The following is a 51,085-nucleotide window of genomic DNA, read 5'->3' as shown; positions in this document are numbered from 1 at the left end:
CCCAGACTCGACACCTGGATGATCATCGAAAGGCCGCGCCCGTCTCTATACCACCATGATCCGGAGCGTCCCCACCCAACCGGCCACAACGGTCATATCGCTACCTTGCCGGAGCCCTGGCCGACGCCGTGCTGCTCTTCGACGGCGTCTTTCTCCTGCGCCCAGAATTGATCGACCGGTGGGACCTGCGTGTCTTCGTGTCGACAGCCCTCGACAAGACCGTAGCTCGTGCCGTGATCCGAGAGAGCCGGGTGTCATCCCGGGCTGATATCGAACGACGCTGGCGGGAACGTTACCTTCCTTCTCAGCAGCTCTACTTCGCCACGGTTCACCCGATCGACCACGTCGATGTCATCGTGCACAACGACGAGCCTCGGCTACCGGCCTGGGAGATTCGGCCCCACTGACCGAAGGCATTCGGTTTTGGGCGTGCAGTGCGCCGGGCCGTGGGAGGACAGCGTGTTTGGGCTCCGGTCGCTGATGTGGGCCGGCTGATGTGCGGGCGGGCGGCTCGCCACCTCTGCCCGATGCCGGTGTTCTCCAGTAATGCGGCAGGATGGTTTCCGCGATCGCTGACATGATCGGGGACGTGTTGGAGACCTCGGCCCGCCTGCTTGAACTGCTGTCACTGCTTCAGCTCAGGCGTGACTGGACGAGCGCCGAGCTCGCCGGCCGACTGGAGGTGAGTACGAGGACGGTGCGCGCCGACGTCGCCAAGCTGAGGTCGCTTGGCTATCCCGTGGACGCGCGCCCGGGCGTCGCGGGTGGATACCGGCTGGCTGCCGGTACGGCAATGCCGCCACTACTGCTCGACGACGACGAGGCCGTCGCGGTCGCGGTCGGGCTGGGTGCGGTCGCGACCCAGCGGCTCGGTGTCGAGGAGACATCGCTGACCGCGCTCGCGAAGCTGGAGCAGGTGCTGCCCTCGCGCCTCCGTCGGCGCGTTGCGGCGGTACGGGAGGCGACGAGCGTTGTTCCGGGGGCACGGCCGCCGCTGGATCTGTCGGTTCTGGGCGCGGTCGCCGCCGCGATCCGCGGCAACGAGCGGCTCCGGTTCGGCTACACCAAGCCGGGCGGCGGCGAAGGGATTCGCCATACCGAGCCGCAACGGCTGGTCAGCTGGGGTTCGCTCTGGTATCTACTCGCCTGGGACCTCGAGCGGGACGACTGGCGGGTCTTCCGGGTTGACCGCATGACTCTGCACACACCGACGGGGGTGCGGTTTCAGCCGCGCGTGATCCCGGCGGACAACGTCGTCGAGTACGTCGTCGGACGGGTCAGCAAGGCGGCTTGGACATACCGCGCCCGGGTGCTCGTACATGCTCCCGCCGCCACCGTCGCCGCGAAGCTCCGCATCCCGGTCGACATCGAGGTGGTTGACGACTTCACCTGCCAGGTCGAGCTGGGTGCCGACCACCCCGACCGGCTCGCGCTGTGGATGACACAGCTCGACCTTGACCTCGAGGTGATCGACGGAGCCGAACTCGCGGCGGCGTTCGCGCGCCTCGCGACGCGCTTCCGCCGCGCGGCGGTTGGCGCAGCCCCACCTGAAGCTTGACTCCCGACGAGCCCCAGCGTGGTGACCTGGCGGGGCTACCCGCGGGGGAGGTTGATGTCCCCGCTGATGTCCAGTTCGTAGTGGCAGCCTTCGACGAGCCGGTTCAGCCGGTCGGTGATCTCCTCCGGGTCGAGGTCGAGGCTGTCACACAGGTCGCGGTGGGCGCATAGGAGTGGATCGGTGATCTCCTCCGGTTGGGTCCGGGCGATGTGGTAGGCGTCGCGGAGGTGTCCGGAGAGGTCATCCCAGACGAGGATGGCCTCTTCGACCAGGTCGAGCATCTCAAGACTGGCAGGCCGAGCGCACAAGATCTCGACCTCGGTGGCCAGGCGGTGACCAGCGGCCTCCACGTCGGAGATTTCCCACCTGCCGGTGGTTGCGTTCGAGGCGTCATGGAGGGCGGCCCGGAAGTCCTGCAGCCCCGTGTGATTCGCGCCGTGCAGCATGTTGGCCTCGGTCAGCAGTCGGGTGGCGAAGAGGCGGTCGCGGACCGCGTGCCCCGCGACGAGGTCGGCCAGCTGACGGGGCGCCAGCCGTTGCGCCGCCCGCAGGTAGTCCTCGTGGTCGGGCGGCACCGAGACGGCGCTGGGTGGCGTGGCAGCACCGGAGAAGGCGACGTCGTTGTCGAAGGCGGTTAACGCGACTGCGACCGCATGTGCGCAGAGGTCTTCGCCGGCAATGCCGCAGTCGCACTCACCGGTGAAGCTGCCGGCAACGACGCCTACCCATGGCTGCACGGCGGTACCGCGGTCATGGACCACGGCCTGGATGCCGCCACCGGTCAGTTCCAGGTCGCCGACGCCATCGGTGGAGAGTAGCCGGGTCGACGCCTCGCGTACGGCGGAGGGAACGGAGTCATGGAACGCCTGAACATCAATTCGGACCGCCATGGGGCTGCACCCTACCCTCGGGCTGGAGGCGGGCGGCGTTGAGCTTGGCCCGGAACTACGGCAGCGTCGACGTTCAGTCGCACTGCGTACGGGTCGCAACGGCGATCCCGTCGGTCCACCAGGACGATCGACGCTGGCGAGTTGGGCGGTCATCGGGTCAGGCTTCCTCGGGCCACCGACGGGGGAGCCGAGAGGGGAGCCGGTACCGATGAGTGTGATCGTGGCGGAGATGGCCTGGCCACGGCGCTCGTGCGGGGCGGGCCGGCCGTCGAATCCGGGTGCCGGGACCTGTCTCCGGCGGGGACAGGTCGAACGGCCCTAGGTGCTCCGGGTTTATCCGGGCAAGGTAGATGTATTCCCCACATCACGGTCGGGAGGTCGGCTCATGTGTAACTACTGCGGTTGTCGGGAGTTCCCGCTGATCGGGCAACTGACCGCCGAACACGAGGCGATCGCCAACGCCGCCGGACGGCTGCGTACGGCGATCACGGCGGGTGCGGACAACCGGGTTGATCTCCTCGACGACCTGCTTACGCTGCTGATGCCGCACACCGAGACCGAGGAACGCGGCCTCTTTCTCGAGCTGCGCGCCGAGGGCAGCCTCACCGAAGCGGTGGAGCAGCTCTGCGACGAGCACGACGACATCCACGGGGTCCTCAGTACCGTCGACCGTGCGGCACCGGACTGGCCGGCGGTGCTGGCTGCCTTGGACCGGCTGCACCGGCACATCGACAACGAGGAACACGGGCTGTTCCCAGCCGCGGTCATCGCGCTGCCGATGTCCGCCTGGGACCGGCTGACCCCACCGCAATCGGACACCGCGGACCAACAGGCATGATGCCACCGCGGACCGAGCGGCAGCGCCCGATCGGGACGAACCAGCAGCAGGCAGCACGCCGGAGACCGGCGGCGCCGGTGCGGGCCCCGAAGCAGAACGTCGGGGAACGTCCCTTCATCGTGATCTGGGAGGCCACCCAGGCGTGCCCGCTCGCCTGCCTGCACTGCCGGGCCTCCGCCCGCCCCGACCGGGACCGAGCCGAGCTGAACACCGAACAGGCCACCGCACTGATGATGCAGGTGGCCGAGTTCGGACGTCCCGCGCCGCTGTTCGTGATTACGGGCGGGGACCCGTTCCAGCGCCCCGACCTGGAGTTGTTGGTCCGGCGCGGCACCGAGCTCGGCCTGCCGGTGTCGGTATCACCGTCCGGCACACCCACCCTCACCCGCCCGGCGCTGGCCGCCCTGCGTGCTGCCGGGGCACGGGCGGTTTCACTCAGCCTCGACGCGGCCACCGCCGCCGGACACGATGGATTCCGGGGTGTCCCCGGAGTGTGGGATCTGACCATGCAGGCCTGGCGGGACGCCGCCGACCTTGGCCTCAAGGTGCAGATCAACAGCACCGTGACCCGGGATAACGTGCACGATCTGGCGGAGCTGGCCGCCCAGGTACGCGACTCCGGCGCCCTGCTCTGGAGCGTCTTCTTCCTCGTCCCGACCGGACGGGGTCAGGCACTGCGGAGCCTGGACGCTGCCCAGACCGAGGACGTGCTCAACGTGCTGTACGACCTCGGTGAGACCATCGCGGTCAAGACCACCGAGGCGCACCACTTCCGTCGGGTCTGCCTACAACGCGAGGTGCTGGCCCGGCGGGGCGACGACCACGTCCGCCTCCTCGGCCTCGGGCGGCTGTACCGGCACCTGCGCGACGACCTCGAATCGCGCGGCTTGATCGGTACCGCCGGCCGGGTCCGGCGTGCGCCGCTACGGGTGAGTGCCGGCAACGGGTTCGCCTTCGTGTCCCACCGCGGCGACGTGCACCCCAGCGGCTTCCTGCCGGTAGCGGCTGGCAACGTGCGGCAGCGATCGCTCCGCGACATCTACCGGGATTCGGCGCTGTTCACCGCGCTGCGTGATCCAGAGCGGTTGAAGGGTCGCTGCGGTGTCTGCGAGTTTCGTTCCGCCTGCGGCGGATCACGGGCCCGGGCGTACGCGGTGACCGGCGATATCTGGGCCGAGGAACCGTCGTGCGGCTATCAGCCCGGCTCGTTTCCATATCAGACGGAACTGGCGCTTTGCGGGAGCTTGTGACGGGCGTCGGCGCATATTTAGCAATACATCTACGAAACGGGTCATCGTCAAACTGGGATCGGCCGATGGCGCGTGGATCCGATTGGTTGGTTGAGCCGCAGTCCGCCTAGGATCCCCGCATGTCCACCGCGCCGGTACTCACCACCGACCTCGCTACCGCCTATCGCGAGCTCTCCGACCTGCGCGCTGGCGTGCTGGACGGTGACTGGGCCGCGCTGCGGCATGTGGTCGACGGCCAGCGCCCGGCTGCCCGGACCGAGATGATCTCTTACGCAGGCGACCTGCCACCGACCGCGGCACTCGCCCAGCGGCAGGTCGAGGCCGACCCGGCCGACGGGCTCGCCGCCGCGCTGCTTGGCAAATGCCTGATCGTGAAGGCCTGGGAGGTGCGTACCGGCTATCGGGCCCAGTACGTCAGCCAGGACCAGTTCCGTGAATTCCATCGGATCCTGCGTGGCGCCGAACGGATGTTGATTGACGCCGCCGCGTACCAGCCGGGTGACCCGGCGGTCTGGTATTGCCGCCTACTCACCGCCCGGGGTCTGGAACTCGGCCATTCAGAGGCGCGCCGCCGCTACGACCGGCTCGCCGAGAGCGACCCGCACCATCTGCCGGGGCAGCTGCAGTATCTGCAGCAGATCTGTCCGAAGTGGGGTGGCTCGTACCACGAAATGCACTCCTTCGCCTGGAACGCGATGCTGGCTGCGCCGGAGGGTGCGGCACAGGGCAGTCTTGTCGCCCAAGCCCACTACGAGCACCTGACCGACCTGGCGGGCACCGAACGGGCCGACTACCGCAAGGACCAACGGGTCCGGGAGGAGCTACGCGAGGCTGCCGCCCGATCGGTGCTGCATCCGGCTTTCGGCACGGAACACGGCTGGGTCGAGGCGGTGAGCCGGTTCGCGCTGATCTACAGCGTCCTCGGCGACCACGCCCTCGCGGCCCCGTACTTCGCCGCGATCGGCAACCTGGTCAGTGAGAGTGTCTGGGGATACTTCGATGACCCAGTGAAAAGTTTCGACGAGCTTCGCCGTAAGGCGATGGCGAAAGGTGACTGGCGATGATCCGGCAGCTGGAGGTCGACGGGGTGCCGGCGCTGCTCGCACCGACTACGGGGCCCACCCACGCCGGACTCATGTTTCGGGTTGGTCAGGCCGACGAGACCCTGGCTCGGCGTGGGATCACCCACCTGCTGGAACATCTCGTGTTGCACCCGTTGGGAACCGCCGACTATCACTACAACGGCACCACCGGTAGCGTCGTCACCCACTTTCACCTACAGGGGTCGGTTGACGACATCACCACATTTCTGACTGGTGTGTGCAAGAGTCTGCGCACGCTGCCGGCCGGTCGGGTGGAGACGGAAAAAGCGATCCTGCGGACCGAGTGGAACAGCAAGTCCGGCTCCAGCCTGGACGACCTGCCGCTGTGGCGATACGGCGCCCGCGGGCACGGCCTGCTCAGCTATCCCGAGTGGGGCCTGCACGCGGTCTCCCTGGAGGACCTGCAGGACTGGGCCCGACGCTACTTCACCAAGGAAAACGCGGTGCTGTGGCTGGCGGGAGCGGACCTACCGGCCGGGCTGCGGATCGACCTTCCATCCGGCCAGCGGATGCCGGTCCCAGCGCCGTCGTCGGCGCTGCCCCAGACCCCCGCCTTCTTCTCCGGCTCCGGCGGCCTGACCGCCATCAACGCCGTGGCTGCCCGTAGCGTGACCGCCAGCGTGTTCGCCGGGGTGCTGGAGCGGGAACTCTTTCAGGCACTGCGCCAACGGGACGGACTGTCCTACACCGCTGCCACCAACTACGAACCGCGTGGCGACGGGTACGCGACCATAACCGCACTCGCCGATGCCCTGCCCGAGAAGCAGGATGCGGTGCTCGGTGGATTCATCGACGTTCTGGCGAAGGCTCGGGTCGGTCGGATTGACGAGGCGAACATCGCCGCGGTGATCGGCAAGGCCACGGAGGCGCTCTCCGCTGAGGACGTCGACAGCGCCCGGCTCGCCTCGGCCGCGTTCGACGTGCTCACCGGGGACGGCTTTACCGCCAGCGACGACCTGCTACGACAGGTGAAGGAGGTTAGCCCGGAAGCGGTGCACGAGGTCGCGACGGACGTACTCGCTGACTCGTTGCTGATGACGCCACGTGGGCGTACCGCGGACTGGGCCGGATTCGTCGCTGCGCCGACCTCGTCGACCACGGTGGTTACCGGCACCGACTATCCCGGGCGGGGCGGTCTGACACAGCGGGTCGTCGTCGGGACCGACGGGGTGAGCCTGGTCGGCCAGGGCGGTGACGAGTTCGTCACCGTCCACTACGACACGTGTGCCGCGCTGCTCACCTGGCCGGACGGCGGCCGACAACTCCTTGGTGCGGACGGCATCTCGGTTCGCCTCGAGCCGACTCTCTATCAGGGCTTGACCACCCAAGCGGTGGATCAGGCGGTACCCGCGCAGGTTCGGGTGGATCTGCCGGCCCGTGATCCGGCGGAGATCCCGCAGCCGCCCCCGGTTTCCCGGCGACCCGGTGTCTTTCGTCGTTTCCGTAGTTTCCGCACCCGGAAGAAGGCTCGCGTCGTCACCCTCGGTTGCGTCGCGGCCGGAGTCGTCGGCCTTTCCGCGACGGCGTTCATTGGCGCGATGACCGGCCGGGTGGAGCTGAGGGCGATAACAATCATCGGCGGCCTGGTGGGCCCCGCTCTGCTCATCCGTTCGGTCGTCAAAGCCTGGAAGGAGCCGGCCTGAGTCACCCCACGTCCACCGGTGGCCGAGTCGCACCGGCCCCATGCACAGCATGAGCTCCGTTCGCCCCGGAGAGGTCATACGCCTGCTCGGGGCGCAGCCCCGCACCCCGGTCGAACTCCGTGGCGAAACTCGGGCCACCCAGTGCGGCGCGGGCGGCGGCGGTGATTCGGTCCACGTCTCCCCGCTCCCCGGCCGGCAGTGGCGCGCCCACCGAGTCGCGCGCCATCGCCGCCGCGCCGAGCAGGCGGGCCGCCTGCTCGGCGCGGCCGTCGATAACCGCCGCGCCGGCCAGCCCCTCCAGCGCCAACGCCTGCGCCCGCGGGTCGCCGACGGCGCTCGCCAGGGCGAACGACTCGGCGTGCAGGGTATCCGCGGCGGGGGCGGCCTCCTGTAGCTCGGCGATGAAACCCAGCTCCGCCAGGAGCAGGGCCCGCACCACATCGGCGTCCAGGCCCGGCTGCCGGGTCCAGTCCAGGACGCCGCGCAGCAGCCGCTCCGCATCGGCGAGGCGGCCCTCGCGGCGGGCACCGAGCCCCAGCCCGATCTGCGCGTACAGCTCCGCCGGTTTGCAGCTCTGCTCGGCGGCCAGCCGCAGCGCGCGCTCGTGGAATTCGCGGGCCCGGTCGTAGTCGCCGGCGAGGAGCGCGATACGGCCCAGGCCGGAGAGACGGTCCGCGGCCTCCAGCCACAGCCCCAGCCCTTCGGCCAGCTCCAGACCTTCCCGGTGCAGCCGGGCCGCTTCCGGATAGTCCCCGGTGGCCTCAGCCCGGTTGGTAAGCGGGAAGGACGCCTGCAACTGGCCCCACCGGTCGCCCAGCTCGCGGAAGAGGGCGACGGCACGTTCGCCGTCCCGGCGTACCGCCGCCAGGTCGCCCCGAGCCAGCGCCTGACTAGCCCGCAGGCTCAGCGCGGCGGCGACGCCCCATCGGTCGCCGAGCCGCTCGAACTCCGGCAACACCTCGTGGACCAGGGTCGTGCTGCCGGCCACATCGCCGGTGTTGAGCAGGGCGAGCCCGAGGAAGGCCACGGCCCGCGCCCGCGCCGCCAACCCCTCCCCGGCCGGCCAGCCGCTCAGCGCGGGGGCAACCAGCGGCGCGTGTTCCCCACCGCGCTCCAGCAACGCCAAGCCGGCGCGCCAGCAGGCGGCGGCGGCCCGTGGCGTCGCCGGCGCGGGACCGGCGACAGCGAGCGCGGCCTCGATTGAGCGGCGCGTCTCCCGCAGCCGGCCCCGCAGGTAGCCGTACCAGGCCAGCGCGGTGCTCAGGTCGAGTGCCCCCGCCGCATCGCCGTCGGCGACCGCGTCGTCCAGCGCCTGCCGCAGGTTGGCGGTCTCCTGGTCGAGCCGGGCCAGCCACTGCCGCTGCTTCGGGCCGCGCAGTTCCTCGTCGGCCCGCCGGGCCAGCGCGGTGTAGTACCGCCGGTGACGGCGGCGGACCGTCGCCGCCTCGTTCGCCTCCCGCAACCGCTCGCCGCAGTAGGCCGCCACGGACTCCAGCAGCCGGTGCCGCGGCCCGACCGGCGTCTCGGCCAGGACCACCAGCGAGCGGTCGACCAGGCGGGCCACCAGGTCGAGAACCTGGTCGGCAGGGAGATCATCGTCGGCACACACCACCTCGGCGGCCTCCAGCGTGCAACCGTCCGCGTGCACCGCGAGCCGCCGCAGGACGAGCTGTTCGGGCTCGCCGAGCAGCTCCCAGCTCCAGTCGATCATCGCGCGGAGGGTCTGCTGGCGGGGTGGTGCGCCCCGGTGCCCGCGGGTCAGTATCCGGAATCGATCGTCGATCCGGGTCAGCAGACCGCGGACTCCCAGTGCGCGGACCCGGGTGGCGGCCAGCTCCAGCGCCAGCGGGATGCCGTCGAGCCGATGGCACAGCTCGGCGACCTCCCGGGCGTTCGTCTCGTCGAGCGTGAACGCGGGCGCGGCGGCTCTCGCCCGGGTGACGAAGAGCCGGACCGCGCTCGCCCGGGCGAGCAACACCGGGTCGCCGACCGCGGGATCCGGCAGGGCCAGTGGAGGTACGGCGCAGACCTGCTCGCCGGCGACGCCCAGCGGCTCCTGGCTGCTGGCCAGCAGGCGGACGCCCGGCGCGTGTCGCAGTATCCGGTCGGCCAGCTCGGCGACGGGATCGACGACGTGTTCGCAGTTGTCCAGGAGCAGCAGGAGCTGGCGACCGCGCAGCACCGCCAGCAGCCGTTCGGCCGGCGTGGCCGGCGGTGCGGCGGGTGGGCGCTCCGCGTGTTCGCGGACGCCGAGCACCGCGAGGATCGCCCCGGCCAGGACCGCCGGGTCAGCTTCCAGGGCCGCGAGCTCCACCAGCCACACCCCGTCCGGGTACGCCCCGGCTGCCTGGTGGGCCGCCTCGACCGCCATCCGGGTCTTGCCCACCCCACCGGAACCCACCAGGGTTACCAGCCGGCCGGCGTCGAGGAGGCGGTGGAGGTCGCGTACCGCCTCCTCCCGGCCGATCAGCTCGGTCAGTGCTACGGGAAGGTTTCCCGGTACCCGTGCTGGCGGCACCGTGCCCGACGGCGGTGGCGCGATGGTGGCCGGGCTGCTCGTCGCCGGTGGGGCGAGCAGCGCCGGGTCCTGGGACAGGATCGCCCGGTGGAGGGCGACCAGCTCGGGACCCGGGTCCACGCCCAGCTCGTCGGCGAGCTGCCGGCGGAATCGGTCGTAGCAGTCCAGCGCCTCACCCTGTCGGCCCGCGCGGTACAGCACCCGCAGGTGCAGGGCACGCAGGCGCTCCCGGTACGGGTGGCGGGTCAGCAGGTCGGCGAGCTCCCCGCTGTGCGGGTGGTGCTCGCCGAGGGTGAGCCGGGCCTCGGCCCGATCCTCGATGGCGGTCAACCGCTGCTCCGCCAGCCGCGCGGCCAGTGCCGTGGCGAACGGGGCCTCGGGGAAGTCGGCCAGCACCGGGCCGCGCCACAGCCCGAGCGCCTCGTCGAGGAGCGCGGCCCGGTTGGGTGCGGCGGCGCTGTTGGCGGCCTGTGTCAGCAAGGCCGTGAACCGTTCGGCGTCGGTCGGCTCCGGGCCGGTGCGGAGCAGGTACCCCGGTGGGTGGGAGACCACGCGGTCGCGGGCGCCGGGGGTCGCGGCGTTCAGGGCACGCCGTAGTCGCCAGACCTTCGTCTGCAGTGCCCCGGTCGGGTTGGCCGGTGGAAGGCCCGCCCAGAGGTGTTCGAGGAGCCGGTCGATCGACACCGGCTGCCCCTCGTGGGCCAGCAGAGCGGCGAGCAGGAGACGGACCTTCGCATCGGGCACGGTGACCGGTGTGCCGTCCGCCGTCCAGATGCCCAGCGGACCGAGGAGCCCGAAACGCATGGGGGCACCGTAGCCCAGGGCCCCGACAACGGGCGTGATTTCGCCGGGAGCGGACTGGGAGTGGACCGAGAGTGCCGCCGGACAGGGTGGACCAGGAAGCTGGAACCCACCGGCCGTAACCAGGAACGGAGAAAGATCGTGAACCTGCCACCGGTTGTGTCTGCGCAGGAGTGGCAGGCCGCGCGGGAGCGGCTGCTGGTCAAGGAGAAGGAGGCGACCCGAGCCCGGGACGCGCTCGCCGCCGAGCGCCGCCGGCTGCCGATGACCCGCATCGAGCAGGAGTACGTCCTCGACGGGCCCGCCGGCCGGGTCGGTCTGGCCGACGTGTTCGAGGGGCGGCGGCAGCTTGTCGTCTACCACTTCATGTTCACCCCCGGCTCGTCGCACGTGTGCGAGGGCTGCTCCATGTTCGTGGACAACCTCGGGCACCCGGCCCACCTGAACGCGCGGGACACCACACTCGCGTTGATCTCGCGGGCGCCCCGGGCTGAGATCACCCCGTTCCAGGAGCGGATGGGCTGGACGTTGCCCTGGTACTCCTCCCACGGCACCGATTTCAACCCCGACTTCGGGCTGACGTCGGAGGCGGGGGAGTCCTTTGGCCTGAGTGTCTTCCTGCGCGACGGCGACGAGGTGTACCGCACGTACTTCACCACCGGCCGCGGCGTTGAGGCTCTCGGCAGTAACTGGACCCTGCTCGACCTGACCCCGCTGGGCCGGCAGGAGAACTGGGAGGACACTCCGGGCGGGCGGCCACAGGGTACGCCGTACAGCTGGTGGCGGCTGCACGACGACTACGACGGGTAGATCCGGAGCCGTGCGCGTACCCGACGGGGAACCTTTGATGGACATCAACGAGAGCCGGGCTGGCCGGCGGGAATGGGTGGGGCTGGCGGTGCTCGCCCTGCCCACGCTGCTGCTGGCACTTGACCTTAACGTGCTCTACCTGGCGTTACCGCAGTTGAGCGCCGACCTGGCGCCGGATGCCGCCCAACTGCTGTGGATTATGGACAGCTACGGGTTCATGATCGCCGGATTCCTGGTCACGATGGGTACCCTCGGTGACCGGATCGGTCGACGACGCCTGCTGATGATCGGCGCCGCTGCCTTCGGCATGGCCTCGATCGTCGCCGCGTACTCGAACAGCGCCGAGATGCTGATCGGCACGCGGGCACTGCTGGGAGTTGCCGGCGCGACGCTGATGCCGTCAACCCTGTCGCTGATCAGCAACATGTTCCGCGATCCGCAGCAGCGCACCGTGGCCATCGGGATCTGGATGAGCTGTTTCATGATCGGCTCGATCCTCGGCCCACTGATCGGCGGGGCCCTGCTCGAGTCCTTCTGGTGGGGCTCGGTGTTCCTGCTCGCCGTACCCGTGATGGCCGTACTGCTGATCGCCGCGCCGGTCCTGTTGCCGGAGTACCGAAACCCCGACGCCGGTCGACTGGACCTGGTGAGCGTCGCGCTCTCCCTGGTCACCGTCCTACCGGTCGTCTGGGGCCTCAAGGAGTTGGCCAAGGACGGCCCCGGCGTGGTGCCGCTGTTGGCCATGCTGGTCGGCCTCGTGGTTGGTGCGGTCTTCGTCCGCCGGCAGCGCCGGCTCGCCCACCCGCTGCTGGAGATCCGCCTCTTCGCCAACCGCACCTTCGGCGCGGCGCTGCTCATCATGCTGGTCGGTGGGACCACCATCGGCGGCATCGCGCTGCTCTTCGCGCAGTACGCCCAACTCGTCGCGGGCCTCACCCCGCTGCGAGCCGGCCTGTGGATGGTGCCGTATGCGATCGCCATGCTGCTCGGGTCGATGCTGGCACCGCTGCTCGCGCGGCGCGTCACCCCGGGTTACGTGGTGGCCGGGGGCATGGCGGTCGCGGCGGTCGGCTACTCGCTGATCGGCCTGGTGGGCAGTGCCGGCGGGCTCGGCCTGGCAGTGCTCGGCCTGGTGCTCGTCTACCTCGGGTTCGGCCCTGGAGCCGTGTTGGGTACCGACCTGATCATCGGGGCCGCTCCACCACAGCGGGCCGGGTCCGCATCGTCGATCTCCGAGACCAGCACCGAACTCGGTGTCGCGCTCGGCGTCGCGCTGCTGGGCAGCATCGGCACCGCGGTCTACCGCAGTGCGGTTGCCCCCGCCGTCCCGGTGGGCCTGCCGGGAGATGCCGGCGAGGCGGCTGCGGAGTCCCTCGCCAGCGCCACCGTCGTCGCCGAGCAGCTGCCCGAGCCGGCCGGCGCGGCACTGCTGGAGGCGGCGCGGGCCGCGTTCACCAGTGGCTTCAACACCGCCGGCGGGGTGAGCGCCGGGCTGGCGGTGCTCCTCGCCGTGCTCTCGGCGTCGCTGCTGCGCCGGGTTCGTCCGACGGCGCAGCGGCCGGCTTCCGCCGGCTCGTCCCCACCGGACATCGGTCGGGAGGCTGTCGGCCCTACTGGCCGACCCAGCCCCGGGTCTCCCCGAGGACGGCCGAACCATTAAGGTCCGACAGCGACCGGCCCACAAAGTCCCGCGCCTCGTTCGAGGTCTGCGTCCGGAAGGGTAGCTCCGGCGCGGTCAGTACCTCCATGACCACAGCTGCGACCTCGTCGGACGTCTGGGGCTTGCCGGTGCCCGCCTCGTACATCGCCTGGACCCGCTGCACGTACGCGGTCAGCGCCGGCCCGTACGGCCCGGCCTGCGCCACCATGGCGGGGATGTCCACGTTGGCGTTGGCCACGAACTCGCTGGCCACCGCGGCGGGCTCGATGATGCCGACCTGCACGCCGACCGTGCGGGCGACCGGTGCCAGCGACTGCATGAAGCCCTCGACGGCGAATTTGGCGGCGCAGTACGCCTCGTTGAAGGGCTGCCCGACGCTGCCACCGACGCTGCTGATGGTCAGGAGGCGGCCGCCGTTGGCCCGCAGGTGCGGCATCGCCGCCTGGGACACCTGGATCACGCCGAAGAAGTTCACCTCGACGCAGGCGCGGATGTCGGCGAGGTCGTCGTTTTCGACAGTGCCGAGGTACGCGGCGCCAGCGTTGTTGATCACGGCGTCGAGCCGGCCGTGCTCGGCCGCCACCGAGTCGATACCCTCCCGGACCGACTCGTCGGTGACGTCGAGGGCCCGGATGTCCAGGGACACCCCGGCGGCCGCCGCGGCGGCGTTCAGCGCCTCCGCCTTTGTGGTGTCCCGCATCGTGGCCACTGTCGTCCACCCCGCTCGGGCGCAGGCGATGGCGGTGGCCAGTCCGATGCCGGAGGACGTTCCAGTGATCAGGACGCAGCGATTCGGGCTCGTGTTCAATGCTTACCCCAAGTCGGCACGGGTTTCGGCCGTCCGGCAAACGCGGTGTGCCTGCCATGGGCATCCGTTCAGACGACAGTACGCGGTGAGCCGCTCCGAGGCCCGCGGAGTCCCGGGATCCGAACCCGCCCGCCCAGGGATCGGCACGAGGGCGGTACGGATTGTGGGCAGCCGCCGACGTCAGCCGACGACGCCGTTGCGGTACGCCCAGATCACGATGTTGACGCGGTCCCGTACGCCGAGCTTCGCCAGCACTCGGCCAACGTGGGTCTTCACCGTGACCTCGGCGAGGTGTAGCCGTTGGGCGATCTCGGCGTTGCTCGCTCCCGCCACGATCAGGTGGAAGACGTCGCGCTCCCGGGCGGTAAGGCCATCCATGACTGTGCGCTGCTGAGCTGGTCCCGGCCCGGCCGGACCGGCGGTGAGGCGCCGGGTGGTTGCGGGTGCGAGGACGACCTCCCCCCGGTGCACGGTGCGAATGGCCGCGGTGAGCGCCTCGGCGGTCGAGTCCTTGAGTAGGTAGCCGCTGGCGCCGGCGTTGAGGATCCGGGTCGCGTAGTCGTCGCTGTCGTACGTGGTCAGCGCGATGATCTTCGGGTGGGGCCCGGAGGCGGCGAGGATGCTCCGGGTGGCGGAAATACCGTCGGTGTGGGGCATCCGGATGTCCATCAGAATGATGTCCGGCTGGTGCGCGGCGGCGAGGTCAACCGCTTCCGCGCCGGTGGCGGCGGTCGCGACCACCCGCAGGTCGGCGGCGGAGTTGACGACGAGCGTGAATCCCGTACGGACGAGGTCCTGGTCGTCGGCGATGAGCACCGTGATGGGCGGCTCGGTCACGACAGCGTTCCCTCCTGGACCAGCGGCCACCGGGTGGTGACCGTGAATGCTGCCCCGGTGGTCACCGTGCAGTCTCCGTTGAACAGCGCGCAACGCTGCCGAATGCCGGCCAGACCCTGCCCCGGAACCGGCGCCCTGCCATCGTGCCCCACCAGCGGGCTGGTCACGGCGACGGTGAGTAGCCCGGGCTGCCAGTGCATCCGCAGCTGCGCCTGTTGCCGGGGTGCGTGCTTGATGACGTTGGTGAGCGACTCCTGGATCACCCGGTGGACGGCGAGATCCATCCCGGGCCCGAGGGGCTGCTCGACTCCCTCCGTTGTCAGGGTCACCGGAAGACCAGCGGCGGCGACACTGGTCAGGAGCGCGGGTAGCCCCTTCGCGTCCAGCTCGTCGTCCGCTTCGGCGACGGTGGTGAGCAGGCGTTTGACGTCGGTGAGTGCTTCCCGACCGGTGCCCGCGATCTGGTCGAACAGCGGACCGGCGACGACGGCGTCGGCGCGGGCGGCGACCCGCCCACCCTCGGCCTGAGCGATGATTGAGGCCAGCGAGTGCGCGATGATGTCGTGCATCTCGCGGTTGATCCGGGTGCGCTCCTCGTGCACCGCGAGTTGGGCGCGGACGGCGCTCTCCGCTTCGGCGAGTCGCCGGCGATGCTCGGCATGCGCCACGGCACTGCGCTGCTGGCGGTGCCGCAACCCGGTCGACCAGGCGGCGAGCGCCGTCGCGGCGATCACGCTGCCGAGCAGCCCGGCGCCGCCCGACCAACTCGGCATGGTGTGTAGGGCGTAGCCGGTGACCGCCAGGGCGCCGATCACGCCGAGCAGAAGGCCGGTGTGCCGCATCCGCTCGGTGGCGTATGCGGCGACTGCGTGCACGGCGACCAGGCCGACGAGGTCACCGGGGAAGAGAATGCTCTGCGTCACCAGCACCTGTATGCCCGAGCTGAGCGCCGCGAGCCCGAGCATGGTCAGCGGTGCGACCCGGCGGATCGCCAGCAACGAGGCCAGCGTCGCCGACCAGTACCAGGCCGGCAGACCGGCGATCCCGAGCCCCAGGCAACCGGCCATGGCGGCGACCGCGACGCTGACGTCCACCACCAGCGCCCGCTTCGCTTCGACCCGCACTCGTTCAGGGTATTCAGGGAACTGCTGCTGGGGAATTGCCGCTGCCCCCGCCGATACCGAAGCCTCGATACCAGGGTATCGGCCCAGGACCGAAGGCGATGCCCCGGACGGATGTGCCCGACCGGGAGCCTGCCTACCGTCGGTGAGGTGGTGATGCAGACGGTGAGTGCCGACATGGTCAGCTGCCGAGACGTCTACAAGACGTACGGTGCCGGAGAGTCCGCGATTCGGGCGGTGGACGGGGTCTCCGCCGATTTCGCCGTCGGCGAGTTCACCGCCATCATGGGCCCCTCCGGCTCCGGAAAGACCACGTTGATGCAGCTGCTGGCGGGATTGGACACTCCCACCGGGGGCTCGGTCCGGGTGGCTGGCACGCTGGTGGCGGGGCTGGACGACCGCGCGCTGACCGATCTGCGGCGAGATCGGATCGGCTTCATTTTCCAGGCGTTCAACCTGCTGCCCACGCTGACCGCTCGGCAGAACATCACGCTTCCGCTGCGGCTCGCCGGCCGGTCGGTTGACCCGGCGCGGCTGCGGACCATCGTCGACCGGCTGCGGATCGTCGACCGGCTGGAGCACCGCCCGACCGAGCTGTCCGGGGGCGAGCAGCAACGCGTCGCGGTAGCCCGGGCCCTGTTGGCCCAGCCCAGTGTCGTGTTCGCCGACGAACCGACCGGTGCGCTGGATATCGCCACCGGGCGGGCCCTGCTGGCCGACCTGCGGGACGCGGCGCGGCGGTACGGGCAGACGATCATCATGGTGACTCACGACCCCGGCGCCGCGGCGCACGCCGACCGGGCCCTGGTGATGGCCGACGGCCGGATCCGTGCCGAACTGCGCCAGCCCACTCGGGACACCATCCTCGCCTCGCTGGCCGCGGTGACGGTATGAGGGTGATCGTCGCACTGGCCTGGGCGCAGGTCCGTACCTATCCGACCCGGTTCCTGGCAATCACCGTCGCGGTTCTGCTGGCGACGGGGTTCCTCGTCGCCACCGCCACCTTCGTCGCCACCGCCGGCGAAGGGCTACGCCGCACCGCGGCGGCGCCGCTCACCACGGCCGACATCGTCGTCGCCGCGGCGGACTCGACCACCAATCCGGGTTGGTACCGAACGGTGGCGGAGGTCCCGCACGTCCGCACGGTCGACCCGCAGTTCGCGCGAACGGTCAGTGTCGTCAGTGGCGAGCGGCGCGGTTCCGCAACCGTGCAGAGCATTGCCGCCACCACCGCGATCCGCTGGTTCGACCTGGACCGTGGCTCGTGGCCTACCGGCCCGGAGCAGGTCGTCGCGGACCAGCGGACCCTCGACCAGCTGGGGGCGGGCGTCGGTGACCGGTTGACCTTCCGGCCGGGCGACGGGAGGCCGGAAACCGTCACCGTGGCCGGCGCGACCGATCTGGGGTTCCGCCCGTTGGCGGGTGCGTCGTTTCGCTTCTACGCCGATCCGGCCTACTTCGCCGACGACGTGCCGCACGCTGCCCTGGTCACGATCGACGACCCGAACCGGCTCGAGGCCACCGTCGACCTGATTGATCGCCTACTGCCGGCGGGCGCGTCGGCGGTGCGTGCTTCCGTCGCGGCGGACGAGGCCGCCGCGCGCCTCGTCGGGGGGAGCACCCAGCTGATCGTGTTGACGCTCGCCCTCGTCGCGGTGGCCCTGCTGGCTGCCATCCTGGTCATCGCCAACACCTTCCAGGTGGTGGCCGCCCAACGGGTTCGTCAGACCGCGCTGCTGCGGCTCGTCGGCGGGCACCGAAGTCAGGTCCGCGGGATCCTGCTGGCTGAGGCCGCCATCGTGGGCACCGTCGGCGCCGTCGTGGGTGCGGCGGCGGGGCTCGTGGTCGGCTACCTCGGCGCCGACCTGCTCGGCATCAGCGGTGGCGGCCTACGGGTGAACCCGTTGGCCCTGACCGGCAGCGTGCTGGTCGGGATTCTGGCCACGCTGTTCGCCGTCGGGTTGCCAACCCGCCGCGCCGCGGGCGTCACACCGGTCCGGGCGCTCGGGGAGCTTCCCGAGGTGCCGCTCGCCGCGGTCCGCGGTCCGCGCCGCCTGATCGCCGGCGCGGTGGTCACGCTCGGTGCGGTCGCGGTGCTGGCCGTGGCGGGGATCGGTGGCTCGCTGCCGCTGGCCCTCGCCGGTGGCCTGTTGCTGGCGCCCGGCCTGCTGCTCGTCCTGCCCCGGCTGATCGCGATGCTGCTGCCGCCGATCGCCCGGGTGTCGGAGCGGCTCGGCGTCGCCGCTGGCCTGGCCGGGAGCAGCCTGAGTCAGAACGCCCGACGGACCGCCACGGCAGCGATGGCCGTGGCGGTCGGCTCGGCCCTGATCGCCTGCCTGACCGTGGCGGCCAGAACCGGGCAGGCCACGGTGGAGGCGGACCTGGCGGCCCGCTATCCGGTGGCCGTCAGCGCCCACACCGAAGGTAGCCCCGTCGACAGTGCCACGATTCGGGCTCTCGCCGCCGTACCCGAGCTGGCTGCCGCGGCCACCGTGGGCACGGTGAACGCCCGGTTCTCCGACGCCGGCAGGGCCACCCCGACCCGAATCGCGGTCCTGCCCGCCAGCCTGGCCGACCGGCTGGCACCCGAGCTCGCCACCCCCACCGAGGTGCCGGTTGTCCTCGTACCCGAGGCGTACCTGGCCGCTCGCGGCCTGCCGGAGGGCAGTCCGGTGCGCATCGGTGTCGGCGACCGGAACCTGAGCTTTGCCGCCCGTACCTCCCAGCTGGCCGACACCACGGGGCAAGTCCTCGGGGTGACCTCCGCCGATGCGCTCGCAGCCCAGGGCGTCCGGACGACTCCCACCACGATCTGGGCGGTGGCGAATCCCGACGTCGACCGGGCCGCCCTGGCCGACCGGGTGCATGCGGTCACCGCCGGTGATCTGGAGGTGGAGTTAGGCGGAGGCATCACCGAGGGGGGTGATCTCGCCGAGGTGCTCGCCATCCTGCTCGGACTGGCACTCGCGATGCTCGGCGTAACCGTGGTTATCTCGCTGGTCGGCGTGGCGAACCTGCTGGGCCTGTCGGTCATCGAGCGTACGCCGGAGCTGGCGTTGTTGCGGGCGCTCGGCACCCGGCGCGGGCGACTACGGGCGATGCTCGCCATCGAGGCGGTGGCCATCACCGTGATCGGCGCCGGCACCGGCCTGCTGATCGGCGTGCCGGTGGGCCTGGTCGGCGCGACCGCCACCGTGGGCGCGACGGCCACCCCGGTCATTGCGCTGCCCTGGTGGCAGTTGGCTCTGCTGCTGGTCGCAGCGGTGGTGACCGGGGTACTTGCCAGCGTCGTACCGGCGCGGCGGGCGACGCGGATCTCCCCGGCGCTGAGCGGGACGCGTTAGGTTGTCTCGCGGATCTTGGTGGTACGTCTGCCGTCCCTGTTACCGTCAGGCCGTCGCCTTCGTACCAGGTTCCGGTGGTTTCGCCCTGGGCGTAACACCTGAGGGAGAGGAGTTTCGCGTGCCGGATGTGCAGCGGTCGGAGCTGGTTGCCCTGCTTGACCTCGCGCCCCACCCCGAGGGCGGCTGGTTCCGCGAGACGTGGCGCTCGCCGCAGACGCTGCACCCCACCGGGTACGACGGCAGCCGTAGCGCGGCTACGGCCATCTACTTCCTGCTGCACCCCGGTGAGCGCTCCCGTTGGCATGTGGTGCGCTCGGACGAGCTGTGGTTGTGGCACTCGGGCGGTCCGCTGACGCTCCGGTTCGGCGGCGCTGGCCAGCAGCCGGCGGGCGAATCCAGGGACGTTACGCTCGGTTCGGATGTCTCCGCCGGTCAGCGTCCGCAGGTGCTGATTCCGGGTGGGGTGTGGCAGGCCGCGATCCCCGCTGGTGACCAACCGGTTCTGGTCAGCTGTGTGGTGGCGCCCGGGTTCGACTTCGCTGATTTCCAGCTGGAATAGGGTTGTTGCCGGGGGAGCGGAGGCCGCCGCGTCGTCATACCCCGCGGAGGAGGATCGTGGGCGGGTACGAAGAATGGGCTTCGCCGCTGCCGCACGTCGTCGCGTGGCGTAGCGTCACGGCGCCGGGTGCCGCTCCGGCGCGGGTGCTGCCCGACGGCTGCCTCGACCTGATCTGGCGGGACGGCGCGGTCTTTGTCGCCGGGCCGGATACCTCCGCTCGGATCGCGCCCTCCGCGCCGGGCAGTCGCTACGCCGCGCTGCGGTTCGGCGCCGGGACCGGGCCCGGCGTGGTCGGCATACCCGCCAGCGAGGTGGTCGATCGGCAGGTGCCGTTGGAAACGGTGTGGCCGGCGGCGTCCGTCCGCGCCATCACCGAGGCGGCGGATCCGCTCGCCGCCTTGACCGCTGCGGCGCGCCGTCGCTGGCGCGGCACCGACCGTGCGATGGTCGCCTTGGCCGGTGCCGCGCGGGCCGGACTCTCCGTTGGCCTGGTCGCGGCGCGCTGCGGACTCAGCTCCCGGCAGCTGCAGCGACGTAGCAACGCCGCGTTCGGTTACGGGCCGAAGACCCTGCACCGGATCCTGCGGATGCAGCGGGCCGTCGTGCTGGCGCGGACCGGTCAGCCCTTCGCATCGGTAGCGATTGAGGCGGGCTACGCCGACCAGGCCCACCTCGCCCGCGAGGTGCGGGCGTTGGCCGGGGCGCCGCTCACCGCGCTACTGCGGTGACGTGAGCTGGGCGAAGAGGTCCACGACGTTGCCGTCCGGGTCACGCACCTGTGCATAGCGTTGCCCCCACGGTGCGTCCCAGGGCTCCTGGGCCGACGGGTAGCCGGTGGCGACGAGGTCGGCGTGGAGCTTCTCCACCTCGGCCGCGTCCGCGCAACGAAAGGCCCAACCGCCGGAGGGCGGTCCGGGTTCGTAGTCGGGGTCGAACGACCGCAACGAGGCGTGGGTGTCCCACATGAGACGGATGCCGCCGGAGACGGTCACCTCGACGTGCGGTTCATCCTCCGCGCCGGCCGGAAACGGCAGGCCGAGTCGGCGGTAGAAGGAGAGAGATGCTGCCATGTCGGCCACCGCAAGGCCGATCGCGTTGAAGGTGGGTGCCATGGCCTCGACGGTACGAGTGGTCCGCGCCTCCGTCTTGAACGAATCGGACGGGCGCCGGGGTGTCCTGGTCCGGGGCGGACACCCCGGCCGCCCCGCTCGGCCGTAGCCCGCCCTCAACGGGCGAGCAGCCAGCTGTGCGCGCCAAGGCGGTACCCATTCGGCAAGTCCAGCGCGTCCCGGTAGGTTTCGCACTGGGCCTGGTCAGTCAGTCTGAGGTAGGGCTGGGTATACCCGAGGAATACACGTACGCAGCTGGTTCGACCAAACTGTCCTGGTTAGCGTGTGCCGCATGACCTTGGATCGACCCCGTTACCTGGCGGCGGCACTTCGCCGGCGTGGCTACCTGTTCTCTTCCTGGCCGTGGCGTGCCCTGGTGTACGCCGCCTGCACCCTCCCGATCGCCGGTGCCCTCTTCGTTGGGCTGCTCGCTGTCGTCGTACCCCTGTGGGCGACGATCCGTGCGGTGCGGCAGGGGCAGTCGGTGGAGCTTCCCGTCGTCGCCTTCCTCACCGTTGCCGGGCTGGCCATGCTCGCCCTGGCGCCGATCGTGAGTGCCGTGGTGGCGCCGCTCGAGCGGTGGCGGCTCGGCCTGGTTGACCCGCGTCCGCTCGCCGGAGCGCGGCTCCGGGGTCTGGCTGCCCGCTACACCAGCCCAGCGGCGTGGCGGGAAGTGGCCTACACCTTCTGGCTGGGCGGGGCGGTGCCGGTCGCGTACTGGATGCTCTTTTTGCTCATTCTGCTGGACTTCACGCTGATCGCCAGCCCTTGGTTGGCCGCCGACAGCGACCGGGTCATCCTCGTCCAGACCACGGTCGACACCCCGGCCCAGGCGATCCCGTACGCGGTCGTGGGCCTGCTGTGCATTCCGGTGTTGTGGTACCTGCTCGGGCTGCTCGTTGCCGTTCAGGCGGTCGTGGCCCGCCGGTTGATCGGGGGACCCGTGGACGGGGTGGCGCTGCGGGAGGTCACCCGCTCCCGGACCCGGCTGGTCAACGCGTACGAGGCCGAACGCCGCCGGATCGAGCGGGATGTGCACGACGCGGCCCAGCCCCGGCTGACCAGCCTCACCCTCCAGCTCGGCCTGGCGAAGCTCGACGTGCCCGACGATTCCCCGGCCGCGAAGCCGTTGGCCATCGCACATGGACAGGCCAAGGCCCTGATGGTGACGCTCCGGCAGATCGTGCAGGGCATCCGCCCGCAGCACCTCGCCGAGCTCGGTCTCGCCGGCGCCGTTCGGGAACTGGCCGCGGCCACCACCGTCCCGGTCGCCGTCCACGCCGACCTCCGGCAACCCCTGCCGGAGTTGGTCGAGACCACCGCCTACTTCGTGGTCTCCGAGTCTGTCAGCAACGTGGCCCAGCACGCTCGGGCGACCCGGGCCGAGGTGCGGCTGACCCAGGCCGACCAGGACCTCGTCGTGGAGGTCGAGGACGACGGCCGCGGTGGTGCCAGCCCCGGCCAGGGCACCGGCCTGGCCGGCCTCGCCGACCGGGTCGCCGCGGTCAACGGGCGGTTGCTGCTCGCCAGCCCGGCTGGCGGCCCCACCGTGCTGCGGGTGGAGCTGCCATGCCACCGTTGACCCGGGTTGTGCTCGCCGAGGACGAGGTTCTGCTGCGTGCGGGTCTCGTCGGCCTGCTGACCAGATTCGACTTCGAGGTGGTCGCTGCCGTCGGCTCCGTGCCGGCACTGCTGGACACGGTCCGCACCCAGAAACCGGACCTGGTCGTGACCGATATCCGCATGCCGCCCCACCACCGGGATGACGGCCTCCGCGCGGCCGTCACGCTGCGTGCGGAACAACCACACCTGGCGGTCGTGGTGCTCAGCCAGTACGTGCAGAGCGAGTACGCCTCCGCGCTGCTCAACAGTGGTGACGGCCGTCGGGTCGGCTATCTGCTCAAGGACCGGGTCGCCGACGTCGCCGAGTACGTCGCGACGCTGCGTCGGGTGGCGGCTGGCGGAACAGCCATCGACCCCGACGTCGTACGGCAGCTGCTGCTTCGCCCCCGCGACCCGCTCGCCGCCCTGTCCAACCGCGAACGCGAGGTACTCGCGCTGATTGCCGAAGGCCACTCCAACGCGGCGATCGCGGGGAAGCTCTTCATCACCGAGGCGGCGATCGGCAAGCATGTCGGCAACATCCTGACCAAGCTTGAGCTGCCACCCAGTGACGACACCAATCGCCGGGTGTTGGCTGTCCTCACCTATCTACGCACGGGCCCGCCGTACCCCTCGTAGGGCGGGTCTCTCCCGGCCCGCCGTCAGGTGAGCAGCGGCTCCAGGATGCTGGGGGTGGTCGCCTCGGTGTTGCTGAGCACCACGAACCGGCGGTCCAGTTCCGGAATGTGCCCGACGAAGGTCTTGTAGCCCGCGTTGTGGCCGCTGTGGTGCCACCACCGCCGGTTGTTGAGCTCGCCCAGGAAGACGCCGTAGCCGTAGCCGCTCTCCGCCGGACCCTTGCCGGTCCGGGCCCGTTCGGTCAGCATCAGCGTGCGGTAGGGCTCGCTCAGCAGCCGGCCACCCTGGAGGGCGTCGAGCCAGGTCAGCATGTCGTTGGCGGTTGACCACACGTCGCCGGCTCCCATGCCGACCACGTCCAGCTCCCAGGTCGGCAACGGCTGGTCGTCCGCGTCGTGGCCGAGTGCCAGGTTCGGCCGTGCGGTGGGCATTCCGGCGAAGGTCTGGGTCAATCCGAGGCGGTCGAAGATGCGGTCTGCCAGGAAGGCCCGGTAGGGCGTGTCGGCGGATCGTTGGACGATCTGCGCCACCAGCACGTACGCCGGGCTGCTGTATCTCCAGCCCGCGCCGGGTGGGAATTGCAGCGGTACGGAGTGAAAGGTTTTCAGTAGTTCGCTCGGCTCGACCCACTGCCCCAGATCGATCATGGGGTAGTCCTCCCAGTGGCCGAGGCCGGAGGTGTGGCTGAGCAGGTGGTGCAGGGTGATGTCCCGCCACTGTTCCGGGCAGCCGTCGATCCAGCGGCTGAGGGGATCCTCGAGGAGTAGGGTGCCCTCTTCCACCAGCAGGAGCGCGGCGGCGGCGGTGAACTGCTTGCTGACCGAGGCCAGCTGGAAGCGGGACTCGGTGGAGTCGGCGACGACGGCATCGTCGCCCTGTCGTACCACTATGTCCACTTGGGCCATGCCGCCCACCCTAGCGTGCCACCGGTGCGTGACTCTGGTGGTCGAGTGACGGCGAGCAGTGAAGTTTCGAGAATGTTTCCGAAAACTCTTGCAACATCTTTCATGGATGCCGCATCGTGTTCGCTACCGGATGGCCGTCCGCCCTTGCCGAGCGCCCCTTCGCACGAGAGGTCCCGTCATGGAAACCGCGAGACCACATCCAGTAGGCCGCACCGGCCGTCTGGTGCTTGCCGCCGCGCTGGTCGCGGTGGGCGGCACCGCGGTCGTCACCGCCGCGACCACCGCCAGCTCCGCCCGCGCCGCTGTCGTCCTCAACGACAGCGAGGTGACCGCCAACCTGTGGCAGTGGAACTGGAACTCGGTCGCCACCGCCTGCACCGACCACCTCGGCCCCGCTGGCTACGGCGCGGTGCAGGTGGCCCCGCCGCAGGAGTCGGTGTACCTACCCAACAGTGCCGACGGGGTGCACCCCTGGTACGAGGTCTACCAGCCGGTCTCGTACCAGCTGGAGAGCCGGTTCGGTAACCGGGAGCAGTTCGCCAGCATGGTCACCACCTGCCACGATGCGGGCGTACGCGTCTATGTGGATGCGATCGTCAACCACATGGCCGGTACCAACAACCCGCCCGGTACCCGCGGCTACGCCGGCACCGAGTTCTCCGGCTACAGCTACCCCGCGGTTCCCTATGGCGGGGGCGACTTCCATCGCCCGGGCGACAACTGCCCGACCGACGGCTCCATCAACGACTGGGACAACGTAGCCCAGGTGACCAGCTGCGAGCTGCTCTCCCTGGCCGATCTCTACACCGAGAAGGAGTATGTCCGAGACACGATCGCGGGGTACCTGAACGACCTGATCGGCCTCGGCGTCGATGGTTTCCGGGTGGACGCGGTCAAGCACATCCGGAAGGACGACTTCGCGGCAATCCTCAGCCGGCTGGACGACACCGTCGCGGAGGGGCGGCGTCCCTACGTCGCCCAGGAGATCTTCGACGGCGCCAACAACCCTGACCTCCAGGCCCGGGCGTTCATCGGCAACGGCGACGTGCTCGACTTCGCGTACGCCAAGGGTATTCGCTCCGCCTTCCAGGGCTCGATCGCGACGCTGGGCAATATTCCGAACTGGAACCTCGACGCGCCGAGTGCCAACGTCTTCTCGATGGTCACCAATCACGACCTGGAGCGCGACGGGGTGGTGCTGTCGTACAAGGACGGCACCGACTACGTGCTCGCCAACTACTTCGCGCTGGCCTACCCGCATGGCAAGCCGTCGGTCTTCGACAGCTTCACCTGGTCGAATCGGAATCAGTCCCCGCCACACAACGGTGGCGGGTATGTCACCGACACGGTCTGCGGTGGCGCCTGGAACTGCCTGAGCCAGAGCACCGGGATCAAGGGCATGGTGGGCTGGGCCAACGCGGCGCGTTCGGTCCAGAGCGTCGCCGACTTCACCGCGGTCAACGACAACGTGATCGGCTTCCACCGGGGCGACCGGGCCTGGATCGGCATCAACGACTCCGGTGGCACCGCCACCGCCACCTTCACCACCGGCCTCGCTGACGGTGACTATTGCGACGTCATCTCCGGCGCGGCCGACGGCAGCGGCTGCACCGGCGCTACCGTGAGCGTCACCGGCGGTCAGGCCACTGTGAGCATCCCGGCGAACAACGCTGTCGCCATCCACGTCAACGCCCGCCCCGGTGCGACGCCGTCGCCGACGGTCAGCCCCACCGGTGACCCCACCGACGAGATCGCCACGACCTTCACGGTCAGCGCGACCCCCAGCGCCGATCAGGATGTCTACGCCGTCGGTAGCATCTCCGAGCTCGGCTCCTGGTCCCCGGCCGCCGCGGTGCGGCTGACCCCGCAGGGTGGGAACACCTACCGCGGCACGATCGACCTGCCCCCGTCCACCGCGGTCGAGTACAAGTTCATCAAGGTGACCGGCGGGGGAGACGTGACCTGGGAGTCCGGCGGGAACCGGAGCTTCACCACCCCCGCCTCCGGGACGTACGCGCTGACCGGGACCTTCCGGGGCGACTCGATCCCCGCCCCGGTGATCCCCAGTTCGTTCCACGCCACCGTCCACACCTACTTCGGGCAGAACGTCTTTGTGGTCGGTAACGTCGCGGAACTGGGCAGCTGGAATCCGGACAACGCCATCGCGCTCTCCGCGGCCGACTACCCGGTCTGGCGGGCGACCGTCGACCTACCGCCGAGCACCCACGTCGAATACAAGTATGTGAAGAAGAATCCGGACGGTTCGGTGACCTGGGAGTCCCAGTCGAACCGGAGCTTCACCACCCCGGCCACCGGGACCCGCACCAACACCGACACCTGGCGCTAGCCGCTCCCCGGGCCCACCCTCGGGGTTACCTCCGCGGGTGGGCCCTGGCAGTGGGCGCAGCCGCCGTTGCGGTGGTGTCTCGCCACGCCGAGCCTGCCGAGCCTGCCGGACCTGCCGGACCTGCCGGACTTGGCGGACCTGGCGGACCTGGCGGTGCTGCGGTTCCCGGCCACCTGCGGTGGGTGCCCTACCGGCGCGCGAGTTCCGCCTCGATTCGGCGGACCAGTGTCTTTCGGCTCCTGCCGGCGCGTTCGCGCCGGAGCGCCGACCGGAGTTGGCGGGTGTCGAGCCCGGTCAGCCGCTTCGCCGCGTCGGGGACCCGCAGGTCGAGTAGCCGGTCGACCGACGTGGTGTCGCGGCGGGTACGGCTGGCCGGCCCGGTGTTGGTCACGTACTGCCGGCCGCTCCTCGACGCCTGTCGTTTCTTGGTGTCGGTGGCGCGGCGGTCCTTTTCGGGGAGTTCCTTCCACACGCGTTCGGGTAGGTAGCGCTTCGTCTCGCCGTCCTGGCGCGCCCGGGTGCCGCCCTCTCGGGTTTGCCACTTCTCCCGGCCCCACTGTCGCAGGGATCGCTGCCGTTCGTCTCGTGGTCCCTGGTAGCCCCCGCCCTGCTTCTCGTACTCCTTCACCAGCAGTTGCGACTTTCGGGCCGACCACTGTCCGGGCCGGGCGCCCTTGTCGGAGGCCTTGATCTCATCTTTGAGTTTTCGTCGTAGCTTCGGATCGGTGTACCGCGCCATGCCCCCGGCTACCCGGTGCCGGCGTGCCCTACGCCCCGCATCCCGGTCGAACGACCGGCCGGATACGCCTTGGTCCGTTAAGTAGTGATTACGGAAAGTTTGCTCTTCCGTTACGTCGATAGTCAGCTTAATCTATCGCTGGAAACGCTCCCAACCGTCCACCACCACCGCCACTAGGAGCTTCCCGTGTCTGTGAAATCAAGATTGCCGGCTGCCGCGGTGGCGGCCTGCGTAGCTCTCGGGCTGACGGCCGCCGCCCCGGCCGCGTTCGCCACCACCGCGCCCCAGCTGGAGGTGCAGGTCGTCTCAGCCTCGCCGGCGGCCGACTGGCTGCACACCGACGGCAACAAGATCGTGGACGAGGCGGGCAACCAGGTGTGGTTGACCGGCGCGAACTGGTTCGGCTACAACGCCACCGAACGGGTCTTCCACGGGCTCTGGGCCGGCAATATCGAGACCATCACGCGGCAGATGGCTGAGCGCGGAATCAACATCGTACGGGTGCCGATCTCCACGGAGCTGCTGCTGGAGTGGAAGGCCGGCCAGACGGTGCTGCCGAACGTGAATCTGTCGGTCAACCCGGAGTTGACCGGCCTGGACAACCTGCAGATCTTCGACTACTGGCTGGCCCTCTGCGAGGAGTACGGGCTGAAGGTCATGCTCGATGTGCACAGTGCTGAGGCTGACAACTCCGGCCACTTCTACCCGATGTGGTACAAGGGGGAGATTACCCCGGAGCTGTTCTACCAGGGCTGGGAGTGGGTCGCCGCTCGGTACCAGCACAACGACACCATCGTCGCGATGGACATCCAGAACGAGCCGCACGGCACCCCGGACAACCCACCCCGGGCCAAGTGGGACAGCACCAGCGACACCGACAACTTCAAACACGCCTGCGAGACGGCGGGCAATCGAATCCTCGCGATCAACCCGAACGTGCTGATTCTCTGCGAGGGTATCGAGGTCTACCCACGCCCGGGGGAGAGCTGGGACTCACCCAACACCGACCCGGACCAGAGCCCCAACTACCACTACAACTGGTGGGGCGGCAACCTGCGGGGGGCGAAGGAGCACCCGATCAATCTGGGCGCACACCAGGACCAGTTGGTCTATTCGCCGCACGACTACGGGCCGCTGGTACACGAGCAGCCGTGGTTCCAGAAGGACTTCGACAAGACCACGTTGACCAACGACGTGTGGCGACCAAACTGGCTCTACCTCCACGAGGAGGACACCGCACCGCTGCTGGTCGGCGAGTGGGGTGGCCGGTTCGGGCAGGACGAACGGCAGGACAGGTGGCTGAAGGCCCTGCGGGACCTGATGGCCGAGAAGGGGATCCACCACACCTTCTGGTGCCTGAACCCGAACTCCGGCGATACCGGCGGCCTGCTGCAACACGACTGGCAGACCTGGGACGAGGTCAAGTACGAAGAGGTGCTCAAGCCGGCGCTCTGGCAGTACAACGGCAAGTTCGTCAGCCTGGACCATCAGGTACGCCTCGGTGGTGAAGCCTCGACAACCGGCATCAGCCTTACCGAGCGCTACGCCGGCGGCGGGAACGACACCGTCGCGCCGACCGCACCGGGGCGTCCCGTGGCCAGTGCCCTGACCTCCACCACGGTCACCCTGAACTGGGACGCCGCCACGGACAACGTCGGAGTCGTCGGCTATGAGGTACGACGTGCGACCAGCGGCGGTCCGCCCAGCACCGTCGCCACCGTCGCCGGCACCACCTATCAGGTGACCGACCTCGCGGCCGAGACCGAATACACCTTCACCGTGCGGGCCAGGGATGCGGCGGGAAACGTCTCCGCCGCATCCCCGGCCCGTACCGTCACCACCCCACCCGGCGGTGGTGGTGGTGGAGATAGTGGCTGTACCGCCACGTACCTGCTGACGAGTACCTGGCCGGGAGGTTTCCAGGGTGAGGTCACCGTGGAGAACACCGGCACGGTAGCCATCGCCGGCTGGCAGGTCACCTGGACCGACCCGGGCGGGACCGCGATCGCCTCGCTGTGGAATGGCCGGTGGACGGTCACCGGTGGCGTGAATGTGGTGCTCAACGAGTCGTACAACGGTCAGCTGGCGGCCGGGAGCAGCACCACGTTCGGCTTCACCGGCACCGGTCCGGGCATCGCGACAGCCGAGCCGACCTGCTCCGCCCTCTGATCTCAGGTGGATCTGGTCCCGCCAGAAGGGAGAACCTGCGCGGTTATCGTGGGTGCACCGTGTAGGTCAGGTGGGTCACCCGTGCCGACGACGTCGAATGAACTGGCTTCAGCGCGATCCGGGACGCGTCCACGCCCTCGAAGAGGCGGGTGCCGGCGCCGAAGAGTACCGGTGCTACCGAGATCGACAATTCGTCGACCAGGCCCGCGTTGAGGTACGCCAGGACCGTCTCGCTGCCGCCGGAGATGCGGATATCCCGCTCTCCGGCGGCCTCGCGGGCCTGATCCAGCGCGTGCTGAATGCCGTCGTTGACGAAGTAGAACGTGGTCCCGCCGGGCCGTTCCCAGGGGGAGCGCCGTTCGTGGGTGAGGACGTACACGGGGGCGTGGAAGGGCGCCTCCTCCGGCCACGCGTGCTCGCCGAGTGCGAACATGCGCTTGCCCATGATGTTCGCGCCGGTACGTTCGAACGTCTGCCGGACGATGTCGTTGTCAGTCCCCTCCTCGCCGCCTTCCCCCAGGTGGAGCCGTTCCCGGAAGTACCGCTGCGGGAAGAGCCACCCCTGAAGCTCCATCCACTGGGCCATCCAGTAGTCGAGCCGCGGGTCCCGCTCTCGCTGTTCGGGCGTGGCGTGGAGACCTTCCATCGACTCGGGCGCGCTGAAGCCGTCGAGCGACATGGAGAGGCTGACAAACACCTTGCCCGGCATCAGCGGGCCCCCTTCCGGGCGACCTCGGCGGCGTAGGAGGCCAGTTTGCCCAGCGTCTGCTCGCCGCGCTCGATCGCGTGGTACTCCAGCACAACCCGGTCCCGTAGTTGTCGGGTGGGGAAGATGCTGCGCATGACGACCCGGGTCGTGGCGTCGTGGGGCGTGAAGTCCAGGATTGATTCGAAGGTGTCCGGGTCGTCGCGGTACGCACCGTGCAACAGTGTGATCCGCTTGGGTGGGACGATCTCGGTCCACATAATCCACTGCGGGTAGTCGGTCCCGCCCGGTCCGTGCATCACGAAGTCCCAGACTCCACCCTCGTGGAACTCGAAGGCGTACGTGGTGGTGGTGAACCCTTCCGGGCCCCACCATCGGGACAGGTGCTCAACCTCGGTGAACGCCTCAAATACCAGCTCCTGCCGGGCGTCGATGAGCCGGGAGACGACAATCTCCCGGTCCGTCGTCGCCGGCTGCGCGTCCTGCCTTGTCTCTGTCACTGGCTGTTTCTCCTGTCGTGCTTGAGGTCTTGGACGTAGCTGTTCAGTCGGTCGAAACTCTCGTTCCAGAACTGTTCGAATCCGCCGATCCACTCGTGGACCGGCCGCAGCCCTTCCGCGTCCAGGCTGTAGCGGCGCTGCCTGCCCACCCCGCGGACCCGCACCAACCCCACCTCCCGGAGCACCCGCAGATGCTTGGAGGCCTGCGGCTGGCTCATCCCCAGTTCCTGGGCCAGATCGGTCACTGGCCGTTCACCGGCCCGCAGCAGCCCGAGGATGTCTCGACGCTGCGGCTCCGCGATCGCGTTGAAGGCGTCCGATGTCGTCGCTGCTCGCGCCATGACGGCCATAGTATTCCTATAACGGCATGCGTCAAGCCGGCGGAAGGGTGTGTCCTGGTCGGGCGGCTCCAAATCGCGGCGATGGCCGGTGGCGGTGGCGGTGGCGGTGGCGATGGCCGGTGGCGGTGGCGGTGGCGGTGGCCGTGGTGGTGACGGTGCCCTTCGGCGGTGGTGGTGGACGTTGACGGTGGTCGGTGGTGGTCAGTGGCGGACTGGGTGCCCTCGGGTTTGAGCGCCGCCATGATCAAACCTGGTGGAATCAATTCCCCTGTTATAACCTGTTCTAGATTCATCTCGAAGAGGAGATCACGATGGCTACAGTGACGGTCGAGGCCGACGCGAAGGCGGATCCGGCGCAGGTCTGGAAGCTCGTGGTGGCCCTGCCGAGGGTTGCCGAGTGGAACATGATGCACGAGGGCTTCGCCGGCGAGGTGCCGGAAACCCTCGGCGAGGGGACGACCTATCAGCAGCGGGTAAAGCTGATGGGCATGCCGGCCGAGATGGCCTGGCGGGTGACGAAGGCAGAGGCGCCGGGGCGCCTGGAGCAGGCGGGCGACGGCCCGATGGGCGTCAAGGCGAAGATGGTGATTGCGGTCGAGTCGAGCGGCGGGGGCTCGCACATCACCTACGAGATGGAGTTTGCCGGCCCGGCGTTGAAGGGCGCGATGGACGGCATGTTGCAGAAGCAGGCCACCACGGCGTGCCAGCAGGGGTTGGCGAAGCTCGTCGCGCTGCTGGACTGAGGTCGTTTCCGGGGTCAGCCACGCCGTCCTTTCCGTGAATTCTGTCGTAATGGATCGCGGCGTGGCTGGTTTTGGTGTTCGGGGCCTGCCCCTGGTGATCCATAAAGGGCAGGTGTCGACCTGAACTGAAACGTGTTCTAATAGCAAAATGGGACCGAACTTTGAGCTCGACGATGCCCAGCAGTCGATCGTTCATCTCGCCGACGAGGTGCTGAGCGACAGCGAGGGCACGCCGGAGCGCCTGTGGAAGGCCCTCGGTCAGTCCGGCCTGCTCGGCCTCGCTGTGCCGGAGCGGTTGGGCGGCGCGGGACTGGGCGCGATGGCGATCGGCGTACTGCTCACCGAGATCGGGCGGCGCGCTGCCCGGGTTCCCGCCTGGTCCACGCTGTCGCTCGGTGTCCTCCCGGTGGCCCGAGCGGGCACTCCCGAGCAGCAACGCGAGCTGCTGTCGGGCGTGCTCGAGGGACAGGTTCTGACGGCTGCCCTGGGGACGCCGCTGCCGGTCACCGACGGCTGGCGGATCACCGGGTCCTGCGGTCCGGTTCCGGACGCTGACGCGGCCTACCGGGTTCTGGTCCCGGTGCGAGTACGCGGGGGCGGGCCGACAGTCGCCCTGATCGATCCCACCGCGCCGGGGGTGACGCTGCTGCGCACCCCGACGTCGGCCGGGGCCGACGAGTTCATGTTGCGGCTCGAGGGCGCCGCGGCGGAGCCACTGGGCGACGCCGAGATCGAGCTGCGCCGGTTCGCAGTCGCCGGAGCCTGTGCGCTGGGCGACGGCGCGCTGGCCGGTGCCTTACAGCTGACCGCCGACCACGTGCGAGACCGGCAGCAGTTCGGCCGCCCACTGGCCACGTTCCAGGCGGTCTCCCAGCAGATCGCCGATGTGTACGTCGCCGCTCGCACGATGCATCTGGCCGCGCTCGCCGCCAGTTGGAGTGCCGAGGTGGGCCAGGACGCCGACGGGTGGACCGGAGCGTACTGGCTGAGCAGCGTCGCCCAGCCGGCGCTGCGCACCTGCCATCACCTGCACGGGGGGATGGGGCTGGTCGTCGACTACCCGCTACACCGACATACCGCCCTGGTCCGGGACCTGGTCCGGCACCTTGGCGGCACCGAGTACTGCCTGCACCAACTGGGAGCCCAAGGTGTTCATCGATTTGACTGAGGAACAGCACGCCCTGCGGGCGCGGCTGCGCACGTACCTCGCCGAGGTGTTGCCACCAGCGGAGCGCGCCATCCTGCTGCGCGAGCGGCACGGCGTGGTCTACCGCGAACTGATCCGTCGACTCGGCCGGGACGGCTGGCTGGGCCTGGGTTTCCCGACCCGGTTCGGCGGCGGTGGGCTTGGCCCGGTGGAGCAGCAGATCTTCGTCAACGAAGCAGCCCGCGCCGACGTTCCGCTGCCCGCGGTCACCCTGCAGACCGTGGCGCCGACGCTGCTCGCCCACGGCTCGCCCGAACAGCAGGAGTTCTTCCTGCCCCGCATTCTGGCCGGGGAGCTGCACTTCGCGATCGGCTACACCGAGCCCGAGGCCGGCACCGACCTCGCCGCGCTGCGCACCCGGGCGGTACGCGACGGGGACACGTACGTGGTGAACGGTCAGAAGACCTTCACCACCGGGGCGCACGAGGCGGACTACCTCTGGCTCGCCTGTCGCACCGACCCGGGCGCGTCCCGGCATCACGGCCTCTCCATCCTCATCGTGGATACGACACACCCCGGCTATTCGTGGACGCCGATTATGACGTGCGATGGGGCGCACCACGTCAACGCGGTCTATTTGACTGATGTCCGGGTGCCGGTGGCCCGGCGAGTGGGTGCCGAGAACGGCGGCTGGCGACTGCTGACCACGCAGCTCAATCACGAGCGGGTGATGCTGGGCCCGGCCGGGCGGCTCGGTGCCCTCGGCGAACGGGTACACGACTGGGCGTACGCGAGGGGCCTGCTCGAAGCCCCGGACGTGCGACGCGTCCTCGCTCGCGTCGCCGCCTGCCGGCGCATCAACGAGCTGCTCAACTGGTCGGCGACCGGGGACGAACCCAATGTGGCGGACGCCTCGGTCACCAAGGTCTTCTCGTCGGAGTGGCTACTGCGGCTCAGCCAGGAACTGGAGGAGGTCGTGTGGCGCCGCGGCGACCCCGCCGACCCGGCGACGGCAGAGCTGCTGACCTGGCTTGACGTCCAGACCAAGCGGAACCTCGTGCTCACCTTCGGCGGTGGGGTCAACGAGATCCAGCGGGAACTGATCGCGTCCGCGGGGCTCGGGTTGCCTCGCGTGCCGCGTTAGTCCTCAGCGAAGGGTAATGCTCACGTCGGAGAGGGCCGGGGCGTTGTCCCGGTCGGCAACCGAGGCGCGCAGCACCAGCTGATCGTCTTCCCGCCAGATTTCGGTGCGCAGGGTTTCGCCCGGAAAGACGACCCCCGCGAAGCGGGCGTGGTAGCCGGCCACCCGCTCCGGGTCGCCGTCGAGCAGGGTGTCGATCGCCGCCTTCGCCACGATCCCGTACGTGCAGAGCCCGTGCAGGATCGGCCGGGGGAACCCGGCGTGGGCGGCGAAGGTCGGGTCGACGTGCAGCGGGTTGCGATCGCCGCAGAGCCGGTACCAGAGGGCCTGCCGCGCATCGGTGGGGGAGAGCACCACCGCGTCGGGTGCCCGGTCGGGCACCGGCACCCGAGTGGTCGGCCCCCGTTCCCCGCCGAATCCGCCCGCACCCTTGACGAAGATGCTGATCCGACTGGTGAACAGCTCGGTGCTGGTCTCGGTGACGATGACCGCCGCGCTGCCCTTGTCGTACACGGCGGCGATCCGCGAGCGGGCCGCACAGCTGCCCTTCGCCGGGATCGGCTGGTGTAGTTCGAGCTCCTGCCGACCGTGAACAACCTGGGCCAGATCGATGTCGATGCCGGGCATGGTCAACGTGGGCGGCTCGGTGTCCCGCAGGGTGGCGGCCACCGTGGCGAAGGTGGGCAGAACCCCACGCAGCGCGCCCTCGTAGACGTAGGACAACTCGTCGGGGCCAGCGCCGACGGCCAGGTGGTACAGCAGCACGTCGGTGCTGTCCCAGCTCAGGTCCCGGCCGGGAAGTTCGGCGCCGACGGCGACGGCGGGGTCGATGGGCATCAGTCCTCCAGGAGGGGGGTGGGGGTGGCGGCCGTCGTGGCCAGGTCGAGTGCGGCCAGGTAGCCGAAGACGAGGGCCGGGCCGAGGGTCGCGCCGGCGCCGGCGTAGCTGCGCCCCATCACCGAGGCGCTGACGTTGCCCGCCGCATACAGCGCCGGTACGACGGTGCCGTCCGAACGCAGCACCCGGGCCCGTTCATCAGTCCGCAGGCCGCCCTTGGTGCCCAGGTCACCGGGGACCATGCGGAACGCGTAGAACGGGGGCCGGGCCACGGCGCCCAGGCACGGGTTGGGCCGGTGCCGCGGGTCGCCGTAGTAGCGGTCGTAGGCCGAGTCCCCGCGGTGGAAGTCGTCGTCCCGACCGCGCTGCGCGAACTCGTTGAACCGGCGCACGGTACCGGTCAACGCGGTGGCGGGCACCCCGATCTGGTTGGCCAGGTCGTCCAGGGTGTCGGCGCGGTACGCCGCCCCCGAGGTGAACCAGCGCCGTGGTAGCGGGGAGCGTGGGGCCCGGCCGCCGAACAGGTAGCGGTCCCGGTAGGTTTGGTCTGCCACCAGCCACGCCGGTTGGTCGACCCCCGGGCTGAGCATGGCGTGCACCGCGTCCACGTAGGGGGCCGCTTCGTTGACGAAGCGCCGGCCGTTGGCATCAACCATCAGGCAGCCGGGCTGGTTGCGCTCGGCGAGGCAGAAGAAGGGTCCGCCGGGGAGCGGAATCGACGGCCCCCACCAGGCCTCGTCCATCAGGTCGAGGGCGGCCCCGAGCCGTCCGCCCGCCTCGATGCCGTCACCCGTGTTGCCGGCCGCGCCAGTGGTCCACTCCGTGCCGATCCCCGCCTGGTACTTCTGGCGCATCGACTGGTTGCGCTCAAACCCGCCGCTGGCCAGCACCACACCTCGTCGGGCGTGGAACAGCACCGGGGCGCCGGCCTGCTGGGCGGTAACCCCGGTGACCCGGCCCCGTTCGAGGAGCAGGTCGGTCATCGGCGTGTTGAGCCGGACCGGGACACCGGCGTTGCGCAGGCCGGCGCGGAGCCCGGCGGCGAGCGCCTGGCCCATGGTGAGCAGCTGCCGGCGCCGGATCCGGGCGGCCAGGCCGCGGGCGGCGAGCCGGACCCCGGTGCGGATCGCCCGCGGATGTCGGAGGCCCAGCGACAGCCATCGGTAGTCGACCTGGGTGATCGCCACCCCCTCCGGCACTGCCTGGTAAGGCGCGGCCAGTGTTGCGAGGTCAGCTCGGACCAACCGGGTGTCGAGCAGGAGCGGCTCGATGCTGCGCCCGCCCGGGAGCCCACCGGGAGCCTCGGGGTAGTAGTCCGGATAGCCGGGCACCCAGGCGAAGTCGAGTGGGGTGTGGTCGCGGACGAAGCTGACCACCTCCGGTGCGGCGGCGAGGAACGCGTTCTGCCGGGCCGCGGTGGCGTCGACGCCGGCGACGTACGCCAGGTAGGTGCGCGCATCTTCGGCTCGGTCGGCGACCCCGGCCCGGGCCAGCACCTCGTTGCCGGGAAGCCAGAGCCCGCCGCCAGAGCGGGCGGTGGAACCGCCATATGTATCGGCCTTTTCCAGCACGACCGCGCTCAGCCCCCGGTGCGCCGCGGTGAGTGCCGCGACCATGCCGGCACCGCCGCTGCCGACGACGACAACATCGAATTCTTGCTCCGGTATCGACACGAGAACAGGTTATAGTTTTATCCGGCTCGCCACCACCGGTCGGGGACGGTGTCTGCCTCGTGGTCGGCGCAGCTGACCACATTGACCTGCGGAACACTACGGAGGCGCGGTGACCGAGGAGTGGGACCAGACAGCCGACGTCGTGGTGGTCGGCTTCGGCGCGGCCGGGGCCTGCGCCGCGGTCGAGGCGGCCGACGCGGGAGCGCATGTCCTGGTGCTCGACCGTTTCTCCGGCGGCGGCACCACCGCGATGTCCGGTGGGGTGATCTATGCGGGCGGCGGGACCCGGCAGCAGCGTGCGGCCGGGGTCACCGACACCCCCCAGGCGATGCTGGACTACCTGCGCGAGGAGGTCGGCGACACCGTCTCTCCCGCGACCCTGCGCCGGTTCTGCGAGCAGAGCGCTGACGCGATCGACTGGTTGGCCGGCCTCGGCGTGCCCTTCGAGGCCAGCCTCTGTCCATACAAGACCTCGTACCCGACCGATCGTCACTACCTGTACTACTCCGGAAGTGAGCCCTCCTTCGCCCACCGGGCACCACCGGCGCCACGCGGCCACCGGGTGCACGCCCGCGGTACCTCCGGTCGGTTGCTCGCGGCCCGGCTCGCCGCTGCCACCCGTGCCCGCGGTGTCGAGTTGCTCGCGCAGACCCGCGCCGAGCAGCTCGTCACGGGCCCCGACGGCCGAATCACCGGAGTCGAGTGCCGGACCCTGCACGGTGCCCCCCGCTGGGTCCGGCTCGCCCACCGTCTCCTGCACCGTTGTGCGGTCCGGCCCGGTGTCTACCTGCCGGCCCTGGGGAGCGCGCTGCGCCGGCCAGTCGCCTGGCTGGAGCGGCGGTACGGCCGTCGGCTGCGGGTCCGGGCGGCCGGCGGTGTCGTGCTCTCCGCCGGCGGCTTCGTCTTCGACCGTGAACTGCTTCGTACCCACGCGCCGGAGTACCGCGGTGGGATGCGCCTGGGCACGCCCGGTGACGACGGCTCCGGGATCCGGCTCGGCGTGGCGGCTGGCGCAGCCACCGCCCACCTGGACCGGATGAGCATCTGGCGATTCCTGGCCCCGCCCGCGGCGATGCTTGGCGGCCTGCTCGTTGACCGGGATGGCCGACGGATCTGCGACGAGTCCCGCTATGGCGCGGCCGTCGGCGAGGCGATCGTGCGCGCGCCGGGTGCGCGGGCCTGGCTGCTGCTCGACGGCGCCCTGCGCGCGGAGTGCCGCCGGCAGCTGCGGGCCCAGACGCTGTGGTTCCAGCGCGTGCAGGCACGGTGGCTGCTGACGTTCGGCCGGGTCACCGCGGCGACACCAGCGGCGGTCGCCCGCCGGGCCGGAGTGAATCCCGAGCAGCTCGCCGACACCCTCACGGCCTATCAGTCGGCTGGCCCCGACCCGACCGGCAAACCCGCCGACCAGGTTCGGCCCCTGGCCGTTCCGCCGTACTCGCTGGTCGATTTCTCGGTGCGGGCCCGGCTCTTCGCGCCTGCACCCATGCTCACCCTCGGTGGCCTCCGGGTGGACGAGGAAACCGGGCAGGCCCTGGGCGCCGACGGCGTCGGTGTGCCCGGCCTGTACGCCGCCGGCCGGACCGCGGTCGGTATCTGCTCCCGTAGCTACGTCAGTGGGCTGTCGTTGGCCGACTGTGTCTTCTCAGGCCGGCGGGCGGGCCGAAGCGCCGCGATCCGGGGCCAGGAGAGCAGCGGCTGACGGCCGGGCACGCCAACCGCCGCTCGGGACCACGGCGGCGGTTGGCCGCCGGTCAGTAGTAGGTCACCGACACCTCGTCGCTTCGGGCGAAGGCCTGGCAGGTGAGGATGTAGCCCGCGGCGAAGTCTTCCTCATCCAGGATCTCGTTGTGCGCGAGGTCGACCTGACCGTCCAGCAATCGGCAGGCGCAGGCACCGCATTGGCCCTGGCGGCAGGAGAACGGTGCGTTCAGCCCGGCCGCGATCAGCACGTCCAGCAGGCGGGCGCCGGCCGGCCAGGGTAGTCGGTGGGTCTGGCCGTCGAGTTCAACTTCGAGCGTGGCGTCGCGGTCGTCAGCCGTACGCTGCGCGACCTCGAAGCGTTCGACCTGGATGCGGTCTGCCGGCACGCCAGCGCGCTGTAGCGTGTCCTGGGCAACCACGACGAAGGGCGCCGGACCGCAGACGTAGGTCTCCCATCCGGCATAGGGGCTGATCAGGGTTGCCAGCGTGGCGGGATCCGGGGTGCCGCGTTCGCTGTCCAGCCAGTGGGTCACGCTCAGTCGGTCGCCGTGCAGCTCGCTCAGCGTGGCCAGCTCGGTGGCAAAGATGATCGAGTGCTGGTCGCGGTTCGCGTACACCAGGGCAAGCCGGCCGCGACCGGCCGCGAGTACGGACTTGATGATGGACATCGCCGGGGTGATGCCGCTGCCGCCGGCGAGCAGAAGTAGGTCGCCGTCGAGCGAGTCGGGGGTGAACGAGCCGGCCGGGGGCATGAGCTCCAGGCTGGCTCCGGCGCGGATGTCGTCGCAGATCCAGTTCGATGCCGGCCCGTCGGGTACGCGTTTGACGGTTATTTTCAGATCCGTCTCGGTGTACGGAGAGCTGGACAGCGAGTAGCAGCGGGCCAGGATTCCCTCGCCGTGCGGCACGCGGACGGTGAGGTACTGGCCGGGGCGGTAGGCGAACTCGGTGGTCAGCTCCGGTGGCACGCGCAGGACCAGGGAGTGCGCGTCGGGCGTCTCTTCGATCACGTCAGCGACGCGCAGCCGGTGGTACATCAGGCCACCCCCAGGCTTCCGGTACGTACCGCGTGCTGAATGCTCGTGCGTAGGTCGGGGCAGGTGGGCACCGGTGCGGGCCGCTGTTCGTCGTTGGTCAGTGCGGGGCATCGGCGGGCGGCCCGCGTGCTCCACTGCACGCTGGTCTGCTGCGGGCTCGACTTGCGTACCCGGACCTGGGCGGCGCAGCGGGTGCAGGACAGCTCCACATAGCCGCCGCTCAGATACTCCTGCCGCTCGGTGGGCGGGTCGGTGCGGTTCATGACGCGGAATCGGCTTGTCGATCGAGGTTGGCCGCCACCTCGGCGGTCCAGGTTTCGACAGCCCTGCTGGTGTCGACCTCGAATTCGTAGCGGGCCACCATGTCCTCGGTGACCTCTTCAACGTCCACGTAGAACTGCTCGTACCAGCGGCGGAGCTGGTACACCGGGCCGTCCTCGGCGCAGAGGAGCGGATTGTCGACCCGGCTCTTGTGCTTCCAGATCTCGACGTCCTGCTGGAAGCCGACCCCGATTCCGGCCGCGAACTTCGCCGCCGCCTTGTCGGCCTGCGCGGCGGTGAGGCCGGGTAGTTGTTTGACGATGATGCCCCACTGCAGCATGAACGAGTTGGCCGAGATGGGGTAGTGGCAGTTGATCAGTACGGACTCCACCTCGATGCCGTGGTAGTCGTTGAAGAGGTAGTCGATCATGTAGGAGGGTCCGTAGTAGGCGGCTTCCGAGCGGAGCGTCGCATCCCCGGACTGTCGCGTGGCGGTCGGTACGTCCGGCCGCGGCCGGGTCTGCAGGTACTGTGCGGCCACCTGGCCCTCGAACACGTTCTTGAAGAACGTCGGGAACGCGAAGTGGATGTAGAAGAAGTGCGCCATGTCGACCACGTTGTCGATAACCTCGCGGCAGTTGGCACCGTCGATCCGGATGGAGTCCCAGGTCCAGCTGGTCCACTCGGGGGAGAAGGCGGCGTCGATGCGGGGGATCGCCGCGGACGGCGGTGGCGGAGCGCCCTGTGGGTCGTTCCAGATGAACAGTTGGTGGTTCTCCTCGCAGGTGGGCCAGGAGCGGGTACGGGCGCGGGGCGGAACTCGATGGGCGTACGGCACCGTGGTACAGCGACCGTCCCCGCGCCAGCGCCAGTCGTGGAACGGGCAGGCGATCTCGTCGCCCTTGATGGTGCCCATCGTCAGATCGCCGCCCATGTGGCGGCAGTACCCGTCGAGCACGTGCAGGGTGCCGGTCGAGTCGGCGAAAACCACGAGTTTGGTGCCGAACGCCTCGACGGCGTGCGGTTTGCCGTCGCGGAACGAGTCGGCGAGTCCCAGGCAGTGCCAGCCGCGGGCAAATCTGGTGGGCAGAACCCCGCTGTCGATCGTGCGTACTGCCTCGACGTTGGTCATGTCGCTCCTCAGTTGTGATGGAACGTGTTACAGGTCCTGCTGTTCGTATAGTAGCCGAGAAGTAGAACGTGTTCTATTATAGGGATCGTCACGTTCCTCAGCCAAGCCACCGGAGGGGATCTCATGGAGGGCGCCGAACTGGTCGCACGGGGGGTACGGGAGCTGTTACCCGTTCTGCGGGAGGCGGCCCAGGAGACAGAGGACCGCCGAACGCTCTCCGCCGAGCACCTCAAATCACTGGCCTCCACCGGCTTCTTCCGGCTGCTGCAGCCGGCCTGGTGTGGCGGGCTTGAGGCCGACCCGACGGCCTTCTTCAGTTGCGTTCGCGACATCGCCAGCGCCTGCGGATCGACCGGCTGGGTCGCATCGGTGATCGGGGTGCACAACTGGCAGCTGGCCCTCTTCCCCGAACGAGCCCAGCAGGACGTCTGGGGCGCTGACCCCAGCACTCTGATGTCCTCCTCCTACGCCCCCACCGGCAAGATCCAGAAAGTCGACGGGGGATACCGGGTGAGTGGACGGTGGAGCTTCTCGTCCGGATGCGACCACGCCACCTGGGTCCTGCTCGGTGGCATCGTGCCCGGCCAGGACGACAACCCCGCCGACTTCCGCACGTTCCTGCTCCCCGCGGCCGACTACCGGATCGAGGATGTCTGGCACACGATCGGCCTGCGGGGCACCGGTAGTAACGACATCGTCGTTTCCGACGCCTTCGTCCCGGCGTATCGGTCGCTCAGCTTCGGCGACACGGCTCGGTGCGTCTGCCCCGGCCAGGAGCGCAACTCCGGGCCGCTCTACCGCATCCCGTACGGTTCGATCTTCCCGTATACGATCACCGCCCCGATCATCGGGATGGCGACCGGGATGTACGAGGCGCACGTGAACCACATGCGGGAGCGGGTCCGCGCCGCCTACGCCGGGGTACGGGCCGCCGAGGACCCGTACTCGCAGGTTCGGGTCGCCCGGGCGGCTGCCGACGTCGACGCGGCCTGGCTCACCCTCACCGCCGACATGAGCGAGCTGATGGGACTGGTCACGGCGGGGGAGAAGCTGCCGATGCGGCTGCGCCTGCGGGCGCGTCGCAACCAGGTTCGGGGCACCGAGCTGGCGATCCAGGCCGCGGACCGGCTCTTCGAGAACTCCGGTGGTCGGGCGATCTACACGAGCCACCCGATCCAGCGCTTCTGGCGCGACGCACACGCCGGCCGGGTGCACGCCATCAACGATCCCGAACGCGCCCTGTCCATGTACGGCAGCGGCGAGTTCGGCCTGTCCGTCGCGGACGCGATGGTGTGAGGACGCCATGACGACCAGCACAATCATCGAAGCCACCGCCGCCGGGCTGCACTACCACCGGGCCGGGCCGGCGGGCGTACACCCGGTCGTGCTGCTGCACGGCGGCGGGCCCGGCGCCTCGGCCTGGAGTAACTTCGGGCGGACGGTCCCGGTCTTCGCCGAGCGGTTCGACACCCTCGCCGTTGACCAACCGGGATACGGAGGGTCCGAGAGTTGCCCGAGTGGCCACCAGTACTTCACGCACTCGGCCGAGCGGCTCGCGGCCCTGCTCGACGAGGTGGGCCTGGACCGGGTCGACTTCATCGGCAACTCGCTCGGCGGCGGCACCGCGGTCCGGTTCGCCCTGCGCTATCCGGAGCGGGCCGGCCGGCTGCTGCTGATGGGCCCCGGCGGGCTCAGCCTCAACGTCTTCGCCTCCGACCCGACCGAGGGGGTCAAGCGGCTGACCGCGTTCGGCGCCCCACCCGGCCCCAGCCGGGAGAAGCTGGCGGAGTTCCTGCGCACGCTCGTCTTCGACCAGTCCTTCGTCACCGAAGAGCTGATCGATGAACGGATGCGCGCCGCGACCGATCGGGACACCATGCGCGGCATGCGTGCGCTGGGCGCCTCGTTCGCCGACCCGGACCTCTACGAGGAGGGTCTGCTCTGGCGCGACGCGCACCGGCTGCGCAACGAGGTCCTGTTGGTCTGGGGTCGCGAGGACCGGGTCAACCCGCTCGATGGAGCGCTGGTCGCGCTCAAGCTGATCCGCCGCTGCCGGCTGCACGTCTTCGGTGGCTGCGGACACTGGGCACACCTGGAGAAGTTCGACGAGTTCAATCGCCTCGCCTTCGATTTCCTGGAAGGGAACCGCCCGTGAGTCTCATTCGATCCCTCGGCTACCTCCGGGTCGAAGCCACCGACGTTCCCGCCTGGCGGGAGTTCGGCGTCAAGGTGCTCGGCATGACCGAGGGCCGCGGCCCCGACCCGGAGGCCGCCTATCTCCGCATGGACGACCTGCCCGCGCGGATCGTGGTGGTACCCGGTGAGCGGGACCGGTTGGCCGCCAGTGGTTGGGAGCTGGCTGACCCCGCCGCGCTCGACCGGTTGACCGGCGTCCTCGAGGGGGCCGGCACCGTGATCAAGACGGCGGAGGTGGACGAGCTGGCCAACCGCCGGGTGGCGCAGATGATCAGCGTTGACGACCCCTCCGGTAACCGCCTGGAGTTCTACTGCGGGGCCGAGCTCGACAGCCGCCCGGCGCACAGCTCGTACGGCACCCGCTTCGTCACCGGCGCGCAGGGCATGGGGCACGTGGTGCTGCCGACCTTCGATGACGCCGCCGGGCTACGCTTCTGGACCGAGGTGCTCGGCTTCCGGCTGCGCGACTCGATGCGACTGCATCCGGAGGCCATCGGCCTGCCGCCCAGCGACACCCCACTCTGGATGCGCTTCCTCGGCTGTAACCCGCGACACCACAGCGTCGCCCTGGCTCCGATACCAGCCCCCAGTGGCCTGATCCACCTGATGATCGAGACCGAGACCATCGATGACGTCGGCCGGGCCCTGGACCGTGGCACCCGAAACAAGACCCCGATGGTCGCGACCCTGGGTCGGCACGCCAACGACGGCATGATCTCGTTCTACCTGCGCACACCGAGTGGGTTCGACATCGAGTACGGCACCGACGGCGACACTGTGGACGACCGCACCTGGATCGCTCGGCAGACGACCGCGCACAGCGTGTGGGGCCACCAGTTCCGGCGGGTCGGGTGACTACTGCAGCGGTGGTGGACACCCAGCAGTTCCGGCGGGTGTTCGGCCACTTCTGCACCGGCGTGACCGTCATCACGACGCTCGACGACGAAGGCCCGGCGGGGTTCGCCTGCCAGGCCTTCGCCCCCCTGTCGCTGGACCCACCACTCCTGCTGTTCTGCCCCCAGGCAAGCTCCGCCACCTGGCGTCGGATCCACAACGCCGGGGTGTTCGGTGTCAACGTGTTGGGGGAGGCGGACGGGCCGCTGTCCCGGGTCTTCGGCGCATCGGGCGCGGACAAGTTCGCCGAGGTCGCCTGGGCTCCCTCCCCGAACGGTTTGCCGATCCTCACCGGAGCTTTGACCTGGGCCGACTGCCGGATCGAGGCCGTGCACCCTGGCGGTGACCACGCGATTGTGGTGGGCCGGGTGACCGCGCTCGGCGAGTGCCGCGACGACAGTCCGCTGCTGTTCTTCAAGGGCCGCTACCGCGCCGTCGCGCCGATGCCGACTGGTGAGCCGCCGGAGGTGGTCGACACGCTGCTGGCGTGGCCCCGGCACACCGACTGGATCTAGCGCGCCACGGCAGCTGTCAACTCTCCGCGCGGAGCAGATACTTGAGGACCTTGCCGGAGGCGTTGTGCGGTAGTTCGGACCGGACCTCCACCGACCGCGGCACCTTGTAGTTGGCCAGTCGGCTCCGGCAGAACTCGATCACCTCAGCTGCGTTGAGGGAGTGACCCGGGTGGCAGGTCAGGTAGACCTTCCCGACCTCGCCGAGCCGTGGGTCGGGCACGCCGATCACCGCGGACTCGGCCACTCCCGGAAGCTGCGCGAGTGCGCGCTCGACCTCAGCCGGGTACACATTGAAGCCGCCACAGACGTACATGTCCTTGAGCCGGTCGGTGATGGTCAGGTAGCCGCGCTCGTCAAGGTGCCCGATGTCGCCGGTGTGTAGCCACCCCTCGCCGTCGATCGCGGCCGCGGTGGCGGCCGGGTCGTCGAGGTAGCCCAGCATCGTATTCGGTCCCCGCAGCAGCACCTCGCCACCCGGGTCAGCGATGCGGAGCTCGAATCCGGCCGCTGCGCTTCCGGAGGTCTGCGCCACGGTCTGCGCGTCGTCGCCCGGCCGGCACATCGTGGCGACCACCGCCTCGGTCAGCCCGTACGCGGTGAGCACGTCCGCGCCGAGCTCCGTGCGGATCTGATCGACGAGGGCCGGTGGCACGGTGGCCGCTCCGGTCACGGCCAGGCGCAGGCTCGACAGGTCGAATCGCCGAGCGTCGGGATGACCCATCAGGCTGGTGTAGAGGGTGGGTGGCCCGGGTAGGACGGTGATCCGCTGGTCTGCGATCAGGGCCATCGCCTGGGGTACGTCGAAGACTGCCTGCGGCACGATGGCGGTCCCGCTGGCCAGACAGGCGAGGATGCCGGCCTTCAGGCCGAAGCTGTGGAAGAACGGGTTGATCACGAGGTAGCGGTCGTCGGGGGTCAGCCGGGCGATATCGGCCCAGGCGGCAGCCACGGCCATCGACTGCCGGTGCGCGCTCATCACCCCCTTGCTGCGCCCGGTGGTGCCCGAGGTGAACAGGATGTCGCTCAGGTCGTCGGGGTTGACCGCGGCGGCGCGGGCGTCGGCCTCCAGTTCGGGAACCGACCCGCTCCGGGACACGAACTCCTCCCACCCGGAGGGCACCCGCACGACCAGGCGGGGGAGCTGTTTGCCCTCGGCCGTCGCGGCGGCTCGCAGCGCGGCGAGTCGGTCGGTGCCGAGGAACGGGTCCACCACGACGAGTCCGCTGGCACCGCTTCGATGGATCACGTCGAGCGCCTCGATCCCGGTGAACCGGGTGTTGACCGGCACCAGGGTGAGGCCTGCGTAGCTCGCGCCGAGGGCGGCCAACACCCACTGTGTCGAGTTTGGTGCCCAGAGCGCGAGCCGGTCGCCCGGGCGTAGCCCCGCGGCGATCAGGGCCTGTGCCACGCGCCGCACCTCGGCGAGGAGCTCGGCGTAGCTCAGCTGCGCTACGCCGGGCTCCACCAGGGCCGGCGCCGAGCTGAACTCACGCGCCGCCCGGTGCAGGGCCGCTGGGATCGACGGCATCATCGGGACCTCCCGGCACGATGTGGCCAAGCAAGTGCTTGGTCAGCGTACGCGGGGCTGGGCATCGGCGCCAGTAGATGACGGTACGGCGAAAGACGTGTTGCCGAGGGGTTTCCTTGCTGGGTAAGTGGCAGTAGATTTAGAACAAGTTTCACCTAGGGAGGGTGTGCTGATGCGACAGAAAATCGGCGCGGCTCTTTTCGGTCTGGGGCTACTCTGTGTTGTCGCAGCCGTGGGCCTGGTATGGCTGATCGTGCCGGGGATCAAGCAGGTGCCCTATGATGTGACGCCACCAGACATCGTGGTAGTCGCGCCATCAGCCACCTTTGTCAGCGCCCGGACGCTGCCCAACGGTGACCCCGCGGTGACCGTCGAGACCGGCACTCTGCGTTCGGCCACCGGCATCAAACCAGACAACGATACCGCCGCCGAGCTCACCGGAAGCCTCGCGGGCGAAACCCTGATCTGGAACGTGTATCAAGCAACCGACTGGGTCGATCGCGACCTGCCGGTCGAGCGGTCCGAGAGCCGTATCGCCCTCGACCGGGTGTCCGGCGCCGCCGCCGAGTGGGAGGGCCAGTGCTACAACGACGTAGCGGCCGAGGACCTGGGTGCCACCGGGTGTAAGGCGGGGAATATCGCGTACACCGGGCAGCTGTACCTGTTCCCCTTCGATACGAAGAAGCAGACCTACCAGTACTTCGACAGCACGCTGCAGCAGTCGTTGCCGATGCCGTACCAGGGTGTGGAGGAGGTTGCTGGCCTGGAGACGTACCGCTTCGAGCAGACCATCCCGCAGCGGGGCCTCGACATGGACGAGGAGACGGTTGCCCAACTGCTTGGCTTCCTGGCACCGGAGGCGACAACCGCAACGATGAGCTACCGCGCCTCTCGCACGCTCTGGGTGGAGCCGATGACCGGTGGCATTCTGGGCTACCGCGACCAGCAGCACCACGAGTTGGTCCCCGACGTCGGGCCGCCGGTGGTCATCTTCAACGCCACCTTCCAGTACGACGACGCCACCGCCGACGCGGTGATCGAACAGGCCAGAGATGGTCGGGCGCAGTTGCTGCTGTTCGGTCGCTACCTGCCGATCGGCATCCTGGTGGTGGGGTTCCTCGCCGCCGGGGTCGGGTTCGTGCTCGTGCGTCGGGGACGGTCCCGGGGGCCCGGACCAGCAACCGCCGCTCAGGTGGCCTCCTGAGGTCGCGACGGCAGCAACCGAACGAGCTCCACGCTCTGCGCCCACCGGTTGCTCTAGGCTGCGCGCTTCCGTTCGTCGCGGCGGTCGCCGACGATGTCGACGAGGCAGATGAGGAGGGCGGCGACGATGATGCCGACCTCCACGGCGAGCGCGTATCGAAGTGCGGTCGACCAGCGTCCGTCGTTGGCGGCCACCGCCGCGAGCAGGGTCGCGGTGATCATCGCCAGCCCCACCGCGGCTCCCATCTGTCGCATGGTGCGATACATGCCGGCGGCGCTGCCGGCGTCGGGCTTGGGTACCTGGGCCAGCGCCAGGGTGTTGTTCGGTGTGATGACGAGGCCGCTGCCGATTCCGGCGAGGAAGAGCGGGAACGCGGTCGCGGCCGAGAAGGCGGCCCCCTGCAGGCCGGTGAGAGCGGTCATGATGGCGAGGCTCGCCAGGACGATGATGAGTCCGATGACCAGCAGGGCGCGGCCAAGCCGGCCGACGTAGCGTCCGCCTAGCACGGCGCCGAGGGTGGAGCCCACCGCGAGAGGTGCGAGCGTCAGGCCGGTGTTCAGTGGACTGGTGCCGAGCCCGTACTGCAGGTGGAAGCTGAAGATCAGGGGTAGGGAGATGAAACCGGCGTAGAAGAGGAATCCGAGCAGCAGCCCCAGGCGGTACGGCCGGTGGGTGAACAGGCGAAAGTCAAAGACCGGTGGGTGACGCCGGATGGTGGAGGTTTCCCAGGATCGGAAGGCGACGAGGACACCGAACCCGGCTGGCACCAACAGCCACGGTAGCCAGCCCATCCACTGTTGCCATTGCAGCGCGGGCAGGATCACCAACATGATCCCGAGGGCGAGCAGCAGCGTTCCGACCAGGTCGTGGCGATGATCGGCCTGGCGGCGAAGCGGCTTCTTCGGAAAGAAGCGCCAGATGAGCATCGCCGCCATGATCCCGATCGGGACGTTGATCAGAAAGACGAGCCGCCAGCCATGGTTCACTCCGCCCTCGGCGATGACCAGGCCGCCGATCAGTGGTCCGATGGCGGTGGCCGCGTTGGAGGTGGCACCGACCGCGCCGAAGGGGCGTCCGCGCTCCCTGGGGCGGAACAGTTGCTCCACGAGGGCGGTGATCTGGGGTGCGAGGACGCCCGCCGCCGCGCCCTGGAGAAGTCGGGCGACCACCAGCACCGCGCCGGAGTTGGCCAGTCCTGCCAGTGCGCTGGCTCCGACGAACATGGCCAGGCCGATGAGCATGGCGTGACGGCGGCCTTTGGCATCGCCGAGTCTCCCAGCGGGGACGAGGGCGAGCGCGAACATCAGTGAGTAGCCGGAGACGACCCATTGGAGAACGTTGTCGTCGGTGCCGAGCGCCTCGTCGATGGAGGGCAACATCACGGTGATTGCGCCGATGTCGATCCAGCTGATGAACGACACGACCAGCGCGATGTTGAGGACTCGCCAGGGTTGGGTGTGCGCGATCCCCACCGGCGCTTGCCACCGTGACATCCTTACCGCCTGGTCTTGGGGCAGCGGCCTGCTGGGTGCGATCCTGTCGACGTTGTCCAGTCACCTGGTACGAGATCGACTGCTCTGACCGTGGGATTCCGGTGGCGGTGTTCCGCTGGCCGGCGGAAGCCGACGCGGTGTGTGCCAGCCGGCGGGGTCGGGGCAAGGTTGACGGTCGTGGTTGTAGGCGGTGATGGGGGCGGCGGCACACGCGGATTCGTTTACTGGGGCTGCCGCCTGTGGGTGGCACCAGGACGATGTCCGTGCGTTGCGGATCGGTTGGGCTCGCGGTGGCCCGAGGTCCACCGTGAGCGGCCAGACCTGTGCCGCCCCCTTCCGCCCCACTTAGGCCGGCTGGGCCGTCAACGTGCCGCGCAGCTCGGCGGCCAGGGACCCCTCCTCGGTTCGGGCGCAGTGGGTGCCGCAGTAGAAGCGGCCGGAGACCTCGATGCCATGGCCCACGATCTTGACCTGGCAGTGCTCGCAGTTCATGGCGAGCTTGTGGTTGGCGCACTCGAGGCTGTCGAAGGTGTGCACATCGCCGTTGGCCATGTGTACCTGAAATGGCATCTTGTAGTCGTTCCCGCAGACCTCACACCTAGCCATGTCAAACCCCTCAAATCGGATACGTGAGGAAAGTGTCGAACACCGACTGCGGGTCGGCAACCGGAATCGGCAAACCACCAGGGGTGACGCCCAGCGAGTCACCTGTTTGGGGGGTGAGGTGCACCGTGCCAGCCTCATGACAAGCTCAACCCGTGCTAGCCAGCGACGACACCCGCAGCGACGCCCGATCCCGCTGGGAAAAGACCATGCAGTGTCGGGTGATGCTCCGGTAGCGTCGCTGGGCGTGATCGAGCTTGTCGAGCGGCGTACCGTCCTCGCCGTCGTGGTCGGATCACGGGCGTACGGACTGCACGGACCGGATTCCGACTACGACCGGCGTGGTGTGTTCGCGGTACCGACCCGCGCGTTCTGGCACCTGGACAAGCCGCCCACCCACGTTGACGGGCCAGCGGCGGAGCAGTTCTCCTGGGAGTTCGAACGTTTCTGCCTGCTTGCTCTGCAGGGCAACCCGACGGTTCTGGAGGTGCTCTGGTCCCCGCTGGTCGAGACGATCACCCCAGATGGGGAACGGTTGCTGGCGGCGCGGCAGGCGTTCCTGTCGCGGCGGGTGGCTGAGACGTACGGCACCATGCGCACCACTACCTCGGGTTCGCGGCGACCCAGCAGAATCTGTACGCCAAGACCGGGAAGCTCAAACCCGCGCTGTACACGCTGCGCGTTCTGCTTACCGGGATCCACCTGATGCGGACCGGCCGTCTCGAGACCGACCTCGGTGTGCTCGGGACTGGGCTGCGATACGTGCCTGACCTCATCGCCGCCAAGCGGGAGGCCGAGCAGGGACCGTTGCCCGCGGGCGCCGCGCCGCGACTCGCCGCCGACGTGCCGCGGCTTCGCGCAGAGCTGGAGGCGGCCCGAGACATGTCGGCGCTGCCCGACTCCGCAGACCCGGGGGCCGTGGGCGCCCTGCACGACCTGGTCGTACGCACCCGTCTCGCGATCTCGTGCGTTACTGCGAATCTTTGATCATTGGTTCCCCAAGCAGTGTTGCTCGACGGACAGTCAGGTCCGCCAGGATCGGTGAGGAATAGGTGCACCTGGTCGTTGCGGGCTGTGTGCGCGAAAGGTGTTGCACCCTGCCTGTGCGTAGGCGACGGTGTGGTCGGGCCTCGTGAGTCCGGCGGCTGCTCCCGTACCTGACCAATGGCGTCGGAGGGCGGTGTGACGATTCGCGCAGGGCTAAGCACACCCCAGAATTCGTCGGCTCGGGGACGGTTCATGGCTTGAGGGGTGTCTGCTTCTGGGCGGGAGCGGGGCCACGGGACGGTCGGGCCGCGCCGGACCTTCCCACTCCTTCTTCCCTGGCGGCCCCGCTTCGCGGGATGTGCTCAAGAGTTCCGCCGGTCGGGGTTTTGGTGCCGGATCACCTCGGCGAGTGCGGGGATGGTCTCTAGTTGCTCGGGTTGGAGTTTGCTGGCCACGATGCCGGCGGGCCGGGGCTGGTCGGGAGTGAAGGACCAGATTCTCGTAGGGGTGATCGCGAGGTCGACGCTGAAGTCATGCTTGTCGTGGGGCAGGGCGTCGTCAATGACCTGCAGTTCGTGCACGGTGGTCGCGATGGTGGTGTTTCCGGTGATGAGACCGGCGTCGGCGAGGAGGGCCAGTTCGAGGTCCGAGTAGCCGGCGCCTTTGCCGATCCGCACGCCGTCAGGTCGACCGATGGCGACGCTTCCGCAGACAACGAGGTCCACCGGGCGCATCTCCTGCGGTCCGACCAGGGGAGCGACATCGGCAGCACCGGTGCTGGTGGCGGCGATCTCGAAGGGCACGGTGAGGGCTGCGGGATCAAGTAGGAAGAACGGCTTGGTCGTGGCGAGTTTCGGTACCGCCATGTAGAGCAGTTTGCCTGCGTGTAGCGCTTGCACCCGAACGGGCAACTGGGCGCGGTCGGGGTTGCATTTGATGATGCTGGCGCTCTTCCATTGGTCGCGCTGGGCCAGGCGAGCCGCGGCTTGTTCTTTCCCGGCGAAGTCGGGGATGTGGCCATGCACGCCGAACGGGGCAGCGTTGCTGCGTTCGAGGAGATTCCAGACGCGTTGCCGGATGGCATGTTTCGCGTGGTCGAGGTCGCCGGGGGTGGTCACGCTGCGTCTCCTAGCTGGTCATGAGGGTGAGAAGTCGGTCCTTGACGTCTTGAACAGCCGGTTTGGCGCGCCAGG

The 51,085-nt window shown here is 69.7% G+C and carries 45 protein-coding genes and 2 pseudogenes (1 of these 47 running past the window's edge); 26 read left to right on the top strand and 21 right to left on the bottom strand.

Translation table 11 applies throughout. The annotated features are described in order from the left end of the window. Nucleotides 1-113: 113 nt before the first annotated feature. Nucleotides 114-407: pseudogene (locus H0524_RS06270) on the top strand (uridylate kinase); the annotation flags it as partial. A 182-nt stretch (nt 408-589) separates the two neighbouring features. Beyond that, nucleotides 590-1,558, top strand: coding sequence for a WYL domain-containing protein (locus H0524_RS06265; RefSeq protein WP_309225031.1), 969 nt, complete (start codon nt 590-592; stop codon nt 1,556-1,558). A 35-nt stretch (nt 1,559-1,593) separates the two neighbouring features. Here the strand turns inward: H0524_RS06265 and H0524_RS06260 are convergent, their stop codons facing one another. Then, a complete protein-coding gene (locus tag H0524_RS06260) occupies nt 1,594-2,448 on the bottom strand; it encodes a hypothetical protein (RefSeq protein WP_255435803.1) in 855 nt (284 codons plus the stop codon). Between the two features lie 385 nt (nt 2,449-2,833). Here H0524_RS06260 and H0524_RS06255 point away from each other — a divergent pair, with 385 nt between their 5' ends. From H0524_RS06255 to H0524_RS06240, 4 genes are all read left to right on the top strand, one after another. After that, the gene (locus H0524_RS06255) at nt 2,834-3,286 is read left to right on the top strand and encodes a hemerythrin domain-containing protein (protein ID WP_018724596.1); all 453 of its coding nucleotides are present in this window, start codon (nt 2,834-2,836) and stop codon (nt 3,284-3,286) included. Continuing rightward, complete coding sequence (locus H0524_RS06250; RefSeq protein ID WP_180197793.1) at nt 3,283-4,536, top strand: TIGR04053 family radical SAM/SPASM domain-containing protein; 1,254 nt, start codon at nt 3,283-3,285, stop codon at nt 4,534-4,536. Before H0524_RS06255 ends, H0524_RS06250 begins: the two co-directional genes overlap by 4 nt. A 119-nt stretch (nt 4,537-4,655) precedes the next feature. Continuing rightward, the gene (locus tag H0524_RS06245; protein WP_180197792.1) at nt 4,656-5,600 is read left to right on the top strand and encodes a hypothetical protein; all 945 of its coding nucleotides are present in this window, start codon (nt 4,656-4,658) and stop codon (nt 5,598-5,600) included. Next, nucleotides 5,597-7,282, top strand: a complete 1,686-nt coding sequence (locus tag H0524_RS06240) for an insulinase family protein (RefSeq protein ID WP_180197791.1) — start codon at nt 5,597-5,599, stop codon at nt 7,280-7,282. Before H0524_RS06245 ends, H0524_RS06240 begins: the two co-directional genes overlap by 4 nt. A gap of 1 nt (nt 7,283) precedes the next feature. Here H0524_RS06240 and H0524_RS06235 read toward each other — a convergent pair whose 3' ends face one another. Next, the gene (locus H0524_RS06235) at nt 7,284-10,604 is read right to left on the bottom strand and encodes a BTAD domain-containing putative transcriptional regulator (RefSeq protein WP_180197790.1); all 3,321 of its coding nucleotides are present in this window, start codon (nt 10,602-10,604) and stop codon (nt 7,284-7,286) included. A 138-nt stretch (nt 10,605-10,742) separates the two neighbouring features. On the opposite strand from H0524_RS06235, the gene H0524_RS06230 reads away from it, so the two are divergent. Beyond that, entirely contained in the window at nt 10,743-11,411 is a 669-nt protein-coding gene (locus tag H0524_RS06230) for a DUF899 domain-containing protein (protein WP_180197789.1), read from the top strand. A 37-nt stretch (nt 11,412-11,448) separates the two neighbouring features. Next, nucleotides 11,449-13,071 carry an MFS transporter gene (locus tag H0524_RS06225; RefSeq protein ID WP_180197788.1) on the top strand — a complete coding sequence of 541 codons (1,623 nt, stop codon included), beginning with the start codon at nt 11,449-11,451 and terminating at the stop codon, nt 13,069-13,071. On the opposite strand, the gene H0524_RS06220 is transcribed toward H0524_RS06225, so the two are convergent. The 3 genes from H0524_RS06220 to H0524_RS06210 form a co-directional block, all read right to left on the bottom strand. Next, nucleotides 13,022-13,879, bottom strand: coding sequence for an SDR family NAD(P)-dependent oxidoreductase (locus tag H0524_RS06220; protein ID WP_180197787.1), 858 nt, complete (start codon nt 13,877-13,879; stop codon nt 13,022-13,024). The two genes, H0524_RS06225 and H0524_RS06220, sit on opposite strands and share 50 nt — an antisense overlap. A 180-nt stretch (nt 13,880-14,059) precedes the next feature. Next, complete coding sequence (locus H0524_RS06215; protein ID WP_180197786.1) at nt 14,060-14,716, bottom strand: response regulator transcription factor; 657 nt, start codon at nt 14,714-14,716, stop codon at nt 14,060-14,062. Then, nucleotides 14,713-15,840, bottom strand: coding sequence for a histidine kinase (locus H0524_RS06210; protein WP_180197785.1), 1,128 nt, complete (start codon nt 15,838-15,840; stop codon nt 14,713-14,715). The genes H0524_RS06215 and H0524_RS06210 overlap by 4 nt, the downstream gene beginning before the upstream one ends. Nucleotides 15,841-15,987: 147 nt before the next feature. Here H0524_RS06210 and H0524_RS06205 point away from each other — a divergent pair, with 147 nt between their 5' ends. From H0524_RS06205 to H0524_RS06190, 4 genes are all read left to right on the top strand, one after another. Continuing rightward, nucleotides 15,988-16,731: an ABC transporter ATP-binding protein gene (locus tag H0524_RS06205; RefSeq protein ID WP_180197784.1), complete on the top strand. Its 744-nt coding sequence runs from the start codon at nt 15,988-15,990 to the stop codon at nt 16,729-16,731. Then, nucleotides 16,728-19,181: an ABC transporter permease gene (locus H0524_RS06200; protein ID WP_180197783.1), complete on the top strand. Its 2,454-nt coding sequence runs from the start codon at nt 16,728-16,730 to the stop codon at nt 19,179-19,181. The genes H0524_RS06205 and H0524_RS06200 overlap by 4 nt, the downstream gene beginning before the upstream one ends. 118 nt (nt 19,182-19,299) lie before the next feature. Further along, nucleotides 19,300-19,740 (top strand): cupin domain-containing protein, encoded by a 441-nt coding sequence (locus H0524_RS06195; RefSeq protein WP_018724609.1) that lies wholly within the window; start codon nt 19,300-19,302, stop codon nt 19,738-19,740. A 56-nt stretch (nt 19,741-19,796) separates the two neighbouring features. Continuing rightward, a complete protein-coding gene (locus tag H0524_RS06190; RefSeq protein WP_180197782.1) occupies nt 19,797-20,468 on the top strand; it encodes an AraC family transcriptional regulator in 672 nt (223 codons plus the stop codon). On the opposite strand, the gene H0524_RS06185 is transcribed toward H0524_RS06190, so the two are convergent. Next, on the bottom strand, nt 20,457-20,852 hold the full coding sequence (locus H0524_RS06185; protein WP_180197781.1) for a VOC family protein: 396 nt from the start codon (nt 20,850-20,852) through the stop codon (nt 20,457-20,459). The genes H0524_RS06190 and H0524_RS06185 overlap by 12 nt on opposite strands. 289 nt (nt 20,853-21,141) lie before the next feature. Here H0524_RS06185 and H0524_RS06180 point away from each other — a divergent pair, with 289 nt between their 5' ends. After that, nucleotides 21,142-22,431 (top strand): histidine kinase, encoded by a 1,290-nt coding sequence (locus H0524_RS06180; RefSeq protein WP_180197780.1) that lies wholly within the window; start codon nt 21,142-21,144, stop codon nt 22,429-22,431. Next, nucleotides 22,419-23,090, top strand: coding sequence for a response regulator transcription factor (locus tag H0524_RS06175; RefSeq protein WP_180197779.1), 672 nt, complete (start codon nt 22,419-22,421; stop codon nt 23,088-23,090). The genes H0524_RS06180 and H0524_RS06175 overlap by 13 nt, the downstream gene beginning before the upstream one ends. A 23-nt stretch (nt 23,091-23,113) precedes the next feature. Here H0524_RS06175 and H0524_RS06170 read toward each other — a convergent pair whose 3' ends face one another. Further along, a complete protein-coding gene (locus tag H0524_RS06170; RefSeq protein WP_180197778.1) occupies nt 23,114-23,995 on the bottom strand; it encodes a serine hydrolase in 882 nt (293 codons plus the stop codon). Between the two features lie 178 nt (nt 23,996-24,173). Between H0524_RS06170 and H0524_RS06165 the strand changes: the two genes are divergently transcribed. Continuing rightward, entirely contained in the window at nt 24,174-26,342 is a 2,169-nt protein-coding gene (locus tag H0524_RS06165; RefSeq protein ID WP_180197777.1) for a carbohydrate-binding module family 20 domain-containing protein, read from the top strand. Between the two features lie 187 nt (nt 26,343-26,529). Here the strand turns inward: H0524_RS06165 and H0524_RS06160 are convergent, their stop codons facing one another. Next, nucleotides 26,530-27,081, bottom strand: coding sequence for a DUF5872 domain-containing protein (locus H0524_RS06160; protein ID WP_180197776.1), 552 nt, complete (start codon nt 27,079-27,081; stop codon nt 26,530-26,532). Between the two features lie 219 nt (nt 27,082-27,300). Here H0524_RS06160 and H0524_RS06155 point away from each other — a divergent pair, with 219 nt between their 5' ends. Then, on the top strand, nt 27,301-29,250 hold the full coding sequence (locus H0524_RS06155) for a cellulase family glycosylhydrolase (protein ID WP_180197807.1): 1,950 nt from the start codon (nt 27,301-27,303) through the stop codon (nt 29,248-29,250). 43 nt (nt 29,251-29,293) lie between these two features. Here the strand turns inward: H0524_RS06155 and H0524_RS06150 are convergent, their stop codons facing one another. The 3 genes from H0524_RS06150 to H0524_RS06140 are packed head-to-tail and all read right to left on the bottom strand — an operon-like array spanning nt 29,294 to nt 30,797. Next, a complete protein-coding gene (locus H0524_RS06150) occupies nt 29,294-29,959 on the bottom strand; it encodes a dihydrofolate reductase family protein (protein ID WP_180197775.1) in 666 nt (221 codons plus the stop codon). Then, a complete protein-coding gene (locus H0524_RS06145) occupies nt 29,959-30,456 on the bottom strand; it encodes an SRPBCC family protein (protein WP_180197774.1) in 498 nt (165 codons plus the stop codon). Before H0524_RS06145 ends, H0524_RS06150 begins: the two co-directional genes overlap by 1 nt. Next, nucleotides 30,453-30,797, bottom strand: a complete 345-nt coding sequence (locus tag H0524_RS06140; RefSeq protein ID WP_180197773.1) for a helix-turn-helix transcriptional regulator — start codon at nt 30,795-30,797, stop codon at nt 30,453-30,455. The genes H0524_RS06145 and H0524_RS06140 overlap by 4 nt, the downstream gene beginning before the upstream one ends. Nucleotides 30,798-31,108: 311 nt before the next feature. Here H0524_RS06140 and H0524_RS06135 point away from each other — a divergent pair, with 311 nt between their 5' ends. The 3 genes from H0524_RS06135 to H0524_RS06125 all read left to right on the top strand — a co-directional run bounded on the left by H0524_RS06135 (nt 31,109) and on the right by H0524_RS06125 (nt 33,831). Continuing rightward, on the top strand, nt 31,109-31,540 hold the full coding sequence (locus H0524_RS06135; protein WP_026322156.1) for an SRPBCC family protein: 432 nt from the start codon (nt 31,109-31,111) through the stop codon (nt 31,538-31,540). Nucleotides 31,541-31,688: 148 nt separating this feature from the next. Further along, the gene (locus H0524_RS06130; RefSeq protein ID WP_180197772.1) at nt 31,689-32,708 is read left to right on the top strand and encodes an acyl-CoA dehydrogenase family protein; all 1,020 of its coding nucleotides are present in this window, start codon (nt 31,689-31,691) and stop codon (nt 32,706-32,708) included. Next, the gene (locus H0524_RS06125; RefSeq protein WP_180197771.1) at nt 32,689-33,831 is read left to right on the top strand and encodes an acyl-CoA dehydrogenase family protein; all 1,143 of its coding nucleotides are present in this window, start codon (nt 32,689-32,691) and stop codon (nt 33,829-33,831) included. The genes H0524_RS06130 and H0524_RS06125 overlap by 20 nt, the downstream gene beginning before the upstream one ends. A gap of 3 nt (nt 33,832-33,834) precedes the next feature. Here the strand turns inward: H0524_RS06125 and H0524_RS06120 are convergent, their stop codons facing one another. Both H0524_RS06120 and kstD read right to left on the bottom strand, forming a co-directional pair. After that, complete coding sequence (locus H0524_RS06120) at nt 33,835-34,665, bottom strand: MaoC/PaaZ C-terminal domain-containing protein (protein ID WP_180197770.1); 831 nt, start codon at nt 34,663-34,665, stop codon at nt 33,835-33,837. Further along, entirely contained in the window at nt 34,665-36,338 is a 1,674-nt protein-coding gene (kstD, locus tag H0524_RS06115) for a 3-oxosteroid 1-dehydrogenase (protein WP_180197769.1), read from the bottom strand. The genes H0524_RS06120 and kstD overlap by 1 nt, the downstream gene beginning before the upstream one ends. Before the next feature lie 109 nt (nt 36,339-36,447). Between kstD and H0524_RS06110 the strand changes: the two genes are divergently transcribed. Next, nucleotides 36,448-38,040, top strand: a complete 1,593-nt coding sequence (locus H0524_RS06110) for an FAD-binding protein (protein ID WP_180197768.1) — start codon at nt 36,448-36,450, stop codon at nt 38,038-38,040. A gap of 52 nt (nt 38,041-38,092) precedes the next feature. Here the strand turns inward: H0524_RS06110 and H0524_RS06105 are convergent, their stop codons facing one another. The 3 genes from H0524_RS06105 to H0524_RS06095 are packed head-to-tail and all read right to left on the bottom strand — an operon-like array spanning nt 38,093 to nt 40,472. Next, nucleotides 38,093-39,079: a ferredoxin--NADP reductase gene (locus H0524_RS06105; RefSeq protein WP_180197767.1), complete on the bottom strand. Its 987-nt coding sequence runs from the start codon at nt 39,077-39,079 to the stop codon at nt 38,093-38,095. Next, on the bottom strand, nt 39,079-39,342 hold the full coding sequence (locus H0524_RS06100) for a hypothetical protein (RefSeq protein ID WP_018724627.1): 264 nt from the start codon (nt 39,340-39,342) through the stop codon (nt 39,079-39,081). The genes H0524_RS06105 and H0524_RS06100 overlap by 1 nt, the downstream gene beginning before the upstream one ends. Then, a complete protein-coding gene (locus tag H0524_RS06095; protein ID WP_180197766.1) occupies nt 39,339-40,472 on the bottom strand; it encodes a Rieske 2Fe-2S domain-containing protein in 1,134 nt (377 codons plus the stop codon). The genes H0524_RS06100 and H0524_RS06095 overlap by 4 nt, the downstream gene beginning before the upstream one ends. A 123-nt stretch (nt 40,473-40,595) precedes the next feature. On the opposite strand from H0524_RS06095, the gene hsaA reads away from it, so the two are divergent. From hsaA to hsaB, 4 genes are read left to right on the top strand one after another with little or no spacing between them, the layout of a single operon-like run. Beyond that, nucleotides 40,596-41,768, top strand: coding sequence for a 3-hydroxy-9,10-secoandrosta-1,3,5(10)-triene-9,17-dione monooxygenase oxygenase subunit (gene hsaA / locus H0524_RS06090; protein WP_018724629.1), 1,173 nt, complete (start codon nt 40,596-40,598; stop codon nt 41,766-41,768). A gap of 7 nt (nt 41,769-41,775) precedes the next feature. After that, the gene (hsaD, locus tag H0524_RS06085; RefSeq protein ID WP_180197765.1) at nt 41,776-42,627 is read left to right on the top strand and encodes a 4,5:9,10-diseco-3-hydroxy-5,9,17-trioxoandrosta-1(10),2-diene-4-oate hydrolase; all 852 of its coding nucleotides are present in this window, start codon (nt 41,776-41,778) and stop codon (nt 42,625-42,627) included. Continuing rightward, the gene (hsaC, locus tag H0524_RS06080; RefSeq protein WP_180197764.1) at nt 42,624-43,523 is read left to right on the top strand and encodes an iron-dependent extradiol dioxygenase HsaC; all 900 of its coding nucleotides are present in this window, start codon (nt 42,624-42,626) and stop codon (nt 43,521-43,523) included. Before hsaD ends, hsaC begins: the two co-directional genes overlap by 4 nt. Then, the gene (gene hsaB / locus H0524_RS06075; protein WP_180197763.1) at nt 43,520-44,077 is read left to right on the top strand and encodes a 3-hydroxy-9,10-secoandrosta-1,3,5(10)-triene-9,17-dione monooxygenase reductase subunit; all 558 of its coding nucleotides are present in this window, start codon (nt 43,520-43,522) and stop codon (nt 44,075-44,077) included. The genes hsaC and hsaB overlap by 4 nt, the downstream gene beginning before the upstream one ends. A gap of 16 nt (nt 44,078-44,093) precedes the next feature. Here the strand turns inward: hsaB and H0524_RS06070 are convergent, their stop codons facing one another. Next, complete coding sequence (locus H0524_RS06070; RefSeq protein WP_180197762.1) at nt 44,094-45,608, bottom strand: FadD3 family acyl-CoA ligase; 1,515 nt, start codon at nt 45,606-45,608, stop codon at nt 44,094-44,096. Nucleotides 45,609-45,777: 169 nt separating this feature from the next. Between H0524_RS06070 and H0524_RS06065 the strand changes: the two genes are divergently transcribed. After that, nucleotides 45,778-46,809 (top strand): DUF3068 domain-containing protein, encoded by a 1,032-nt coding sequence (locus H0524_RS06065; RefSeq protein WP_180197761.1) that lies wholly within the window; start codon nt 45,778-45,780, stop codon nt 46,807-46,809. Between the two features lie 53 nt (nt 46,810-46,862). Here the strand turns inward: H0524_RS06065 and H0524_RS06060 are convergent, their stop codons facing one another. Continuing rightward, nucleotides 46,863-48,302 (bottom strand): MFS transporter, encoded by a 1,440-nt coding sequence (locus H0524_RS06060; RefSeq protein WP_180197760.1) that lies wholly within the window; start codon nt 48,300-48,302, stop codon nt 46,863-46,865. Nucleotides 48,303-48,647: 345 nt separating this feature from the next. Further along, nucleotides 48,648-48,908 (bottom strand): Prokaryotic metallothionein, encoded by a 261-nt coding sequence (locus H0524_RS06055; RefSeq protein ID WP_255435802.1) that lies wholly within the window; start codon nt 48,906-48,908, stop codon nt 48,648-48,650. A gap of 244 nt (nt 48,909-49,152) precedes the next feature. Here H0524_RS06055 and H0524_RS06050 point away from each other — a divergent pair. After that, a pseudogene (locus H0524_RS06050) lies at nt 49,153-49,892 on the top strand (DNA polymerase beta superfamily protein). 362 nt (nt 49,893-50,254) lie between these two features. Here the strand turns inward: H0524_RS06050 and H0524_RS06045 are convergent. Next, complete coding sequence (locus tag H0524_RS06045; RefSeq protein WP_180197759.1) at nt 50,255-51,010, bottom strand: 5-formyltetrahydrofolate cyclo-ligase; 756 nt, start codon at nt 51,008-51,010, stop codon at nt 50,255-50,257. A 10-nt stretch (nt 51,011-51,020) separates the two neighbouring features. Then, nucleotides 51,021-51,085, bottom strand: the 3' end of a protein-coding gene (locus H0524_RS06040; protein WP_218941495.1) for a helix-turn-helix transcriptional regulator. It continues 1,153 nt past the right edge of the window; 65 of the gene's 1,218 nt are visible here — the last part of the coding sequence; its start codon lies off the right edge, out of view; its stop codon occupies nt 51,021-51,023.

The sequence above is a fragment of the Salinispora sp. H7-4 genome (assembly GCF_013416675.1).
GTDB classification, from domain to species: Bacteria; Actinomycetota; Actinomycetes; order Mycobacteriales; family Micromonosporaceae; genus Micromonospora; species Micromonospora vitiensis.
Note: the sequence above shows the minus strand (reverse complement) of the source record. Positions and strands in the feature narration are given on the sequence as shown.

What these genes read in the sequence shown, in the direction of transcription:
- H0524_RS06260 (WP_255435803.1), bottom strand. Translation starts at nt 2,448, where the DNA reads ATGGCGGTCCGAATTGATGTTCAGGCGTTCCATGACTCCGTTCCCTCC.
- H0524_RS06255 (WP_018724596.1), top strand. Translation starts at nt 2,834, where the DNA reads ATGTGTAACTACTGCGGTTGTCGGGAGTTCCCGCTGATCGGGCAACTG.
- H0524_RS06250 (WP_180197793.1), top strand. Translation starts at nt 3,283, where the DNA reads ATGATGCCACCGCGGACCGAGCGGCAGCGCCCGATCGGGACGAACCAG.
- H0524_RS06245 (WP_180197792.1), top strand. Translation starts at nt 4,656, where the DNA reads ATGTCCACCGCGCCGGTACTCACCACCGACCTCGCTACCGCCTATCGC.
- H0524_RS06240 (WP_180197791.1), top strand. Translation starts at nt 5,597, where the DNA reads ATGATCCGGCAGCTGGAGGTCGACGGGGTGCCGGCGCTGCTCGCACCG.
- H0524_RS06235 (WP_180197790.1), bottom strand. Translation starts at nt 10,604, where the DNA reads ATGCGTTTCGGGCTCCTCGGTCCGCTGGGCATCTGGACGGCGGACGGC.
- H0524_RS06225 (WP_180197788.1), top strand. Translation starts at nt 11,449, where the DNA reads ATGGACATCAACGAGAGCCGGGCTGGCCGGCGGGAATGGGTGGGGCTG.
- H0524_RS06200 (WP_180197783.1), top strand. Translation starts at nt 16,728, where the DNA reads ATGAGGGTGATCGTCGCACTGGCCTGGGCGCAGGTCCGTACCTATCCG.
- H0524_RS06185 (WP_180197781.1), bottom strand. Translation starts at nt 20,852, where the DNA reads ATGGCACCCACCTTCAACGCGATCGGCCTTGCGGTGGCCGACATGGCA.
- H0524_RS06180 (WP_180197780.1), top strand. Translation starts at nt 21,142, where the DNA reads ATGACCTTGGATCGACCCCGTTACCTGGCGGCGGCACTTCGCCGGCGT.
- H0524_RS06175 (WP_180197779.1), top strand. Translation starts at nt 22,419, where the DNA reads ATGCCACCGTTGACCCGGGTTGTGCTCGCCGAGGACGAGGTTCTGCTG.
- H0524_RS06170 (WP_180197778.1), bottom strand. Translation starts at nt 23,995, where the DNA reads ATGGCCCAAGTGGACATAGTGGTACGACAGGGCGACGATGCCGTCGTC.
- H0524_RS06165 (WP_180197777.1), top strand. Translation starts at nt 24,174, where the DNA reads ATGGAAACCGCGAGACCACATCCAGTAGGCCGCACCGGCCGTCTGGTG.
- H0524_RS06160 (WP_180197776.1), bottom strand. Translation starts at nt 27,081, where the DNA reads ATGGCGCGGTACACCGATCCGAAGCTACGACGAAAACTCAAAGATGAG.
- H0524_RS06150 (WP_180197775.1), bottom strand. Translation starts at nt 29,959, where the DNA reads ATGCCGGGCAAGGTGTTTGTCAGCCTCTCCATGTCGCTCGACGGCTTC.
- H0524_RS06140 (WP_180197773.1), bottom strand. Translation starts at nt 30,797, where the DNA reads ATGGCGCGAGCAGCGACGACATCGGACGCCTTCAACGCGATCGCGGAG.
- H0524_RS06135 (WP_026322156.1), top strand. Translation starts at nt 31,109, where the DNA reads ATGGCTACAGTGACGGTCGAGGCCGACGCGAAGGCGGATCCGGCGCAG.
- H0524_RS06130 (WP_180197772.1), top strand. Translation starts at nt 31,689, where the DNA reads ATGGGACCGAACTTTGAGCTCGACGATGCCCAGCAGTCGATCGTTCAT.
- H0524_RS06120 (WP_180197770.1), bottom strand. Translation starts at nt 34,665, where the DNA reads ATGCCCATCGACCCCGCCGTCGCCGTCGGCGCCGAACTTCCCGGCCGG.
- H0524_RS06105 (WP_180197767.1), bottom strand. Translation starts at nt 39,079, where the DNA reads ATGTACCACCGGCTGCGCGTCGCTGACGTGATCGAAGAGACGCCCGAC.
- H0524_RS06100 (WP_018724627.1), bottom strand. Translation starts at nt 39,342, where the DNA reads ATGAACCGCACCGACCCGCCCACCGAGCGGCAGGAGTATCTGAGCGGC.
- H0524_RS06095 (WP_180197766.1), bottom strand. Translation starts at nt 40,472, where the DNA reads ATGACCAACGTCGAGGCAGTACGCACGATCGACAGCGGGGTTCTGCCC.
- hsaA (WP_018724629.1), top strand. Translation starts at nt 40,596, where the DNA reads ATGGAGGGCGCCGAACTGGTCGCACGGGGGGTACGGGAGCTGTTACCC.
- hsaD (WP_180197765.1), top strand. Translation starts at nt 41,776, where the DNA reads ATGACGACCAGCACAATCATCGAAGCCACCGCCGCCGGGCTGCACTAC.
- H0524_RS06070 (WP_180197762.1), bottom strand. Translation starts at nt 45,608, where the DNA reads ATGATGCCGTCGATCCCAGCGGCCCTGCACCGGGCGGCGCGTGAGTTC.
- H0524_RS06065 (WP_180197761.1), top strand. Translation starts at nt 45,778, where the DNA reads ATGCGACAGAAAATCGGCGCGGCTCTTTTCGGTCTGGGGCTACTCTGT.
- H0524_RS06060 (WP_180197760.1), bottom strand. Translation starts at nt 48,302, where the DNA reads ATGTCACGGTGGCAAGCGCCGGTGGGGATCGCGCACACCCAACCCTGG.
- H0524_RS06055 (WP_255435802.1), bottom strand. Translation starts at nt 48,908, where the DNA reads ATGGCTAGGTGTGAGGTCTGCGGGAACGACTACAAGATGCCATTTCAG.